Source organism: Psychrobacter glacincola (assembly GCF_965118485.1).
Taxonomy (GTDB): domain Bacteria; phylum Pseudomonadota; class Gammaproteobacteria; order Pseudomonadales; family Moraxellaceae; genus Psychrobacter; species Psychrobacter glacincola_D.
Genome location: NZ_CBCPJH010000015.1, coordinates 1 through 57,671, shown reverse-complemented (window position 1 = coordinate 57,671; position 57,671 = coordinate 1). Strand labels below are relative to the sequence as shown.

41 protein-coding genes and 1 tRNA gene (1 of these 42 running past the window's edge) are annotated in these 57,671 nt (G+C 42.0%); 16 read left to right on the top strand and 26 right to left on the bottom strand.

Annotation, left to right across the window (positions count from 1 at the left end):
- Positions 1–1,951, bottom strand: partial view of a translocation/assembly module TamB domain-containing protein gene (locus ACMHKH_RS07465; RefSeq protein WP_413520011.1) — the 5' end (the start) only. It extends 3,044 nt beyond the left edge of the window; 1,951 of the gene's 4,995 nt are visible here — the first part of the coding sequence; its start codon is at positions 1,949–1,951; its stop codon lies beyond the left edge, outside the window.
- A 78-nt stretch (positions 1,952–2,029) separates the two neighbouring features.
- Positions 2,030–5,389: an autotransporter assembly complex protein TamA gene (locus ACMHKH_RS07460; protein ID WP_413520010.1), complete on the bottom strand. Its 3,360-nt coding sequence runs from the start codon at positions 5,387–5,389 to the stop codon at positions 2,030–2,032.
- A 453-nt stretch (positions 5,390–5,842) separates the two neighbouring features.
- On the opposite strand from ACMHKH_RS07460, the gene ACMHKH_RS07455 reads away from it, so the two are divergent.
- From ACMHKH_RS07455 to ACMHKH_RS07425, 7 genes are all read left to right on the top strand, one after another.
- Positions 5,843–7,183 carry an MFS transporter gene (locus ACMHKH_RS07455; protein ID WP_413520009.1) on the top strand — a complete coding sequence of 447 codons (1,341 nt, stop codon included), beginning with the start codon at positions 5,843–5,845 and terminating at the stop codon, positions 7,181–7,183.
- Positions 7,184–7,401: 218 nt separating this feature from the next.
- On the top strand, positions 7,402–8,040 hold the full coding sequence (coq7, locus tag ACMHKH_RS07450; protein ID WP_413520029.1) for a 2-polyprenyl-3-methyl-6-methoxy-1,4-benzoquinone monooxygenase: 639 nt from the start codon (positions 7,402–7,404) through the stop codon (positions 8,038–8,040).
- A 253-nt stretch (positions 8,041–8,293) separates the two neighbouring features.
- Positions 8,294–9,439: a tetratricopeptide repeat protein gene (locus ACMHKH_RS07445; protein ID WP_413520008.1), complete on the top strand. Its 1,146-nt coding sequence runs from the start codon at positions 8,294–8,296 to the stop codon at positions 9,437–9,439.
- Positions 9,440–9,955: 516 nt separating this feature from the next.
- Entirely contained in the window at positions 9,956–12,460 is a 2,505-nt protein-coding gene (locus ACMHKH_RS07440; RefSeq protein WP_413520028.1) for an esterase/lipase family protein, read from the top strand.
- 477 nt (positions 12,461–12,937) lie between these two features.
- Positions 12,938–14,431: a cytochrome ubiquinol oxidase subunit I gene (locus ACMHKH_RS07435; RefSeq protein ID WP_413520007.1), complete on the top strand. Its 1,494-nt coding sequence runs from the start codon at positions 12,938–12,940 to the stop codon at positions 14,429–14,431.
- Positions 14,431–15,447, top strand: a complete 1,017-nt coding sequence (cydB, locus tag ACMHKH_RS07430; RefSeq protein ID WP_413520006.1) for a cytochrome d ubiquinol oxidase subunit II — start codon at positions 14,431–14,433, stop codon at positions 15,445–15,447. Before ACMHKH_RS07435 ends, cydB begins: the two co-directional genes overlap by 1 nt.
- Before the next feature lie 61 nt (positions 15,448–15,508).
- On the top strand, positions 15,509–15,625 hold the full coding sequence (locus tag ACMHKH_RS07425; RefSeq protein WP_413520005.1) for a DUF2474 domain-containing protein: 117 nt from the start codon (positions 15,509–15,511) through the stop codon (positions 15,623–15,625).
- 115 nt (positions 15,626–15,740) lie between these two features.
- On the opposite strand, the gene murU is transcribed toward ACMHKH_RS07425, so the two are convergent.
- On the bottom strand, positions 15,741–16,469 hold the full coding sequence (murU, locus tag ACMHKH_RS07420) for an N-acetylmuramate alpha-1-phosphate uridylyltransferase MurU (RefSeq protein ID WP_413520004.1): 729 nt from the start codon (positions 16,467–16,469) through the stop codon (positions 15,741–15,743).
- A gap of 54 nt (positions 16,470–16,523) precedes the next feature.
- Entirely contained in the window at positions 16,524–17,657 is a 1,134-nt protein-coding gene (locus ACMHKH_RS07415) for an aminoglycoside phosphotransferase family protein (protein ID WP_413520003.1), read from the bottom strand.
- Positions 17,658–18,029: 372 nt separating this feature from the next.
- Here ACMHKH_RS07415 and ACMHKH_RS07410 point away from each other — a divergent pair, with 372 nt between their 5' ends.
- Positions 18,030–21,002: an LPS-assembly protein LptD gene (locus tag ACMHKH_RS07410; RefSeq protein ID WP_413520002.1), complete on the top strand. Its 2,973-nt coding sequence runs from the start codon at positions 18,030–18,032 to the stop codon at positions 21,000–21,002.
- Positions 21,003–21,173: 171 nt separating this feature from the next.
- Positions 21,174–22,571 carry a peptidylprolyl isomerase gene (locus tag ACMHKH_RS07405; protein WP_413520001.1) on the top strand — a complete coding sequence of 466 codons (1,398 nt, stop codon included), beginning with the start codon at positions 21,174–21,176 and terminating at the stop codon, positions 22,569–22,571.
- Between the two features lie 111 nt (positions 22,572–22,682).
- Here the strand turns inward: ACMHKH_RS07405 and ACMHKH_RS07400 are convergent, their stop codons facing one another.
- Positions 22,683–23,435, bottom strand: a complete 753-nt coding sequence (locus ACMHKH_RS07400; protein WP_413520000.1) for an IS5 family transposase — start codon at positions 23,433–23,435, stop codon at positions 22,683–22,685.
- 460 nt (positions 23,436–23,895) lie between these two features.
- Positions 23,896–25,014, bottom strand: coding sequence for an endonuclease/exonuclease/phosphatase family protein (locus tag ACMHKH_RS07395; RefSeq protein WP_413519999.1), 1,119 nt, complete (start codon positions 25,012–25,014; stop codon positions 23,896–23,898).
- Between the two features lie 446 nt (positions 25,015–25,460).
- Between ACMHKH_RS07395 and asd the strand changes: the two genes are divergently transcribed.
- Complete coding sequence (gene asd, locus ACMHKH_RS07390) at positions 25,461–26,594, top strand: aspartate-semialdehyde dehydrogenase (protein ID WP_413519998.1); 1,134 nt, start codon at positions 25,461–25,463, stop codon at positions 26,592–26,594.
- A gap of 56 nt (positions 26,595–26,650) precedes the next feature.
- Here the strand turns inward: asd and ACMHKH_RS07385 are convergent, their stop codons facing one another.
- On the bottom strand, positions 26,651–27,346 hold the full coding sequence (locus ACMHKH_RS07385; protein ID WP_413519997.1) for an SOUL family heme-binding protein: 696 nt from the start codon (positions 27,344–27,346) through the stop codon (positions 26,651–26,653).
- 208 nt (positions 27,347–27,554) lie between these two features.
- On the opposite strand from ACMHKH_RS07385, the gene tgt reads away from it, so the two are divergent.
- Positions 27,555–28,706 carry a tRNA guanosine(34) transglycosylase Tgt gene (gene tgt / locus ACMHKH_RS07380; RefSeq protein WP_413519996.1) on the top strand — a complete coding sequence of 384 codons (1,152 nt, stop codon included), beginning with the start codon at positions 27,555–27,557 and terminating at the stop codon, positions 28,704–28,706.
- Positions 28,707–29,027: 321 nt separating this feature from the next.
- On the opposite strand, the gene ACMHKH_RS07375 is transcribed toward tgt, so the two are convergent.
- The 13 genes from ACMHKH_RS07375 to rimO form a co-directional block, all read right to left on the bottom strand.
- On the bottom strand, positions 29,028–29,159 hold the full coding sequence (locus ACMHKH_RS07375) for a methionine/alanine import family NSS transporter small subunit (protein ID WP_413519995.1): 132 nt from the start codon (positions 29,157–29,159) through the stop codon (positions 29,028–29,030).
- A 53-nt stretch (positions 29,160–29,212) separates the two neighbouring features.
- Positions 29,213–30,730 (bottom strand): sodium-dependent transporter, encoded by a 1,518-nt coding sequence (locus ACMHKH_RS07370; protein WP_413519994.1) that lies wholly within the window; start codon positions 30,728–30,730, stop codon positions 29,213–29,215.
- Positions 30,731–31,024: 294 nt separating this feature from the next.
- The gene (gene lpxA, locus ACMHKH_RS07365; RefSeq protein WP_413519993.1) at positions 31,025–31,804 is read right to left on the bottom strand and encodes an acyl-ACP--UDP-N-acetylglucosamine O-acyltransferase; all 780 of its coding nucleotides are present in this window, start codon (positions 31,802–31,804) and stop codon (positions 31,025–31,027) included.
- Positions 31,805–32,008: 204 nt separating this feature from the next.
- Complete coding sequence (gene fabZ / locus ACMHKH_RS07360) at positions 32,009–32,518, bottom strand: 3-hydroxyacyl-ACP dehydratase FabZ (protein ID WP_413519992.1); 510 nt, start codon at positions 32,516–32,518, stop codon at positions 32,009–32,011.
- Between the two features lie 106 nt (positions 32,519–32,624).
- Entirely contained in the window at positions 32,625–33,641 is a 1,017-nt protein-coding gene (lpxD, locus tag ACMHKH_RS07355) for a UDP-3-O-(3-hydroxymyristoyl)glucosamine N-acyltransferase (protein WP_413520027.1), read from the bottom strand.
- A gap of 150 nt (positions 33,642–33,791) precedes the next feature.
- The gene (bamA, locus tag ACMHKH_RS07350) at positions 33,792–36,215 is read right to left on the bottom strand and encodes an outer membrane protein assembly factor BamA (RefSeq protein ID WP_413519991.1); all 2,424 of its coding nucleotides are present in this window, start codon (positions 36,213–36,215) and stop codon (positions 33,792–33,794) included.
- A 263-nt stretch (positions 36,216–36,478) separates the two neighbouring features.
- Entirely contained in the window at positions 36,479–37,852 is a 1,374-nt protein-coding gene (gene rseP / locus ACMHKH_RS07345) for an RIP metalloprotease RseP (protein WP_413519990.1), read from the bottom strand.
- A gap of 74 nt (positions 37,853–37,926) precedes the next feature.
- A complete protein-coding gene (gene ispC / locus ACMHKH_RS07340) occupies positions 37,927–39,135 on the bottom strand; it encodes a 1-deoxy-D-xylulose-5-phosphate reductoisomerase (protein WP_413519989.1) in 1,209 nt (402 codons plus the stop codon).
- Positions 39,136–39,241: 106 nt separating this feature from the next.
- A complete protein-coding gene (locus ACMHKH_RS07335) occupies positions 39,242–40,051 on the bottom strand; it encodes a phosphatidate cytidylyltransferase (RefSeq protein WP_413519988.1) in 810 nt (269 codons plus the stop codon).
- Between the two features lie 176 nt (positions 40,052–40,227).
- Positions 40,228–40,986 carry a polyprenyl diphosphate synthase gene (gene uppS, locus ACMHKH_RS07330; RefSeq protein WP_413519987.1) on the bottom strand — a complete coding sequence of 253 codons (759 nt, stop codon included), beginning with the start codon at positions 40,984–40,986 and terminating at the stop codon, positions 40,228–40,230.
- Between the two features lie 212 nt (positions 40,987–41,198).
- Complete coding sequence (gene frr, locus ACMHKH_RS07325) at positions 41,199–41,753, bottom strand: ribosome recycling factor (RefSeq protein ID WP_413519986.1); 555 nt, start codon at positions 41,751–41,753, stop codon at positions 41,199–41,201.
- 126 nt (positions 41,754–41,879) lie between these two features.
- Positions 41,880–42,605 (bottom strand): UMP kinase, encoded by a 726-nt coding sequence (gene pyrH / locus ACMHKH_RS07320; RefSeq protein WP_413519985.1) that lies wholly within the window; start codon positions 42,603–42,605, stop codon positions 41,880–41,882.
- A gap of 176 nt (positions 42,606–42,781) precedes the next feature.
- Positions 42,782–44,374, bottom strand: coding sequence for a 30S ribosomal protein S12 methylthiotransferase RimO (gene rimO, locus ACMHKH_RS07315; protein ID WP_413519984.1), 1,593 nt, complete (start codon positions 44,372–44,374; stop codon positions 42,782–42,784).
- 135 nt (positions 44,375–44,509) lie between these two features.
- Between rimO and ACMHKH_RS07310 the strand changes: the two genes are divergently transcribed.
- The 4 genes from ACMHKH_RS07310 (at position 44,510) to ACMHKH_RS07295 (ending at position 48,840) form a co-directional block, all read left to right on the top strand.
- Positions 44,510–45,880, top strand: a complete 1,371-nt coding sequence (locus ACMHKH_RS07310; RefSeq protein WP_413519983.1) for a two-component system sensor histidine kinase NtrB — start codon at positions 44,510–44,512, stop codon at positions 45,878–45,880.
- Positions 45,881–45,923: 43 nt separating this feature from the next.
- Entirely contained in the window at positions 45,924–47,699 is a 1,776-nt protein-coding gene (locus ACMHKH_RS07305) for a sigma 54-interacting transcriptional regulator (protein WP_413519982.1), read from the top strand.
- 221 nt (positions 47,700–47,920) lie between these two features.
- Positions 47,921–48,005 (top strand) — tRNA-Leu (locus tag ACMHKH_RS07300).
- 310 nt (positions 48,006–48,315) lie between these two features.
- The gene (locus ACMHKH_RS07295; protein ID WP_413519981.1) at positions 48,316–48,840 is read left to right on the top strand and encodes a hypothetical protein; all 525 of its coding nucleotides are present in this window, start codon (positions 48,316–48,318) and stop codon (positions 48,838–48,840) included.
- Positions 48,841–48,846: 6 nt separating this feature from the next.
- Here the strand turns inward: ACMHKH_RS07295 and ACMHKH_RS07290 are convergent, their stop codons facing one another.
- Complete coding sequence (locus tag ACMHKH_RS07290; RefSeq protein ID WP_413519980.1) at positions 48,847–49,884, bottom strand: serine/threonine-protein kinase; 1,038 nt, start codon at positions 49,882–49,884, stop codon at positions 48,847–48,849.
- A 68-nt stretch (positions 49,885–49,952) separates the two neighbouring features.
- On the opposite strand from ACMHKH_RS07290, the gene ACMHKH_RS07285 reads away from it, so the two are divergent.
- Positions 49,953–50,924, top strand: a complete 972-nt coding sequence (locus ACMHKH_RS07285; protein ID WP_413519979.1) for an ATP-binding protein — start codon at positions 49,953–49,955, stop codon at positions 50,922–50,924.
- A 36-nt stretch (positions 50,925–50,960) separates the two neighbouring features.
- Here the strand turns inward: ACMHKH_RS07285 and ACMHKH_RS07280 are convergent, their stop codons facing one another.
- The 5 genes from ACMHKH_RS07280 to gyrA form a co-directional block, all read right to left on the bottom strand.
- Positions 50,961–52,067 carry a ribonuclease Z gene (locus tag ACMHKH_RS07280; RefSeq protein WP_413519978.1) on the bottom strand — a complete coding sequence of 369 codons (1,107 nt, stop codon included), beginning with the start codon at positions 52,065–52,067 and terminating at the stop codon, positions 50,961–50,963.
- 35 nt (positions 52,068–52,102) lie between these two features.
- A complete protein-coding gene (locus ACMHKH_RS07275; protein ID WP_413519977.1) occupies positions 52,103–52,375 on the bottom strand; it encodes a hypothetical protein in 273 nt (90 codons plus the stop codon).
- 86 nt (positions 52,376–52,461) lie between these two features.
- The gene (locus ACMHKH_RS07270; protein WP_413519976.1) at positions 52,462–53,130 is read right to left on the bottom strand and encodes a glutathione S-transferase; all 669 of its coding nucleotides are present in this window, start codon (positions 53,128–53,130) and stop codon (positions 52,462–52,464) included.
- A gap of 228 nt (positions 53,131–53,358) precedes the next feature.
- A complete protein-coding gene (rarD, locus tag ACMHKH_RS07265) occupies positions 53,359–54,429 on the bottom strand; it encodes an EamA family transporter RarD (RefSeq protein ID WP_413519975.1) in 1,071 nt (356 codons plus the stop codon).
- 110 nt (positions 54,430–54,539) lie between these two features.
- Positions 54,540–57,344, bottom strand: a complete 2,805-nt coding sequence (gyrA, locus tag ACMHKH_RS07260) for a DNA gyrase subunit A (RefSeq protein ID WP_413519974.1) — start codon at positions 57,342–57,344, stop codon at positions 54,540–54,542.
- Positions 57,345–57,671: the final 327 nt, after the last annotated feature.

Here is a 57,671-nt window from a genome sequence, read left to right as displayed (position 1 = left end):
GCACATCAGCCGTATCAATCTGACCATCAAAACGTGCATCAAACACGGATAATTTACCGCCGATAATATCGACACTGGCATCGCCGCCCCCAGTAATGCCGATAGCGCGACCTTTCTGCGTGGCATCTAGCTGCGCCTGCAAATCCGTATTATCAAAATTAATAATATGACGTTGACCTTTGACACGGTTTTTGGTGATATTTAACATGCGCCCGCGCGCATTGATACGCCCTGTTAGGCGCTCAAGTGGTATATCACTACGGTATTTTTTAGGTAATAAGCCATTGGTACGTGCATCAATCTGCCACGTGAGCGGCGATTTTTTACTGGCCAATTGAATCTGACCTGTTCCCGATAAGTCGCCCACCACACCTTTATAATTTAGGCGGTTGATGTCAATAATATCGCCAGCTTTATTTACCCGCACGTCATATTTACCTTTGGGCGCAACGTTAAGCTCATTAATCATTGCATTGGCATCAACAGATAAACGCGAACCACGGACGATGACACTGGCTTTACCGCTTGGACTATCCACATTACCGATATTTGGTAGTTGTTTGCGCACTAGATTCTGCCAAGTTGCATCTATATACAAAGGCGCTGCTTGTTTAGATTTGGCTAGCTTCTTACCCTGTATGATTTTAGCGTTGACATGCTCACCATCTTGCTGCCGCAAATCAGCATTGAGCTGTAGATTTCCCGTGGTATTTTTGTGCTGATAATGGACGAACAGCTTGCCATCAAGCTTTTGTGGCGCGTAGACTTTATAGTCGGCATAGTCTTTAGGAATAGCACGGCGAATATCAAAATTACTACCCGTGGCAACTACTTTGGCATCAAAGCTGTTTTTCCAATCTAAAATACCTTGTGCAAATAAACGCCCAGCAGGAACATTGGCATTCAGACTGTCAATACGTAGTTGACTGTTGGCAATGATACCCCGCCCTTGATAGTGACCTGAAGGAATGTCTTTGGCGGTCAATTCGGTATTAATACGTAAGCGTATCTCAGAGATAACGCCTGATGCGGTCGCTGTACCACTTTTTAGATGGATACCTTGACTGTCTGCATAAGGAACAAGGATATCATCCCATTGTAGCTTGGCTTGGAACGGTGCGCCTTCATCGAGTCCCTGTACAACAATATCACCACTCACGTCACTATCATTATAGCGACTACGTACCTTGCCCACTGTCCGTTTTAGGCTACCAGTTGCCGTAATATCAAGCGGATCTACATAGACTTTCTCTAATGCACTGACTTCAGCAATTGCCGTAAGGTCTAGCGGATAGTCACCTTGTAGATCGATATTACCTTTTAAGGCACTGATTTTTACAATATCAGCATAGTGTAGGTCGCCACGACCAACATTTACTTTACTGCCTACCCATGTTAGATCACGCGCAGTAATATCATGAATGACAATATCATCTCTAGTAACTTGTTTATAAATAATGGTTTTTACTTTTGCGTGATCGAAACGTAGATTAACCGGTAAGCTAAGGGTTTTATAATCGAACGCCTCGCCTGTTGGCGGTTTTTTATTGATAATCTCGATAGTTTGTATATCTGCATCACGCAAGTGCACTTCTTTGGCAAAAATGGCGCGCCAACCTATTTTGACGTAAGCTTTATCGACTAATATCTCAAGATCTTCAGTTGCTTTGATGTCGATATCATTGATCCAAAGACCATCACGTAGATTGCCGCTGCCATATTTGAACTCAATACCCGTTTCTGCACTGATTTTCTCTAAAATAAACTTAGTGCCTGACTCTGTCCCCGCTGCATATAGAAAGATAGCAAACATAATCGCTAGCACGATAAGAATCAGCACCAGTAATTTGAGCACAAAAGATAATGGATACCAACGTTTTACCGCGCGGGCGTCTCGTTGTGCTGGATCTTCATCCAACGTCTTATTAGGCGGGTTATTTTCGGTCGACATGACACTCAACTACGTTAAAGAATGATTACCAGCAAGCGCTAGAATGATAAATAAAACGGTTCTGCTTATATGCTATTTTTATAAAGGAGAGCCAATAAACAGATGTAATCTGACTGGAATATTCTCTTCTGTCACGCCAGCTGCTACATCGACGCGCACCACGCCAACGGGTGATGCCCAGCGGATACCAACGCCGACGCCGACTTTGGTATCTGTCTCAAAATCTTTGTCGTAAGCGTTCCCGATGTCAGTGAAAACCGCACCGCGAAAGCCGGGTTTAAACTCATAGTTATACTCTGCACTACCAACCGCAAGTATTTGCCCGCCTGTCAGATAGCCTTTATCTATTGGCGATAAGCTTTCGTAGTCATAACCACGGATACTTTGATCGCCACCGGCAAAGAAACGCAACTTATAAGGAACCTCATAAAAGTCATCTGCCCAAATATAACCAGTATTGATACTGCCAAGCACTTGGTGCTTATCATCGCTACCAAAACTATAAATACCGCTAACCCCAGCGCGAGCGATTGCTAAATTGGTCTCGCTAAGCGCTTTATCAGCGCCCGCTTCAATCGAGTAATATTGACGAATACCGCGAGTTGGATTGGTGGCGCTATCAACGTCTGTCTTATTGATACCATAACCAAGTAATAACGCTTGCTGTCTAGGCGTAGAGGACGTAAAGCGGATAGGAAGGTCATCTAACTGCGTATCATCAATACCTGTCTCCAACTCATCTAAACGGTAGCGTAACGAGTAGCTACGATTCCAGCTGTTTTCACGGCGAATATTACGGGTCAACGCCGCTTTTACCGTTTTGGTAGATAAATCAAAGTTACCTTCGCCTTGATCGATAACTTCTTCTTCGTAAGTTAAACGTGCATCTAATTTATCATTTAGCGGGTGTTTCCATGGTCGACTTGCATAAACACTGGCATTTTTAGTTATTCTGGAAACTTCTGTCTCAAACCCTGCTTGATAGCCTTTACGATTCAGCAGATTATAATCTATCTTCGCTGTTGCACGGACGCCGGTATCGGTACCATAACCTAGACCGACTTGGGCATCGCGTGGTTTATTAGCAGAAACGAACACATATAGCGGTACTTTTTTGCTCTCTAATACTTCCTCTGGTGTCTTACGCCCTGCCAATGTCGGAGGTACAAAATTCTCATCCGCCAGTATATTTTTCTCATCAGGGAATACCTTTTGCACGATATCACTAATAGAGTCACTGATTTTACCTAAAATATTATTTGATTTTTGGTCTTTTTCGTCTAACACGCGATCGCTTGGCAAACGGCTTAGGCGCTCTGCTTTTTGCTTAATTGCCTGTAGCTTCTCAAGGGTCTCTTCATCAGCTGAAAATTCAATGGCAGCAATGTCAGCAGCGTTTACTTTTTCGCCGCTGCTGCTATAAATAGCACCGTCATTGCCAATACCATCTATTTGGCGAGCATTACTCACATCGGAGGCATTATTAATATCACCATCTAGAAGGTCGACGCTATCACCATTAGTATCAGTATTTAGAGTATTATCAAAGGCTAACGTAGCGCTTTGTGTACGCTCATCGGGTGGCAAAATCGACTCAACGTTGATGGTATTAAAATAGCGGGTCGCTGATAAATCATTACTGAATTTGGTCACTGCCGGACGATAGAAAGGATCGCCTTCTTTGAAGTCAAATAATTGTCTTAACAATGACAGTTCAACGGGCAGTTTTGCAGGGTCGCGAGTTAAGGTGCCTGATTCTTTATCATAAGTAAAAAATACCACTTCATCGAACTTATAACGATTGCCGGTATTGTAGACCAGTGACACATCAGCAGTATTATCAGGCAAGATAATATCCACAGATTTATTCAACCAATACTGGTCAAAATAACCGTAGGTATTACTGAGTGACTCAAGCGCTGATTTACTGTCTTTATAAACACGGTGGTTAAAGATATCACCCTCTTTTGGTGGCAAGTCTTTTTCTAACGCGGCAAATTCTTTTTGCTCACTGCCTTCACCGCGAATATCGACAATTCGGCTATCAACGCGCACTGGCTCACCTAACTTTTCGATGACAACATCAATCGTGTTCGTATAAGGCTGGCGCAAACGTAAGCTGATATCATAATAACCCACTGCTTTTGCGGCATCCACTGCTGTTTGGCGTAAGCGTGGTAGCGCCGCTGTAAAGTCAATGACAGACTGTACAGTGGTTTCATCGAGCGCTGCTTTGATGTTCTTCATTGGCTGCACATCATTATCAGCTTTGACTAATACTGTCTTGCTAGTGACAGCATTGGTATTAGCCGCAACTTGTTGCAGATAAATGGTTGTATCTATGTGCGGTAGCGCCAGCGAGCCTGCATTAAACAAGCGATCATAAAGACGCTTAACGATATTGCCTTTATTTCGCGCCATTGGACTTGGGGTTTTGGCTTGCTCAATGCTTTCGCTAACGGCTTCAGTATCGTTTTGATAATCAGGCAAATAATCATTAGGATTGATAGAGCCTGCGGTATTTTTTTCTTGATTTATATTGGCTAAAATATCATTATCGATAGTCTGGCTCGCACTACCGCTACTCACAGCATCGCTTACCTCAATGGGACGCGACATAATTTCTGCGGTTTCGGCTCGGTCAGCAGCGGTTTCGCTGATGCCTAATGTATCCAAATTACTGGGTGTTGGCAGACTACTGGCATCCAATTCGATATCTAGACCTATCGGCGGGGCGATAGCGTCTAAAGTAGCAATCGGTGCATTAAAGCCACTATTGTTAGCACTACCGACATTATTACTACTTATGTTATCGATATCTTGCGCATTTTGCCTATCCATTGCCGCAAGCTCACGGTCAATCTCGTCAGGTGTCATCATCTGATAGCCTTGCTGTTGTATCGCAGCGGCTTGTTGCTCTATATTTTCATTAGTATCGGCTATATTGAGCTGTTCATTATTATTACTATTTTTGCTTCCTGATTTAGGTTTTTTTATACCTAGAGTTTGCTCACTATAATCATCCAATACAGATTGATCGATAATGCCTTGCTCAACCGCCTTTTTCAGCCGCAGCGCATCTAAAGCAATATCTGTTTGACTGTCATTAGAGATCGATGGTTGCACTGTTGACACACTAGATGTGTTTGGCATTTCTGACGCAGACGTCGCTGCCTTTTTTATCATCGTTTGGCTATTATTAATATTGCTGTTATTGACGTCAGCAGTAGCGGCAAAAGCAGCAGGCGCCATACTACAGCCAAAGCCAACCAAGCTTGTGGTCAAGGCACTAAAAAGCGCCGTACGACTAAAATAAAGGCGCGGCGCATCAATAGTATTGCTAGCAGCACTAGACTTATTTACACCATCTTTGTGACCTAAGTTGTCAGGCGACATAACGCGTAAACTGGGCGCTGGCGTTGAAGGCTGGTGTTTCATATTTATTTCCTATCCCCTCACGCAGTGCAAGGTTGCTGACGATGACGACTGCTAAATCTTAGCGGTAATGATGGCTACTTCAATAAACTAAAGCGGTTTTTGACTTGCTACTCTGATTTTTATCTAATGCTTTGGAATTTTTATTTAATTTTCAGTACTTAAATAAACACCCTTGTTAAACCGTTTTGAGCGCTTGCAAATCTCTGCTACCACTCGCTATATCAGGATTTACTCGACCAAAAATTACAAATCATAACTTAGATAATTATGAAATCATAGTGGCGAGTTCATGTATTTTTATCAAAGCCTTGCTATTATACGGTTTAATAGTGACAAAACCTACGTCATATTTAGTTAAGTTTTTGATAGTGTTGATAATTCTAATAATATTGACGGCTATCTTATACGACTTCCGCCTCTTTTACTTGCCTTGACCCATTTGTAGGAATTTTCATGGCCAATCAGTTTCAGTTATTTAAACGCCGCCGTTTTAGTGCCATGTTCTTTACCCAGTTTTTGGGCGCGTTTAACGACAATATTTTTAAGCAGGCACTAATATTAGTACTGACCTACACGGCAGCAAGTCAGCTTGGCGTTGAGGTCAGTATTTTAAATAACTTAGCGGCGATGCTATTTATTTTGCCTTACTTCCTGTTTTCGGCATTGGCAGGGCAAATCGCTGATAAGTTTGAGAAATCCAAACTGACCCGCTTTACCAAGCTACTTGAGCTGTCTATTATGGTCATTGCAGCCGTAGGGTTTGTATTTGAGTGGTATGCCCTGTTATTTGTGGCGCTGTTTTTGATGGGGACACAATCTACCTTTTTTGGACCTATCAAATATGCCTATTTGCCACAAGCGATGCACGAAGATGAATTGGTCGGTGCCAATGGCTTGTTTCAAATGGGCACGTCACTAGCGATATTACTCGGTATGATTATGGCGGGCATACTAACCCAAGTGCCGCAGCCGCTATACTGGATTAGCGCGACGGTCTTGGTTATTGCGGTATTAGGCTATTTTGCCGCACGATCGATACCTACCATGCCAGCGATGCAGCCTGATTTAAAAATTAATTGGAACATCTTCACTACCAGTGTCTCAACGGTGCGCTACTTATATTCGTTACGATTTTTATTCTTTGTTATCTTGGGCAATAGCTGGTTTTGGTTTTATGGCGCTACCTTTTTAACCCAAACGCCTGAATTTAGTAAAGTCATACTTCACGGCGATGAGTCAGTCGTAATCTTCTTACTGACTTTATTTTCAGTTGGGGTTTCTATCGGCTCTTTATTATGTAAAAGGCTCACTAAAAATCAGGTCAGCTTACGACTGCTACCCTTTGGTATCGCTGGTTTAAGTATTTTTGCCATTGACTTGTATTTCTCGTTATCAGGATTATCCGTTGACGTGAATAGCGAAACCTTGATTGGGGTTGGTGGACTGTTCGAAATCGCTGGTAGCTGGCGTGTGTTTGTCGATTTATTCTTCTTAGGCTTTAGTGGCGGTTTATATATTGTGCCTTTGTATGCTTCGATGCAGGCTTATGCACCCAAAAGTCACCGCGCACGCATCGTCGGTGCCAACAATATATTCAATGCCATATTTATGGTTGGTTCCGCTATTTTCTCCATCGTGGTCTTAAACAGCTTAGGTATGGCGTTACCGCAATTATTCCTAGTGACAGGCTTGCTAAATCTTGTCTTTGGCGTATTTTTATATACCAAGCTCAACAAGCATATTCAACATGATAGCATCCAAACTCATGATGACGAGCTTAATAGAGACGATTAGTGAGATAGTAAATCCAAGTAATACGATTCTATTAAGCTAAAGCTTGTTCAAATGAATACGCATTTAATAGTAGGTTAGCTTTATAAATAGGTTTAATAGCTTATTTTAACAGCTAGTCATAAGCCATGATAATTATCATGCCGATAATCGCAATTGTTTGCTATAGTAAAGTCATTGACTCAAATAATAAATATTGCCATCAGGAGTGAACCATGGCTTTGCGTCCCTTATCAAAAATCGATCACTTATTACTTGGGGTAGACAAGGCATTGCGCGCGGTCGTACCTTATTCAAACCCGAGTACTCGCCCACTGCCTGTCAGCAGCGATGCCATTCCTGAGCTAAGCATCACCGAGGCGCGTCATGTCGCAGGATTAATGCGTATCAATCATACTGGTGAAGTCTGCGCGCAAGGGTTGTATCACGGTCAAGCATTTAGCGCCAAAGACGATAACGTTAAACAAGCTATGCAGCATTCAGCTGAAGAAGAAGTCGATCATTTGGTTTGGTGTGAGACTCGTCTAAGCGAGCTTGGTAGCCATCCAAGTATTTTTACGCCGTTATGGTATGGCATGTCATTTGGTCTTGGTGCCGTCGCTGGTGCTATCTCTAACGAGTTTAGCTTGGGCTTCGTCGCCGAAACAGAAGCACAAGTTAGTGAGCATTTACAAGACCATATTGGGCAACTGCCACCACAGGACTTGCGCTCAAAAGAGATATTGGCACAAATGGATATTGAAGAATTGCACCATCGTGAGCTGGCGCTTGCTAATGGTGGTGTTGCATTGTCGCCACCAGTACGCCATACCATGAGATGGATGGCCAATCGGATGAAAGCCACCGCTTATCATTTATAATCGTCAATACAGTGAACTTTATTATGTACTATAACAGCCACAAAGAATGACTCAGTATTGACTTTTAACAATCCTACTATTGATAGCATTGATATTAATTTGCTACGGTATGAAAAATTTGTACGATTTTAATATTTACCATAACAGTGCGACATCACTATTAATCAACGGATTTATTAATAACGACCAAGTAAACAAGATAACTATTAAACATAGCTATTAAACATAGCTATTAAACAAGGTAACTATTTATATGAAAGCGATCAGCCAACCTACTAACTCTAACAAATCACACAAGCTTGCGACTTTAACCGCATTAGCCGCAGCATGTGCCATGATGCTGTCTGCGCCTGCAAACGCAGCTGAAAACACTGCTGCTACCGCAAGTACCGTTGTACCAAGTGCGGTTGATTCAAGTAAACGTGTGATTCGCCTTGCTAAACCTAACGCTGCTGTTAGTAGTACTCAGTATGAAGCACCAATAAATACTGCGCCAGATAGCTTACAGTCAAATGCTAATACTGCTCAACAAAGCAGTGCTCAAGCAAACAACGTACAACAAAGCAATGCACAACAAAGCAATGTTCAGCAAACCAACACGCAACCAACCCGTATCCCTTTAACGGCAGCTCAGGCACAAGCCAATCAAGAACTTGAGTTTACAGGAACCACTCGTGTTTATGAGCGTGGACCAATGAATACCTCAGGTATTGATTTACGTGGTGGTCAGTTGGCAAATATCCCAACGCCGCAAGTACAGCTTTCTGATATCAGCTTTGTACCTACGATCTTGATACCGCAACAAAAAGGTCTTGGTACTGATAAATTAGATGTCAGCTTATTAGATGATTTTATTGCAGAGGTGTCACCAAATGCACGCCACTATCCGCCAAATTTCGCTACCCGCACCCAACGTCATAACGCTCGTGAAAAGATCAAAGTAATGACAGACTGGATTGACACTTATGCCAAATCACCAAATGCCTCATACGATGTGCTACTACGTGCAGCTAAGCTAAACGGCATGGGACGTAACTTAGATTTGGGTTCAGAGTACACGGTACGCGGCGGGCAATATGTAGATCGCGCGATCAAAATCAAGCCTGACAGTGCTGAAGCCAACTTTATATATGGCTTGATGTTGTCTGAAGGCGGCGGTTTTAAAGAAGGACAAAAATACCTCGATAAAGCAGTTAGTCTAGGTTACACCGAAGCAGAGCAAAGTTTGGCACAATCAGATTTACTAAGTGATCGTCGTGATAAAGCACTCGAGCGCTTACGCCGCCTTGAGCAGACCGTCTCTGATAATGCTGTTATCCGTCAACAAATCAAACTGGTTGAAGATGGTAAGTTTTATATTTGGGATTTGCCAGCCTCAAACGTGAAGCCAAATATGTAAATGAAACCTATTTAAAAAGGTGACGTATGCAAAAGATGTCATCAAAAATAATTAAGTAATTAAATAACTAGCGTCTTTATTTTATAAGGTGACGTATGCAAAAGATGTCATCAAAAATAATTAAGTAATTAAATAACTAGCGTCTTTATTTTATGTTGAATCCTTAACAATATAAGATAAAGACGCTTTTTTCTGCCTAATAAAAATGCTAAATAACTCACATCTGTATTATTTCTTACAGGAAGCTGTTTTGTATGTAGTCTATCCACTTTTAAAAGAATCCCAGTAGCAAGTGATAATGTTTGTACTTTTTTATTTAGGACTGACTATATATGCCCTTTGTTTTGAACAATCTTTATTGACTCCTATCTAGAATAGTAGATCAATCAAATTTGGTAATATTTGAATATATGGCAGCAAATTTGATGGTTGAGCCACAAAAGTTACGTTACACTCATTCTGATTTATTACTTACCTAACGATGCATTCTTGACCATTATTATCTGGATAATACCTATGTTTTTTGCTGACCCTGTCAATAATGTGCTGACGCCGATTAATAAGAATATAAAGCCTATTGCCCTACTGGCGTTAGTCTCAGCAATGGCTCTATTGCCTGCTTGTAGCACTATCTCGGTCAATAAACAGGCGTCTGCAAAAACCATATCGGCACAGCGAGGCAATATCGTTACTGACAATAAATTAAGTAGTGATACTGCTTCAGTCTTGCTGTCAGCAGGACTCAACGAGCAAGCCTGTATGCAGCAATTTGACTTGTGCCTAACGCAGCTAAATGACAGCATGCTTAATGAACATTACCGCCCAGCATTGGCAGTTTTCTCAGAGCTATATTATGCTAAAGCACGTGAGCTGGCGAAGTCGCAGGACTGCCAGAATGCGCTTGCCCGCCCGCCACTTGATCCTTATTTTGCCAACGCTTCCTTAGACGATGCCGCTAATGAGGCGCAGAAGCAAAAAACCAATAGCTGCTTAGTGAATTATCAAGGACAGTTATTTGATGCCATTAAATCAAGTTATACTTACTTGTTTTACGACAGTTTAATCCATGACTTCGAAGGAGCGGATAAGGAGCAAGGCAGAACTCGCCAGCAAAATCGCATACCAAGTGATATCGATATCCAAACCCAAGACATTTATAACGCTGCCAGCAATGATGTGATTACCCAGCTATATCAACCAAAAGGTGGCACCAATAGAATGATGGGTGATGTCAAAGTGGAGTATCTACCAACGGCGGCAAATAGCATCGATAGCAGTGAGCAAGCAGCGATTGCCAATCGTACACCACTCAAAGGTAACCCTACCGATCAAATCAAAGTCATGAAGGTAAAACTAGACAGTTATAATCTTAATGTCTATCTGCCTAATGAAAATAACTATCTAAAAAACGCCAATCAACAAACTTCAGCGCTTGCCGACTTGGTTTCGACTTACGAGCTACGCCTGTCTGGGCTTAACTCAATCAGTAAACGACCAGGATTGGGTATTAGCTTGGTTGCTTCACTCGATGATCGCTACACCACGACTATCCGCCAACTCCTCACCGCAACACTATCAGGTAGACTGAATAAAGAAACCACTAACGGTAGTACAGATGATAGCGAAGCCAGCTCACGCATTTATCCGACTGGGCATTTGCTGATGACCGGACTGATTAAGCCAACTGGTGATAGCGTGCTCGGCACCCTCAGTAGTGAGGAGCTTGATATCCATTTATACAACCCATATCGCAGTGAGAACGCTTCCATCTTAGGTGATGACTATCCACTAGCCGCTAACTTCTCTGCTGGTTATGGATTGTGGTTGGCAGAAAACCAGCTCGACGGCGTCGGCTATTTAAACCTCATTACTCGTCAAAAAGAGGCCAATCTACCAAAGCTCTTTATGCTCGAACCTTATGATCCCGATAAACGAGTGATTATCATGCTGCATGGTTTGGCATCAAGTCCGGCAACATGGGTCAATTTAACCAACGATATTTTTAATGATGACAAATTGCGTGATAACTATCAGGTATGGCAAATTTTTTATCCAACCAACTTACCTATTTTAGAAAACCGCTATCAAATCCAGAATTTACTGGAAAGTACTTATAAGCAAACTGACCCTAAAGGGCAAAATCTTGCCAGTAAGAACAGTGTGATTATTAGCCATAGCATGGGTGGTATCATCGCTCGTATGATGCTGTCTGATGATAATTTGGCAAACAACTTAGATGCATTAGATGATAAGAATTTACTTGGGAATAGTAGCCAACGTCAGGTTGATGCGATGCTCAAACAGGCGCTTACTAATCAGGAACTACGCAATCGTTTTGAGTTAAACGCCCTGCCGCAAGTTGATACTGCGGTATTCTTATCCTCACCCTTTCGAGGTACAGACTATGCCGATCGTTGGTTTACTCGCGCCTTACGTCGCATTATTTATCTGCCTGTTGGTTTGGTAAAAACCGTCACCGACAATTTAGCAACCATTGCTATCCAAGGTGACTTGGCGAATAATCCATTAGGCGCGCTATATCTACAAAATGGTGCCAGTCAATTAAGTGATAAATCTTCTTTTATTCAATTAACGAAAGACATTAGCATTAATAAACGCATCACTTATCATTCAATAATCGCCAATAACGATGCTGATATCACCAGAGGTCTTGCAGCGATGCAACCAAATGGCGCAAAAATTGATTTATCGCAAGAAATTATAGAAGATGACGATAGTAAAATCTTGGCTATTGATACAAGCAATACAGATACTACAAGCGCTGATGCTGATAAGGATGGATTGCCAAGCAAGGCGCCGCTTGTCGCTGCTGTTACTATCAATGAAGAGATTAGCCAAGCGTTAACGGAGCGCTTATCAGATGGCATCGTGCCTTATACCAGTGCGCACCTTGATGGCGCTGCGTCTGAAACCGTCATCAATGGCGGTCATAGTATCCAAGAAAACCCGCAAACGATTTTGACCCTGAGACGTATCTTGCATCAACAATTACAGCACTAATTTAACAAGCTATGTATTAATTTTCTTATAATCTGTAGCGAAAATCTATTATTAAAAAATGTTGTTTTATATTACTGTTATATGTCTATTAATAACCTCACTTAAACAATGGCTTTTTTTAAATAACATTGTTAATAAATTATGACTAATAGGTGTGTATTAAGAAGCTACCCTAACTTGCGTGCAAGCATTGTCAGGCGCATAATAGCGAAATACAAAATATTTTAAGACTGTCATTAGCGATCAATTTTATAGTTTATAAGGATATAAATTATTCACTTTAACTAAATAGTGATGCTCGAATCATTTTAGCTAAAGTAGTATCCTGATGACAATGATAGCCAGATAATAATTGATAATTGTTCTTAATCGATATTACTCTATTGACGACTCCGCATTGACTGAGAGCCACAAACAATGTCTTCAGCGTATCATGGAAGCAAGCGCTATTCAGCTACAATATAAGGATAATCGCTTATGTTCGCTACATTTATGATTGACCAACTGGATGCGCTGATGCTTGCGCGTATCCAGTTCGCTTTTGTTATTTCATGGCATATTGTTTTTCCGGCTTTCTCTATCGGACTTGCCAGCTTTTTAACTGTTCTTGAGTTTCGCTGGCTGAAAACTGGCGAACCTATTTATGCCGAAGTCTACAAACACTGGGTGAAAATATTTGCTGTGGTATTTGGGATGGGTGTGGTATCGGGCGTGGTAATGTCCTACCAATTCGGTACTAACTGGGCTGTGTTTTCTGATAAAGCAGGGAACGTCATAGGTCCACTACTCGCCTACGAAGTATTAACTGCCTTTTTCTTAGAAGCCTCATTTTTAGGCATTATGCTATTTGGTTGGGGTCGCGTTAGTAAACGCATGCACCTTGCCGCGACGGCGATTGTTGCTATCGGTACGCTAATATCAGGTTTTTGGATTTTGGCTGCCAACAGCTTTATGCAAACACCGCAAGGTTTTATGGTTGGCGCCGATGGTCTACTTTATCCTACCAATTGGTTAGAAATTATTTTTAATCCCTCATTCCCTTATCGTTATGCACATATGATGACCGCAGCCTTTTTGACGACTGCTTTTGTTATCGGTGGTATCGGTGCGTATTATCTACAATCTAAAAAACATCTTGAACATCGCAAACATGGGCGTGTCATGCTTGGTATGGCAATGGTGATGGCTATTTTTGTCGCGCCAGCACAGATATTTATTGGTGATATGCATGGTCTTAATACGCTTGAGCATCAACCGGCAAAAGTCGCAGCGATGGAAGGTATGTGGGAGAATGAGCGTGGAGCACCGCTTGTATTATTCGCTATTCCAGATCAAAAAGCGGAAAAGAACCACTATGAAGTTAAAATCCCCTATCTGTCAGGCTTAATCCTCACGCATTCATTAGATGGCGAAGTAAAAGGTCTTAAAAGCTTCGCACCAGAAGATCGACCGTACGTCCCTATTGTATTTTGGTCATTCCGAGTCATGGTCAGTATTGGCATGTTAATGTTGCTTGTAGGTCTGTTTAGTCTCTATAAATACTTTAAAAAGCAACAATTTGATCCTGAAAGTAAATGGTTTCACCGCCTTTGGATGATGATGACACCGCTTGGCTTTATCGCGCTACTTGCGGGTTGGTTTGTTACCGAAACCGGACGCCAGCCATGGACAGTCTATGGAGTAATTCGTACTGCTGAGAGTATGTCGCCGGTTGCCGCACAGCAAGTTGCAACCACACTCATTGGCTTCATTGTGTTGTATGTCGTTGTCTTTGGTGCAGGGAGTTTTTATATCCTACGCTTGATTGCTAAAGGCCCACAACCTTACGAAGATCCTGCTGCTGATAATTTCTATGAGCATTCTATCACTGAAGGTCAAGGTCGCACGTTAAGTGGCGATAGTAACGCCAGTGAGAAAGTAGAAGATTTGGATAAACCTGCCGATGACGTCGATGATGGAGGGTTACGCTAATGTTTAACTTTGGTGATGTATTAGATTTACCCCTCATCTGGGGCGGTTTAATCGCTTTAGCCGTCTTCGTTTATGTGTTACTTGATGGCTTTGATTTGGGCTGTGGTATTTTATTCCCGTTTGCGGGCTCCGATAAAAACCGTAGCCGCATGATGAACTCTATCGCACCTTTTTGGGATGGTAATGAAACATGGTTAGTCTTGGGCGGTGGTGGTTTATTTGCTGCCTTTCCAGTCGCTTATGGGATCATAATGACCGGTCTTTATCTGCCAGTGACCTTTATGCTGTTTGGTCTCATCATGCGCGGTGTGGCATTTGAATTTCGCTTCAAAGCCACTTCACACCGTTACGTATGGGATTATTTCTTTTTTATCGGCTCTGTCGTTGCAACCTTCTTCCAAGGAGTCATGTTAGGAGCTTTAGTCCAAGGATTAGAAGCTAGCAATCGCTTATATACTGGCGGTGCTTTTGATTGGTTCACGCCATTCTCTATCGCTTGTGGTATTGCACTCATGATTGGTTATGCGTTACTCGGTTCGACATGGCTGATTATCAAAACTGAGCATAAGCTGCAAGTTTGGGCACGTAAAGTATCGGGCTGGATGTTGTCTGCATTGGTTGTAGCAATGATTGCAGTAACGATATTTATGTATTTCTCAGATATAAAAGCGCTTGAAGGCTGGTTTAGCTTCCCAGGTCTACTGTATCTTGCACCGATGCCGATTATTGTCGTGCTGCTATTTTTCTTGATGCGTAAAGACTTAACTGGTGAACGTGAATATCGTCCATTCTTATTGACAGTCGCACTGTTTTTGATGGGTTACATCGGGGTTTGTTTTGCCATTTTTCCTTATATCGTGCCGTATCAGATGACGATTTATGAGGCAGCAGCAGCGGATACTTCATTATCATTTATGCTGATCGGTGCCGGTATCATGCTACCGATTATTTTGAGTTATACGGCTTTTGCTTATTACACCTTTAAAGGTAAAACCGATCATGAGCACATGTATTAATAGCTATTAAGTAACATTTTATATCCTAAATTTTCAGGAGAATACTTTTTAGGAGAGTATGATGAAAAATCTTAGTAAAAAGCAGTCGCAATGGGCATGGTTTATTGGCTTATATATCGCAGGTTTTCTGACTATCTTTATCATTGCACAATTGATTAAATTGGCAATGGGCGTTTAGATATTCATCTACTAGCCTTGTCCCTTCATAAAAAAACCGCCGCTCTAATACTATTAGGGCGGCGGTTTTTTAACTACACCTATAAATCTTGAGTAATGTACCAAATAAACACTATTTAAGCGCCGCGATGTGCGCCTGTGCCTTTATTTTCTATAAAATCGTTAATCTGTGCTAGACGTTCAGGCGTACCGACGTCTACCCAGTTATCTGTAATGACCTCAGCCGTTACTTGGAACTTTATCATGGCTTGTCTAAGTAACGGTCCAAGTGCAGCTGGCTGTCCTGTTACTAGTCCATCAACCAATCGTGGTGACATGACACTAATTCCCGCAAAAGTATATTTATCAGCATCAGCGATAGCTTGCTCACTAGCCAAGCCATTATTGACCGCAAAGTCGCCACCATTATTATGCTCAGGATTATCAATAAGCAGCAAATGCGCACGTTGGTCTGCGCTTAACTCATAAGTAATTAATTTAGTAAAATCAAACGTCGTCCATACGTCAGAGTTAACCAAAATAAATGGCGCGTCCTTTAATTTTCCGGTTTGGAGCGCTTGGAGAATACCGCCTGCTGTCTCTAACGGCTCTTCTTCTTCAAGTGACCAATTTAACGTTACGCCAAACTGCGTGCCATCACCGAGCGTATCCATTAACTTATCAGCGAGCCAAGAGACATTAATCGTAATGTCGGTAATACCAGCCGCTTTGAGTGCTTTAATATGCCAAACAATTAACGGCTGCCCACCCACTTCTACTAATGGCTTTGGTGTCTCAAGGGTCAACGGACGCAAGCGCGTTCCCTTGCCGGCAGCTAAAATCATTGCTTGTGTTATTACCGACATGGATATTCCTTAGTTTGAACGACATTCATACGAGGCTAATATTTATCAATAGCGTTAAATATATTGCTGCACAAACTTGGTTTGATAAGCAGGCAATACACTCTCTCTAATCCATTCATTAAACGGTAGCACAGCTTGTTGCAGGCGCTCATTACCTTGCGTAGTTAGTTGAGTGCTTAGCCAGTCCAATTCAAATAGGAAATCACGCATCACTTTAGGAATATCCGCTAGATAGCGACTTTTACCATCGCGCTCATAAAGCCGGATAAAAATACCCAGTACTTTTAGGTGCCGCTGTATACCCATGATATTGACCTGACTTTCAAACTGCTCAGCACTGTCTGTTGTTAGTAACCCTACTTGTTTTTGCAGTTGCCAAAAGTCATGAATCCACTGCGTTATTTGCGCTTCCGACCATTCAACATACGCATCACGCAGTAGTGACACCAAGTCATAGCTGTGCGCGCCAATCACCGCATCTTGAAAATCAATCACTCCTAAACACGTATTATTCGCCTGATCTTGCATTAAATTTCGGCTATGATAATCACGATGGACGATGACTTGCGGCTGCAATAAAACCTCCTCTATCAAGGCTAATTTTAGATTTTCCCACAATGCTTTATCAAGTGTCACGCCAATATGCGGAATAAACCATTCGCTAAATAAGTCCATTTCACGATTGAGCAATGCGTCATCATAATCATGCAATTGATGCTGAGATTTTGCTGTCTCTACCGGTATTTGTTGTAGCGCAACTAAGGTCTGCATCGCTGATTGATAGTAGTCATTTACTTGCGCCGGAGTAGCACCAACCAATAAATGAGCGAACTCTACTGCACCAAAATCTTGTAAGACCAAAAAGCCTTTTTCAATATCTTGCGCAAGCAGCGTGGGCACGTTAATAGCATCAGACATAAGCTTTGCCACATTAATAAACTGCTGCATCGCGTCTTGCTCGTCAGCAGAATCCATGACAATATAACGCGCTGTTTTTGTTGCATCATCCTGATTGCTATCTATTAGCTGAATACGATGATAACGGCGAGCACTGGCATCACCCGGTAAACTCTCAAGGGTAAATGGTTGATCCACAAAAATTTGCGCTAACCAACTTTGTAATTGTTGTTCACGCAGGTCAATAAAGTCGGTAGTTACGTCAGGCGCTGGTAAGGTTTGATCGGTCATAGGAGGCATCGCAGGTTAAATATAAGTCGTAAATAACTAAATGAGTGATAAGTGGTACAAATACTTGCTAAAATAGTGAGTGCTTGCTGAACAGACATTCCTGTCTTAAAAACAAACTTGCTCAAAAACGAATTGGCTCAAAAATAGCTCACTTAAAAACACTTGGCTAGCTAATGAACTTTAATAATTTGATAAATAGTGTAGCTGATTTGGTTTTTTTTGACTATGATTAGTCGTCATTATATGTAAAACGTCGCAGTTATTAATATTATATTATTTATTAATCGTTTATAAAGTGTTTTAGCTGGCTAAATTAGGCCTAATAGACGGCATATCGCCATTCAATAGGCTCTACAAATCATAGGTGTGCCCTTGTTATATTCTCCGCTTTACCAAAGCATCCGTTTGGTTTTATTTGGTGCGCTTGGCTTATCGAGCTTGGCTGTCAGTGCCGCTATCAATCAGACTGATACGCTGATGCCTGAGCCATTAGTCACTAATAACTCAAACCAGCATGCCGCTAATGTTGCAACTGACGCTAATACTGATGTTAATAATAGAATCAATCCAGACATTAGCTATCAGAATGATAATGAGCAAACGGCTTACAATGAGGCAGAAAACGCCAGTTTGAGTAATGATGCTGCTTTAGATACTGATACTTTAAATAAAAGTAATATTACTGCTATTAATGAGCGGACGAGTAGCAGTCAAAACAGCCCTGCTACCCCAGTAAATGACAACAGCACATCAAAAGCTAAAAAAACGAGTGGCAGTCGCATTGATACCAATGACGAAAGCATCCAAGAGAGCCTCAAACGTTTGGCAGAGTTTTATGAACTTACGCCAGAGACGAATGTTATAACTGCAAACGACAATCAAAATAGCCTAACACCTGTAACAACCAATATTCCAACAGTCGGTAGAAACCTGCAACTACTACCAAACTCTGTTGATAGCGCTGAGCGCTGCGAAGGTCAATGGGTATATCCTAAGAAAAACCCCAATTACCAACGTGCTGTCGATGAAGCTGGCGCTAGTGATGGTCAACCAGCACCCAATTTGAATGGTATCTCTAATAATCAGGCGCCACTCTTTGCGGAATCGGATTATGGTTATTACGATAATATCGATTATGCCGAGCTATCAGGCAATGTCATTATTGACCAAGGAACTCAGCATATTGAAGCTGAAAAAATCGTCTTGGATTTAAGCAATGGCGTGGCGGCAGCGCAAGGTAAAGTGATGTTTACTGACCAAGCGACTGGCAATGATGCTATTCAGACGCAAGACCGCGCTCAGACAAACGGTAAGGCTAGCATCACTGATAAAGCCGCCCAAGGTGGTCTCATCGGTGTCGCAGACAATTTAAATTATAATACTGAAACGGGTCAATCTACTGCGACCAATGTAGCGTTTGCTAGCGTGGATTTGCAAGCGCATGGTTATGCCAAGCGTTTGAACCGACCGAATGAGAGCCAGTATGAGTTGGATGAGGTCATGTATAGCACTTGTCCACCGACCAATCGTAAATGGCAGTTTGATGCCAAAAGTATCGATTTAGATACCGATACCGGACGCGGTGAAGCCTACAATACCACCTTCCGTATCGCGGATGTACCGGTATTCTATTTACCTTATTTTAATTTCCCTATCGACAATCGACGCAGCAGCGGTCTTTTATTGCCCAACGCAAGCATTAGCAGTAAGAACGGGCTTGAAGTTGATGTTCCTTATTATTTTAATCTGGCACCCAACTACGATGCTACGCTAAATACTCATATTTATACCTCTCGTAATCCCATGCTCTCTGGCGAGTTCCGCTATTTAACCGAAAACTATGGCGAGGGGATCTTTAATGGCTCCTATCTACCTAATGATAAAAAGTATGATGGCGAAGATCGTAGTAGTTTATTTTATGATCATTACTGGTCATCCACTAGCATTCCACGCCTAACCGGTGAAGCCAAATATAGCTATGTGTCTGACTCCGATTATCTCAATGACTTTGATACGCTAGGTTTATCAGACAACACTTTAAACCTGCCGCGCCGCGCACAGTTAAATTATTATAACGATTATGTTGATGGTGAGCTAAAAGTAGAAACCTATCAGACACTCGATGCATTGAACAGTAATGGGCAGATATTGGAAGATAAAGATAAACCTTACTCACGACTGCCGCAGCTTAAACTGGATTATCGTCTGCCTTGGGCGAAGAATTTTGACATTACGGGCGTGAGTGACTCTGCTTATTTTAAAAAGTCTATCGATGATGGCTCTGAAAGTGAAAAAAGTGGCACGCGTTTTTATAATAAACTCAGTGCCTCTTATCCTATGGAGAATTCGTGGGGTTATATCAAGCCAAAGCTTAGCTTGCAGCATCTGTTTACCTCTTATGATGATGATAGCTTAGCGGCCAATGGTTTGGATAAAAACGATGGCAGCCAATCGGTATTTGTCCCGCAAGCCAGTATTGATGCAGGTTTAAATTTTTATCAAGCAGGTTCACCGTTTGGGGCATTTGACGATACCTTAGGCGGTTATCGTTTGCTTAGCCCACGATTAAAGTATACTTACTCGCCTTACAAAGACCAAAACGATATTCCAAACTTTAATACTCGTATTGCCTCTATAAACTATGAGCAACTGTTTTCGGACAGCTGGTTTTTGGGACATGATCGCTTACAAGATTTACACGCCTTCACTCCAGGCATTAACTATCGTTACATCGATGCAACGGGCGTGACACGTTTTGATGGTAGCATTGGTGAACAATTTTATCTCAATGATGGACGCGTTACGCTTGATAATACAAAGCTTGTCTTTACCTCATCGTCTTCAGGAGTAGTCTGGGATACCAGCACCCAGCCTTACAATAATGTCTGGATTGATATAAGCGGTGCACTCACCAACAGCTACGATTTAAACTATATTACCACTGAGCTACGTTATCAACCAACCGACAACAGCTTATTTAATGTGGGCTTCATCAAACGTCAGGCTGATGAAAACACCAACCAGCTACCACTGTCGGCATTGACAGCATCAGCGGTTTTCCCGATTAATAATAATTGGCGTGTATTGGCTCAAGGTCAATATGACTATAATCGTAATCAGGTGCTAGACTCGTTGCTTGGCGTCGATTATGAAGATTGCTGCTTTGGTTTTGCAGTTTATGGTCGTCGTTATTATAATGATTTAAATATCAACGACAAACCAACGCAGGCAATTATGGCAGAAGTGAGATTGAGTGGCCTTGGTAGTGGTAGTAGCCGTCTAACACGTCTGCTTGCTGATAAAGTATTAGGTTTTGAGCCGGTTCAAAGCGCTTGGAAAGATTAATAGCTCGGCAGATTCTAACCTAATTGATATCTTATTATGTATAAAAACGTTTTTACCTGATTATAAACAACTAAAGCCGCTACTTGATTATTAATATTATTGAATAATCAAAGTATAATGAGCGGGTTTAACCGATTACCATCCGATGCAATGACATTGATGAGGAGCATCATGAGATTTTTTACTTTACGTCAGACGAGCCAAGCAGTATCCCTAACTATGGTGCTAACAACCGCGCTTGTATTAAGCGTCGGCGCGCAAGCAGCGACCGTCAATTCTGCGAAAGCGCAAGCAACGACCACTCAGCAAAACAGCGCCTCGCGTTTAACGCCTGCCAATAGTACAGACGGTATCATTGCATTGGTTAATGACAATGCAATTTTAAAAAGTGATCTTGTTGCTGCTATTGCTCAGACTCAGGCACGTGCCAAAGCAGCAGGCGAACCTATTGCCAATTCAGCACAATTGCAGTCAGAAGTATTGAACGCACTTATCTTGCGTGAATTACAGCTGTCTTTGATTAAACGTGTGGGACTAAATCCTGATGAAGCCGCTATTAATAAGCGTTTAGAGCAGATAGCACAAGCAGAAGGTTTAAATAGCATTAGTGCACTTCAGCAGCGTTTAGATTCGGCGAAAGCGGGCAGCTATGCTATTTTGCGAGCGCAGCTGATTGAAGATGCTGCTATTCAAGCCTTACAACAGCGTCAAATCACTAATCGTGTGCGCATTAGTGAGCAAGATATTGATGCATTTTTGGCCTCACCTGAAGCCAAACGCCTGAACCAAAGTGAGTATCAAACCGTTCATGTCCGCGTTCCCTATATAGACGACTATAGCCGTCTATCAGAAGCGCAGCGTAACGATGCATTAAAAGTAGCGCAAAATCTACGTACTCGCCTGCTGGTACCCAATGTCGACGTAGCTGCAGCGATCGCAGCCAGTCAAGGCAACTATCCTATCCAACTACAAGGTGGCGATATGGGCTTTCATAAAGCCTCAGCCTTACCTACTGAGCTCTCAAGCGAGATTACCAAGCTTGAAGTGGGTGCTGTGAGTGCGCCTTTAATTACGCCTGAAGGGATTGACATCATTAAGCTTGCTAATAAAAAAGCTAGTGATACCATGCTGGTTCCTCAGTGGAACACCAGCCACATCTTAGTCAAGGTCGATGAGCTACAAACTGATGCGCTTGCTGAACAAAAAATCAATGACCTCTATAGCCAACTACGTAATGGTGCAGATTTTGCCAGTCTGGCGTCAACATATTCAGATGATCCAGGTTCAGCCGGACGTGGCGGTGATTTAGATTGGGTTGGTGAAGATCAAATGATTGGTCCGTTTGAAGCGATGATGAAGAACACCGCTGTTGGCGATTACTCTGCCCCATTTAAAACACAATTTGGCTGGCACATACTTAAAGTTGAAGGCCAACGTCAGCAAGACGTGAGCGATGAGTATCGTCGTACGATGGCACGTCAAGCGCTATACCAACGCCTAGCTCCACAAGCAAAAGAAGATTGGCTACAAGAGTTACGTGCTGGCGCTTATATTCAAGTGCTTGGTTAGGCTGTAACTAACCAATGCATGCTAAAACTCCTTATGAAAAGGGTATATGCCAGTGCATATACCCTTTTTTATGTTTTTTAATGAATCAGAATAATAGGGCGTGTTGAACATTCATAATTTCAACCAGAGATAAGCACAAGCAAGAGCCACCGTATTTTCATAACTCTGCTTGAGCTTATCGAATCTTGTTGCAACCGCTCTGTAATTTTTTAGCTTAGCGAAAGCGTTCTCTACTAAGTGGCGGACTTTATATAACTCCCAATCCATATGGTCGTTAGAGAACTTCGTGTTTCGTTTTCGAGGGATGTTATCACGCGTCCCTGCTTGTTTAATATGTTCTCTTAGCGCATCAGAATCATAGCCCTTATCGGCGCACACGGTCACTGTGTCGCTTAAATCTATGTTGTCAATTAAGTCTGGTGCTATCTTCACATCATGTGTGGTGCCATCTGATAATATAAAGGTGATTGGGTTACCATGAGCATCAACTGCCAAGTGAATCTTAGTTGCACGTCCTGCCACACTTTTACTGATACCTTGCAGGTTCTCATCAGCACCACTGCTATGCTGATGCGCTTTAATATGAGTACCATCGATAAATACCCATTCAAGGTCTGAATCTTTGATTAACAAAGTAAATAGTTGAATTAATTTATTACTGCGAAACCAGCGCTGGTAAGCTTTGTAGACTGTGTTGGGCTTACCAAAATACTCAGGTAAGTCACGCCAAGGGCAACCAACGCGCATCCGATAAAGAATACCTTCAACGGTACATCTAAGATTTCCTTTGTCATAGATATTCAGTTCTAGTAAGATAGGTCTTAGTCTGGTCCAGTGTTCATCTTTGAGCATGGTGCGAGGCATAGCGAACGAGATCTTTTGGTGTGAGAACTTAAAGATTAAACGTTCGCTATTTTTTTGTCATCATTTTATTCCCAATGTTCAACACGCCCTAATAGATACGTAATAATTTAATATAAATCAACAACTCGCACACAAAGAAAAGCCCCGAACCTAGGGCGATTGGTTCAGGGCTATGGTATTTCATATTGTTATTATTATCTCTTCCGTGTTGACTTATCCTAAGTCATAAACAGTAGTTTATAAGACAGCGGGCTGACCTGCCTTGTTATTGATACTGATACTGATACTGATACTGCTTCAACACTACATCCTTGCATATCCTTGTGTTGATGTGTCCATTTTAAGCCAATTGATACGCAGCGAATAGTAGCTAAAAACCTTATTTGACGTAAGCATTTGCTTACGTCAAATAAGGTTTTTTTAAAGACAACTTATATCCAAATTAAGAATCGTCTGAATTTCAATTTTCTTCTACGTGCTCTTTAGATAACTTGGAACCTTCTTCCTTTCCTGCTTCGATCTTATTTTTTGCCTCTATGAAATCTTCTGCTTGTGCAGTAGGAGCATTTCCTTCTTGGTTACTCTCCTCCTCTGGCTCGTATTGCAACGTTGTCAGTACCGGAAAGTGGTCAGAGCCAACAGAGGGTAAACGCTGGATATCAATAACCGTAAAGCAGGGACTATGGAAAATATGGTCAAGTGCCCAACGTAAAAATGGATAATCGACATGAAAAGTATTGATAAAATGACGCCCAATACGAGGGTCTAGCAGCCCTGAAATACGCTGAAAGCGACGAGTGGTCTTCGACCAAGCGACATCATTAAGATCACCTGCCAATATAGCAGTCTGCTCATTGTCTTTAATATGCTTGCCAACCATCAACAGCTCAGCATCGCGAGTGGTAGATTTGTCAGCTTCCGTTGGACTTGGCGGCATCGGATGCAAGCAGTATAGCCAAATGATGCGCCCGCCTTGCAAGCGTAGCTGAGTATGAATAGACGGTATATCATCAATGATTAAGTATTTAACTTCAGGGTCTATCAGCTCAAGCTTAGAATATAGATGCATACCATATAAATTATCTAAAGGTACTTTTACCGTGTAAGGGTAATCGTCTTCAATTTGATTCAGCGCTTTTTCCCATTTTTCATCGCTCTCTAAAGTAATCAAAATATCAGGCTGCTTTTGTTGTACTAATTCAACCAATTTATGGGTATCGTCATTAGTCGTCAATACATTTGAAACCATAATTTTTAACTGATATTCGTGCACATTCGGCTTATCTTTAGCATTTTGTACTTCTTTCTTCCATAGCATGGTATACGGCAATACCATTCTAAGCTGAAACGCTAAGGCAATGCTCAACACTCCAAACAGCAGCCACTGTGCTAGCTGCCATTCGGAGCCAAATACCACCATACCAAGCCATGCAATGATACCTAATATCATGATTTGAATACGAGGGAAATCTACGCCACGTACCCACCAGTTATCAAGTGGTAGCCAGCCCCAGATAGTGACAAATGCGACAAGCCCTGCCAGTCCTTGTGCAGCGTAATATAGAAAGGAGAAATCCATAATTTGTATTGACCGTTTATCAAATGAATGGCTAAGCCAGTGATTGTATTTATTATGACTGTTATGCATCTATGGTAACCAAATAAGCAACTTATAGATTATAAATCTTGCAAACTTAGCATAGCGGCTTACTTTAGCATTTCATAAGACCAGCGCCTACTTAATAAACCTTAATTAATTAATAGACACTATAAAAAACTACAATAACAATGCCTGCATCTGTACTTATACTATTGAGCAAAATTCATATTTTACCAATAATTCGCATCATTTCTAACTTATTAGCCAAGTTTCAGTCCTGAGCATAACTCAAAGTTATGACTACCATAGTTAATAGTGGTGTCAAAACCAACGAAACCCATCAAAAAACCTTGCTTTTTGGGCCTATTCACGGCATTGTTATTGGTTGACGATGCAACAATTTATTGTAAAAAGGATTAAGTTTGATGAGTAATTTAACAGTAGGCTTGGTAGGCTGGCGCGGTATGGTCGGGTCAGTATTGTTACAACGTATGATGGAAGAAAAAGACTTTGACGGTATTACACCGGTGTTTTTTTCAACCAGTAATGCAGGCGGTGATGCGCCAAGCTTTAATGATATTAAGACCAGCCAACTACAAGATGCTCATGATATTAAAGCCCTTACCGCTTGTGATGTCATTGTTACTTGCCAAGGTGGCGACTACACCTCAAAAGTACATCAACCACTACGTGATAGTGGCTGGACTGGCTATTGGATTGATGCGGCAAGCACCTTACGCATGGAAGATAACAGCATTATCATTCTTGATCCAGTTAACCGTACTGTGATTGATAGTGCACTTGCTAATGGCAAAAAAGACTTTATCGGTGGTAACTGCACCGTGTCACTGATGCTAATGGCAATCGGCGAGCTATTTAATAAAGGCTGGGTCGAATGGGTCAGCGCCATGACGTACCAAGCTGCTAGTGGCTCTGGTGCCAATAACATGCGTGAGCTCATCGAAGGCATGGGCGTATTGCATGATGCGGTTAAAAATGAGCTTGCCAATCCTGCTAGTGCCATTCTTGAAATTGATAAGAAAATCGCCCAGACTCAACGCTCAGACGACTTCCCTAAGCAGTATTTTGGTGTGCCATTAGCTGGTAGTTTGATTCCTTATATCGACTCACAGTTAGAAAACAAACAGTCACGTGAAGAGTGGAAAGGTGGCGTTGAAACCAATAAAATCCTTGGTAACTCTGAAGCAGATAAGATTGCTATCGATGGTATGTGTGTCCGCGTTGGTGCGATGCGCTGTCATGCACAAGGCTTAACCATTAAGCTTAAAAAAGATATTCCATTAGAGGAAATCGAAGCGGCATTGAAGAATAGCGGCAATGAATGGTTAGACGTGGTAGAAGACGATAAAGAAGCCACCATGAACCGTTTGACGCCAGTAGCCGTAACAGGCACCTTGACAGTCGCCCTAGGACGCCTGCGTAAGCTAAATATGGGTCCTGAGTATCTAGGTGCATTTACGGTTGGCGATCAATTGCTATGGGGCGCGGCTGAGCCACTACGCCGTATGCTCAATATCATTCGTGAGCAAAACGGCTAAACCAGATATTGTGCCATTATTATAAAAAAGACAGCAAACGCTGTCTTTTTTATGGCTTATTTTTTCTCATAAGCAATCATGATTTCATTACGACGCATAAAAGGCAGCGTCCATGGTGGATTATAACGTGCCAGTTCTGGTGTGCCTGTCAGCGTTAATTTTTGCGTCTGCATCCAAGACTGTAATTCTACCGTTTTTGCAGCTACCTTTTCACTGCCAGCAAGCCCTGAAAATTTGATAACACCATAAGTTTGTGGCGGCACTTCGCTAATGATGATGTCTGTATTATTCGGCTTCGGTAGCGTCTGCATCGTATATTGACTTGGCATAGTAAACTGTACGCGCCATTTACCATCGTTTTGCTGCATACTCACCGGCGCTGTCATAGCAATTTTTTGCGATTCATTACTATCATTTTTATTAGTTGTAGATTGCTTTGCTTCAAATTGCATGGCTACGGGCGCAGTCATACTAATCTTGCTACTCTCCCCACTCGGCGCTGTATTATTGCCAAATATATAATCTGCTAATACCTTAAATCCTGCACGACTAGCCGCATCTTGGTCGCCAGACACCCAAGTTTGTGCGACCAACTGACTCTCATAGCGACGTAATTCAAAGTTTTCAGTTTTTGATAGAACGGTATAGTTTGGCTCTTCGGTAGCCATAGCTGCTCCTGATATTAATAAGGTACTGGTTAATAATACGCCACTTAACGTAAAGCTATTTAATAGGCAAGTTGCTTTAATCATGTCATGTCTCAATTATCCAAAAGCATCATGTGTCGATTTATATGTATCTTCTACTGTAGCAATGATTTGATAACGATGTCTGTAGCTTTTAGTTCTAGCTGGCTATAAATAACCTGTCGAATCTGTACTGGGCAAACTTCAATGTCCAAAAAAAATCTAACAATGCTATAATTAGCGCCATTTTCATAGCTCATATAGCGGTTATCTTATGCAATTTGTCTTACATAAAACAGCCAGCGGCGTCACGCGTGCACGCCGTGGCACAGTTCATCTCAATCATGGCGACGTACAAACGCCCGCCTTTATGCCAGTAGGTACTTACGGTACGGTTAAAGGTATGCTGCCACGTGATATCGAAGCCATTGGTGCAGATATTATCCTTGGCAATACCTTCCATTTATGGCTACGCCCTGGTACCGATATTATTGATAAATTTGGTGGTCTGCATAAATTCATGCATTGGGACAAACCAATTTTAACCGACTCTGGTGGCTTCCAAGTATTTAGCCTCGGTGCGATGCGTAAAATCACCGAAGAAGGGGTGACTTTTAGATCACCTACTGATGGCGCAAAAGTCTTTTTGTCACCTGAAAAATCGATGCAGATTCAGTATAGCTTGAACTCTGACATCGTGATGCAGTTTGATGAATGTACGCCATATCCAGCGACCCATGATGAAGCAAAAAAATCGCTAGAGCTATCTTTACGTTGGGGACAACGCTGCGTTGATGAGCACAAAAAACTTGGTAGCACCAATGCGTTATTTGGCATCATTCAAGGCAGTATGTATGCTGATTTACGTCAGCAATCACTTGAAGGTCTGCTTGAAATTGGCTTTGATGGTTACGCTATCGGTGGCTTATCTGTTGGCGAGCCAAAAGAAGAGATGATAGAAGTGCTAGATTACATCGCCGATGATATGCCAGCTGATAAGCCGCGCTATTTGATGGGCGTGGGTAAGCCTGAAGATCTTGTAGAAGGGGTGCGCCGCGGCGTTGATATGTTCGATTGCGTGATGCCAACTCGTAATGCGCGTAATGGTCATTACTTTGTCGCCGGTGACGCTGAAAATGCGGGTGTAGTGCGTATACGCAATAGCCAGTACCGTACCGATGAAGGTCCACTAGATCCTGAATGTGATTGTTATACCTGTCAGAACTTTAGCCGCGCTTATTTATCACATTTGAATAAATGCAAAGAGATGCTAGGTGCGCAGCTAGCGACGATTCATAACTTACGCTATTACCAGCGCTTGATGCAAGGTATCAGAGATGCGATTGAACAAGATACCTTTGATAAATTTGTAAATGGATTTTATGCTAAACGCGGACAGACAGTACCAGAGCTGAACTTACGTTAATTCGTTTTGACTAGACGTTGCCTTAATATAGTAAGTTCAAGATAGAAACGATACAGCGGGACTGAAATGAGTTTTTTGCAGCCTCTGTCGGCGTAGGCACAGCAAGCTAGAAAAAGTCATTCCAGTCTCGCGTCATAAAATCACGTATCTATTTTATATCAACTATAGTAAGTCTCGCATCACATTAAATACAAAAATGCCAGTCGGCTTAAACTGACTGGCATTTTCTTTTATAGCGATTGAAAACTTTAATAGCTTAATAATTTAAAAATTTGACGCCTATTTTTAAGCCTATAAAACTTGATGCTTTAAGTTTAAAACTCAAAAGTTATCCTCTGGTACTTGATTCATTGGCACATCTGGGTTGTTTCTTAGATGTATGATAGAAGCAATCAAGCCACCCCATATAAGTACCATTGAGATAATCATAAAAATAATCGCTGAAGTGCTCATAATAAATTCCTATTAAAACGTTAATCGTTCTGCTAACTATTTAAGTTTATTGACTAGCGCGCATCATCAATGGCACGAGCTCTAGTATCTTCTTCATCATGGATACCCTTAATACGACTGAGTATAAATGCACCTAGACCGAAGAATACGACGACGCCCCAACCAAATAATAATAGGATAGTTGAAGAGTAACCTTCATAAGGCGTTTTGACCAAATCAATGAACTTAAGACCCAAAGCGATAGTAAGTACCGTTGGTGTAATAACGGTTAGCATGAATATCCAAGCACCGCCTAGTTTGACGCTAGAGATACGATTGCTATGAGCCAATAAGCTTGGAATTTTATTACGGTTAAACCAGGTAACCAATACAATTGACATTAAACCACCAGCAACGATACCGATATTATTAGCAAAATGATCGATGACATCTACTAATACCAATGAACTACCAGTAGAGAACGCTGAGATAGAGATGACCGCACACACGCCACATATTATAGAAACTGCTTTTTTGCGTGACCAATCAAATTTTTCTTGGAAAGCAGAAATAGGGACTTCTAAAATACTGATGAGAGAGCTAATACCAGCAACGACTAAAGAGCCGAAGAATAAGAAACCAACGATATCGCCACTCGCTCCCATAGTAGAAATAATTTTAGGGAATACAAAGAACGCAAGTCCAACACCGCCGCTAGCAACTTCAGAGACATCTTGACCTGTTGATACTGCCATAAAGCCAATAGCAGCAAAGATACCAATACCTGCAATAAGCTCAAATGATGAGTTCGCAAAACCAACTACTAAGCCTGCACCGGTTAAATTAGTATTTTTCTGTAAGTATGAAGCATAGGTCACCATAATACCGAAACCTACTGATAGAGAGAAAAAGATGTGTCCATAAGCTGCTAACCAAACGTTAGGATCCTTCATTTTCACCCAGTTTGGCTCAAAAAAGGCATTTAGGCCGACGATAGCACCCGGTAAATTGACTGCTTTGTATACCATAATGCCAAACAATACTAACAACAATGGCAAACAAATTTTATTGGCAAGTTCCACACCTTTACGGATGCCACCAAACATAATCAATATAGATAATGCCCAAACGATGACTAAACCTATGAACATCTGTGGTACAAATACAGAGGTTAAGTCTCCTGTGTGTTTTACAAAGTCGCTGACAAAAAAGTTCGTGGTATCTTCACCCCACTTTTGCCCAAACGAGAAAAACATATAACTACCAGCCCAAACAATAACGGCTGCGTAATAAATAGCAATCACAAAAGATACGAGCGTCTGCCACCAACCCACAAACTGCCCAGATGGTGAGAATTTTTTATAAGCACGAGGCGCTGCAGTACGATATTTATGCCCTATAATATAATCTAAAAATAATAGTGGGATACCTGCTGTTAATAAAGCAATAAGATAAGGCACCATAAATGCCCCACCACCATTATCATAAGCCACATAAGGAAAACGCCATATGTTGCCTAAGCCTACCGCTGATCCGATAGCGGCTATGATAAATCCCGTTCTACCAGACCAATTTTCCCTTTGCTGTGCCATGTAACACTCCTAAAATTTATCAATCGTCTCTTCGATCATCTTCAGTATTTATTTTAAATGAATTGAGATAATCAAAAAGATAACAAGTCAGCTGTGAGTTAAAATAAGTTGCTGTAACCTTACTACAGGCAATAAGTCAGTTTCTGCTAAGCAACTTAAAAAGTCAAGTAATCATAAATATAAAAAGCCATAACTATTAGTTATGGCTTTTTATATTTATGATTAGTATCTATAATATTTAGTTATGATAGTAAAAACTGTTTAAAATATATTATCTCTCTATTAAAACAGAATTTAGCGCACAACCCCGCGACGACTTTTCTGTAGCGAATCGATTAAAAATTCGATTTTTGGCTCTTGAGGTAGTAGATCTTGCTTTAATATTTCAAGCGCTTGCACAGTGGTTAATCCGGTTCTAAAAATAACCTTATAAGCTTGACGCAATATATCAATCGTTTCTTTCGACCAACCTTTACGGCGCATACCTTCGATATTAAGTCCATGGGCACGAGCAGGATTGCCAGAAACCATGGTAAAGGCTGCCACATCTTTTAAAATCAATGTCGCACCACCAACCAAACTATAATCATCAATAGTACAAAACTGATGAATGCCTGAGTTGCCACCGACAATAATATGGTTACCAATGGTCACGTGACCAGCGACACCGACATTATTAGCCAGTACATTGTGGTCACCAATCGAGCAATCATGAGCCACGTGGGTATTAACCATTAATAAGTTGTGACTACCAATCTTGGTCAAGCTGCCATCTTGCTCAGTACCACGGTGCAAGCTACAGGCTTCGCGAATGGTATTATGATCACCAATCTCAAGCCAAGTGCGCTCCCCGGCATACTTCAAATCCTGTGGATCTTCACCGACGCTGGCAAATTGATAGAACTGATTATACGCACCGATGCGAGTCAGTCTAGTAACTACTACATGCCGATGCAATACCGTATGGGCACCAATGCTAACCTCGTCGCCGACAATACAATAAGGACCAATAGTTGCGGTTTCATCAATCGTAGCAGACGGTGAGATGAGTGCTGTTGGATGGATCTGACTCATAATAGAGGCCTTTGTAGCATCGAATGCAAGTAAATTAGTAAAACAAACACAGGCAGTTTAATAAGGCTGATGAGCCTAATGCCGTCTTCTTAGAAACGAAATAACTTTTAGAAACACAATAACGGTGCCAATCAATTGATATTAACATCAGGATTTAAAATTGTTGAGCATTATTCATTATTTCTTAACAGTCATCAATGTGCCTTATTGTTCCTGACGGGCAATCATAATTTGCGCGCTGACTGCAAGCTCATCTTCAACATGCACGGTACAATCAAACTTATAAATACCCTGCTTCTGCATCACAATTTTAGAGCGGATAATCAGCTGATCGCCAGGGATGACGCGGCGCTTAAAACGTACTTTATCAACCCCTGCAAACAGGTATAAATAACCATCTTCTGCTGTCAATCCGGCACTAATAAAGCCAAGTACACCTGATACCTGCGCCATGCATTCAACCATCAAGACACCAGGCATGATAGGCTCGTCAGGGAAATGCCCATTAAAAAACTCTTCGTTAATGGTGACGTTTTTTATACCAGTAATGCATTCACCTGGTGTACAGTCAACGATCTTATCCACCAATAAAAATGGGTAACGATGTGGCAAATAATGCTTTAACGTATGATAGGTTAATGGCAATGTTAACCCTTGTTCCGCCAAACTTTTGATGTCTTCTGCCGTTGGGTTATCAATATGGGTGGTACTCATAATAGCGCTTCCTTGCTGTGTTTTCAGTGTTGCTTTAGGTTCAAGCTTTGCTAGGTTTTAAATGGAACTAACTTTTTAAATATCTATTTTATGTCACGATGAAATACTAATCACGACCAAGCTGGCGAAATCGTACTGCAGCACGGCGCCAATTGGCAGTCGGCATAGCAGCCGTTCCAGAAGAATAGGAGCCTGCGTTGGTGATTGACTTGGTGACCATGGTCATACCCGATAAGATGACATCATCTGTGATATTAATATGACCGGTAATCCCAACTGCACCGCCAATGATACAGCGTTTACCAATACTGGTGCTACCGGCGATACCTGTGTGAGCAGCAATAGCCGTACCATCACCGATACGGACGTTGTGTGCCACTTGTACCAGATTGTCAATAATAACATGATTGCCAATTATCGTATCATCAATGGCGCCGCGATCAATACAGGTTTGACTGCCAATACGTACATGATTGCCAATCACCACTCGTCCTAGCTGTGCGATACGTTCCCAACCCGTGACACTAGGGTCGCTAGTCGGTGCAAAGCCAAAGCCTTCTGAGCCTATCGTCACTCCAGCATGCAATCTAACGTGATGACCAATGATACAGTCATGCCCTATTACTACTTGAGGTTTGATAACAGCATCTGTGCCAATGGTAGTATTTTCTTCAACGACCACATGAGCATCAAGGACGCAGCCATCGCCAATCTGTACCTGCTCACCAATGACACAAAAAGGTCCGATGGTTACTTGGTTGCCAATAACTGCACTATCAGCTATCACAGCTGTAGAATGAATACCACTGGCTGAGCGCTGACGAGCGAAAAGCTGGCTAGCGCTAGCATATGCCAAATAAGGGGCAGCAACGATTAAGGCTATGGCATCATTTGGAACTTCGTTACGATGCTCAGCAGTAATAAGCACTGCTCCAGCCTGAGTATTCGCCAGACTCGAAAGATAATGAGGATTGCTCAAAAAACTTAGCTGCTTGCTATTAGCCGTCGTCAAATTACCAATACCTTCTAAACTTACATGGTATTGCTCAGCGTTAAGCTCTGCCTTGTTAAGAACAGGCTGATGCTGTTCAATCTGCGAGATGAGTTGCTTAATCGTTATCATAGTAAGTATTAGTATTGGCATGAATAAGAGAGTCGCCAAGTTGAGATATCATCTTGACGACCGGCTAAATCTAACAAACGCTTTAATTACTTAAAGGACTCAATAATAGTTATCAAACCCTTCAGCTAGCAACAGACAATTAGAGAATACTTAGAAAGTATTACCAATTTGGAACTGCACTTTTTCAGTCTCATCGCCTTCTTTATCACCAATAGGTACGGCATAGCTTAGAGAAATCGGACCGATGGGCGTATACCAAGTTACGCCTACGCCGGCACTAAAACGGAATTTATTATCTTGTGTCAATAATGGTACGCCAGTATCGTTCCCAGTAGCTGGATCAATAAAGGTGCGATTTTCCTTATCCGTCGTATCAAATACTTGACCACCCTCTGCAAATAGCACCGGACGTACTTGATCTGCCCAATCGCCCTTAAATGGCACTGGTAAAATCAATTCCGTACCAAAGCTGACTAATGCATTACCACCAATCTCTTCATCTTTGAAACGTACATCATCATTTATCGCATCATTATAGCTTTGCGATTTAGGTCCAAGCGTTGAAGCTTCATAACCACGGACTGAACCATAACCACCGGCATAGAAGTTTTCATAAAATGGTAGATCGTTACCATAGCCAAGTTTGGTATAACCGCGAGCAACCCAGTCTTTGTAGATAGGTTGATAAATATTACCGCGATAAACTAGCTTTTGATAACTAGCATCACCAAAGCCAATGGTCGCATCAACCGTATGGCTCATACCTTTATTTGGAAATACTGGGCGATCTAGGGTGCTGTAATCCCAACCAAATAGTGCATTATAGCTCTGGTATTCATTTTTAAAGCCAGTGCGACCAGAGAATTCATTGTCATCATTATTGTATCTCTCAAACGTACCGCCATCATCAATGATCTGCTGAACACTTGATACACCAAGACGACTACCACCACGTACCGTAGTATTGTCGACGTTTAAACCAGCGCTCACGCGTTTGGTTTCATCAACCGGATAGCTATAGTTAAGCGTTGCACCATAAGCATCGGTGACATAGTTACTGACGTTTCGATCATCGTATTTAGTTTCACGATAATAAGCACTGATACCTTGTGAGACACCATTTTCTGTAAAGTATGGATCGGTATAGCCCAAGCTATAAGAATCACGGGTTTCTGAGCGCGATAATGCCGCTTTAACGCGGTTACCGGTACCCATAAAGTTGTTTTGAGTCAGATCCAATTGGAACGTCACACCGCCACTTTGCGAATAACCGGCGGCAATCGTTGAGCTACCAGATGGCTGCTCTTCAACGGTATAGTTTACATCGACTTGGTCTGGCTGGTTTGGAACCGGCTTCACATCGACGTTCACATTTTTGAAAAACCCTGTACGCATTAAACGGGTACGTGATAGCTGAATTTTATCACTAGAAGCCAGTGATCCTTCTAACTGACGCATTTCACGGCGCAATACTTCATCTTGGGTTTTTAAGTTACCAGTAAAGTTAATACGGCGAACATAAATAGGACGTGCAGGATCAATATAGTAATCGATATCAACGACTTTAGTCTCATCATTGATACGCGGTACTGGTCTGATTTGTGCTAAATAATAACCTTCATTACCATAACGGCTCTTAAGAGCAGCTGTTGTAGCATCAAGCTTAGCTTGCGAGTATTTTTCTTTAGCACCAAAAGTAACCAGTTCTTTTAGCTCACTGGTTTCAAACGTCGGCTTACCTAAGAAATTAATTTCGCCAAACTGATATTGTTCGCCTTCGCTAAGACTGACTTCGATAAATACACTGCTCTTATCTTCACTGATATTGAGCACGGCATTGTCTACCGAAAAGCGCACATAACCGTCATTTAGGTAAAGGGCTTTTAGATTCTCTAAACTTGCCGCCAGCTTTTCTTTTGCATAGCGATCAGACTTAGATAATAGACGTGTCCAAGAGGTTTCTTTTACCGCAAAGACTTCTTTAATCTCTTTATCACTAAAGTGTTTATTGCCAATAACATTGATATCGACGACCTTGGCAGGCTTACCTTCGATAAAGCGCACATCAAGTTTGACGCGGTTACCGTCAAGCAAGGTCTGATCGACTTCAATATTACTATTGTAATAACCTTGGCTGATATACTGCTGTTGTAACTCGTTTGCAACGCCTTGCAGAGTTGCTTGCTTAAGTACATTACCAACAGCAAGACCTGCATTGCTCAGACCTTGCTCAAGTCCTTCTTTCGGGATCAGCTTATTACCATCAAAATTAACTTCCGCAATCGTCGGACGTTCAACCACATCAAAACGCAGCTTGCCCCCTTCGATACGGCTTTGAATATCAGCGAAGTTTTCAGTCGCATATAGCGCCTTGATACTGGCAGCCAGATTGGCATCATTGACCGTATCACCTACCGTAATTGGCAGTACTGGATACAGGCTATCAGGCGTTAGGCGTTGTAAACCATTAAAGCCAATATCAGTGACCACAAATTCTGCAGCTTGAACCGGCATACTCATCATTGCTACAACTAACGGCAACCCAGCCGCGCTCATAAATAAAGGCGTACGCATAAACACTATCCGTCAATAAAAAACTTGCTTAAGTTAAGTTGAAAAGCACATCTTGCCTAGCCTCTTTTGCGTCATATTATAAACACATAGAGCGCAGGCTCAGAACACTTTATATAAAACGCGTCATAAAATAAACTAAAATATAAAATTAGTACAGCAGCAAGGTAATAAAACAAATCACTTACTATGCAAATAATCAAAGCAGGACAAGCCTAGAAGCATTAGCCTATCGCTTCGTACCCGCTAAATAACACAATATATAGTTAAAACAGCCGGCTGATATCATTACCAATTGCTAACACCATGAAACCTGCCAGCAAGAGTAAGCCGATGTTTAAGCCTACCATTTGCACGCCTTCAGAAAGTGGCTTACCGCGTATCAGCTCAATCAGATAATAAACAATATGACCGCCATCTAATACCGGAATAGGTAACAGATTCAAAACCGCAAGGCTTAAACTAATTAAAGCAGCGGTAGATAATACCATTTGCCAACTGATATCAAAGCTTTGCTTGGCAACTTTAGCAATGGTAATCGGGCCTGATAAATTATCAAGACCAATCATACCTGATAGCATCTTGCCCATTGAGCTGACAGTCATAACTGCCAATTGCTCAGTTTTCTCGAATGATTTGATCAATGACTCAGCTGGACCATAAACGACCGTAGTTTTGTATTCCTCAGGAATAACAATTGCAGACTGCGCCACCATAGCACCAATTTGTCCATAATCGTTACCTAAATTGTCTTTTTTACCCTGCGGCATAATCTGTAATTGTACAGATTTACCGTCACGTAATACGTTAAATGTCAGCAACGTCTCAGGGTTATCGCGGATAATACGAGTAGCACTGATCCAATCGTTAATGGCTTCACCATTGATAGCAGTAATGCGGTCACCAGCCTTGAGACCTTGTCGACTGGCGGCGCCATCAGGGGTGACATCACCAACTATAGGGGCGATATTTGGTTGCCACGGCATCATCCCAAAGCTTGATAAAGCATCTTTACCTTGCGCAGCGCCTTGCATAAATTCTTTAATAGGTGCTTGATAGGTCTTGATTGCGCCCTTGTCTACTTCTGATTGCAAAGTAACGCTTATATTGGTTGTCTCACCCATACGCCCAGCAAGGCGATAATTAATACCTTCCCACGTTTGGACGTCATGACCATTAATAGCGACGATTTTATCACCAATAGGCAACTGAGCTATTGCAGCGGGTGTATCTGGTAATACTTGACCAATCTTGGTAGCGAGCTGCTCTGATGGGGTCATAAACAATACCCAAAACAGTACAATCGCAATGACGAAGTTCATGATAGGACCAGCAGCGACAATCGCTATCTTCTTTAGCGGATGCTGGCGATTAAATGCTAAATGTAACTCATCTTTTGCTACTTCGCCTTCACGCTCATCAAGCATCTTAACGTATCCACCAAGTGGTAACGCTGAAATACGATAATCTATGCCACTTTTTTTACTGGTCCAGCCAAAGATTTTCGGACCAAAACCGATCGAATACGTGAGTACTTTCACGCCGCAAAGTCGCGCTATAATATAATGACCCCACTCATGCAGGGCAATGAGTGGACCTAAGACAAATATTGCCGCGAGCAGCGTTAATAAAAACGTCATGATCTTTTCTCAGTAGGTACGCTTAACATCAGTATTTTGTCTTAACACCATAAAGCCAACAGTACTTGATACGCCTAAGCCAATCTTGCTACCAGCTTATCGGTATGCTGACGCGCTAGATTATCAATCGCTAAAATCTCTTCAATATCGGCAGTCTCAGTTAGTGACGCTACTTTTATCTCATTCAATACTCGCTCATTGATATCAGCAATATCTGTCAGTCGAATTTGATTATTTAAAAATGAAGCAACCGCAATCTCATTTGCTGCATTCAATATAATGGTCGCATGCGTACCCGCTTGCATAGCCGTGCGTGCTAAACGCAAACAGGCAAATTTTTGCAAATCAGGCTCGATAAACTCTAAGCCATTAAGCGCAAATAAGTCTAACGGCTGCGAGCCACTATCAATACGATCAGGATAGCTTAACGCATGGGCGATAGGTGTTTTCATATCTGGGCTACCAAGCTGCGCCAAAAAGCTGCCGTCGCTATATTCTACCATTGAGTGAATGATACTTTGTGGATGAATCACCACATTTATCTTATTTTCAGGCAAATCAAATAAATGACAGGCTTCAATCAGCTCAAGCCCCTTGTTCATCATCGTGGCAGAATCAACGGATATTTTTTGCCCCATTGACCAGTTTGGGTGTTTGACCGCTTCAGTAACGCTTGCCTGCTGCATTTGGGTAAATGACTGCTGTAAAAACGGTCCGCCCGAAGCGGTTAACCAGAGCTTACGCACACCATGATTTGGCTGATGGATTTGGGTATGGTCTTGTTGAATAGCAAACGGCAAGCACTGAAAAATAGCATTATGCTCGGAATCAAGCGGTAACAAGGTTGCATGATGGGTTTTAACGGCATTGATCATCACTTGCCCTGCCATGACCAGCGCTTCTTTATTTGCCAGTAAAATACGCTTGCCTGCACGGGCAGCGGCTAAGGTAGAAGGAAGCCCAGCTGCGCCTACAATAGCTGCGACAACGGTATCGGTCTGCGAGTCGGTAGCAATATCCACAAGCCCTACTTCACCGCTGACTACTTCGATATCAAGACCTGCAGCAATCAGACGCTTGGCAAAGTCATCGACTGCTGCTGTCGGTACGCCAACCCGCTTAGGAGAAAACTGCTGACAAAGCACAAGCAGCTTATCTAAACGGTGGTACCCAGATAAAGCATAAACGTCGTAATACTGTGGTTGTGCCGCCAAGATGGCTAACGTACTGTCGCCAATCGAGCCTGTCGCGCCTAATACGGCGATACGTTGGGTCATAACCATGGGTGCCTATAAATGATAATGTAAGTCATACTATAAAAATTAAATCAGCTGCCAAGCTTATGTGCTATCAAGTGACTAATTAAGCCGTTTGATAGCGTTAGACAAATTAAACAACAATCAAACCGAACTGCTGTATTGCCCAAAAACCCAGTGCAAATATTGGCGTAGCAGATAGCAGCGAATCAATACGATCAAGTACTCCACCATGCCCTGGTAAAATCATTCCTGAATCTTTAACATTAGCACGGCGTTTAAGCATCGACTCAAACAAGTCACCCAATACAGACGCCAAAATCGTCAGCGCTGATAACGCTACAAAGGCGATAAGCGCTACGCCCGTCAATTGTAACTTAAAGACACTTATAATCACTACGACTAGCAAGCCAGTGACTAAGCCGCCCGCCAACCCTTCCATACTTTTATTAGGCGAGACATTTGGCGCCATTTTGCGACGACCAAGCTTGCGTCCAACAAAGTATGCACCACTGTCGGCGCACCAAACCAATAAAAATACATACAGTAACCACCATGCTGATAATTGCCATAAGTAAAACATAGCGGTAATTGAAGCGGTTAATATTACTGCCCCCATTAGCGCCAACTGCTTACCATACCAGTTGGTAGAAGTTGGAAAGACACGCACCCAAGACAGCGCCATTAGCCATATAACCACGGAGGCTGCCCACCAAAATAGCCAAGTCACTTTAAACATCAGCGATACTATAGTCAACAGCAATACTAATAGCACAAATACCGCTGGCTGACGCCATTTTGGCATCAGTTTTGTCCATTCGTGAGCAGCAATAATGACCCCAATCGCTAAAAGTGGCGCAAACAATATAGGCGTTTGGCTCGCAAACATTGCAATACCAACGATAATAACGAGAACAATTGCCGTCTTAATTCGTTGCCACATACTTATTGAGCCTTATAATAATGAAGGACATTTGATCAAATTGGCTGACAAGTGCTTACCATAGATAATAACGTATTACAGCCAACTGCCGACCATAATAACGTATTGATAGTGACGCACGCTATCGAAAGTGATTTAAATTGATAAAAGTCGCCTAATATCGAAAAAATTATTGCCTAAGATATCTGCTGCACTGCCGTCACTTGCTCGCTAGTTTTACCAAAGCGGCGTTGACGTTGGGCAAATTCTTCTAGCATTGCTGCTAGCTCATCGACGTTAAAATCTGGCCACAGCGTTGGAGTAAAGAACAGCTCTGCATAGGCTGATTGCCACAATAAAAAGTTCGAAAGGCGATACTCGCCGCCCGTACGTATTAGCATATCTACTTCTGGCGCATCTGCCAACTGCACATATTTACCAAGCTGCTCTTTATTAATATCTTCCACTGATAAGTGACCTGCTTGCACTTGCTCTGCCAGTTGCTTGGCAGCATGAGCGATATCCCATTTACCGCCATAACTAATCGCAATGACCAATGTCATCGCCTCAAAGTCCGCGGTTTTTTGTTCAGCATCTGCCATCAATAGTTGCAAGTCATCGCTAAGCTGCCTGCGATCGCCGATAAAACGCAGACGAATGCGATACTTAATCATACGAGGCATTTGTTCATTGATAGTTAAGCTTAGTAAATGCATCAGCAATGCTACTTCACTTGGTGGACGTAGCCAATTTTCACTGGAGAAAGCAAATACGGTCAAGACTTCAATGCCCGTACTGACGCAGTACTCAACAATAGGGTCTAGCGCATCTTTGCCAGCGATATGCCCCTGACCTTTGCCTAACTGATTAATTTTACCATAACGATTATTACCGTCCATGATGACAGCAATGTGGCGTGGAAGAAGAGCTGGAACTAAAGTATCTGACATAGTCATAGGCTAACTTGCTTATTGTTGGGGTAAAATAATCATAACGCACGACATGCTGTATAAAATCTTAGCACGTACTTTATCAATAAATGATATAAAACAATGGTGCGTCTATACGGCAACAAACAGCCAATAGCGATATGATATGGGCTGTTTGTTTTAAGTGGCCGACTCTTAACTAAGTTACGGCGCTTCGTTCTGACAATGATAAAAGGTGCTTACACTGACATCAAATCGGTTTCTTTTTTGCTCAGACGGCTATCAATCGTTTCAATATACTTGTCAGTGATTTTTTGAATATCATCACTAGCGCGGCGCTCATCATCTTCTGAGATCTCTTTTTCTTTTGCCAACTCTTTGATGTCATTCATCATATCACGGCGGATATTGCGAATAGAAACGCGACTGTTTTCTGCTTCTCCACGAGCTAGTTTTTGCATATCTTTTCGAGTTTGTTCTGTTAATGCTGGCATAGGAACACGAATCACATCAGCAGTCATTGGGTTTAGACCCAAATCTGCTTCGCGGATAGCTTTGTCGATCGCTTGTACCATAGTACGCTCAAATGGCTGCACCAGCAACGTACGCGAATCTTCAACGTTAACACTTGCCACTTGATTTAAAGGCGTAGGCGACCCGTAATAGCTGACCATCACACCTGACAACATACCTGGATGCGCGCGTCCTGTACGTACCTTACTAAAAGTACTTTCAAGCGCTTCCAATGTTTTTTGCATGCGCGCTTCGCCGTCTTGCTTAATCTCATTAATCATTATGTATCCTTATTTATCGCTAGCGACAAATCATTTATTGTTTATTATAAAAAATATTAGGGTGTTTTCACAGGTAAGTAGCCGTCTTACTTCTACTTATCTTCTATCATGTATTTGTCTATGCTATTAATGGTAAACGCGGGTGCCTTCATTCTCACCCATCACAACATTTAATAAAGCATTGGGCTTATTCATATCAAAAACTTGTAATGGCACATTATGCTCACGGCATAATGCAATAGCAGTTAAATCCATTACGCCAAGCTTTTGCTCTAACACTTCATCAAAGGTCAGACCGTCATATTTTACTGCATCAGAATGTAGGCTTGGGTCTTTATCATAAACGCCATCTACTTTGGTCGCTTTTAGAATCAAACCCGCTTCGATTTCAATACCACGTAAGCAAGCAGCGGTATCTGTAGTAAAGAATGGATTGCCTGTACCAGCGACAAAGATACATACTTCGCCATTTTTGAGGTAACGAATCGCATTACGACTGCTATAACTTTCTGTCACCTCACCAATCGGCAAAGCTGACATTAGGCGCGTTTTGATATTACGGCGCTCAAGGGCATCACGCATGGCAAGACCGTTCATGACGGTGGCTAGCATGCCCATTTGATCACCGGTGACGCGACCGACTAAACCTTCTTTTTGTAATTGAGCACCGCGATATAAGTTACCACCGCCGACCACAATACCAACTTGTACACCAAGTCCGCGTAAATGAGCGATAGATAGGCTCATCTTATCAAGCACTTCGCTATCAATACCCATATCTTTGGTACCGGCTAAGGCTTCACCAGAAAGTTTTAGCAAAATACGAGAATAACGCGGGTTTTTGTCAGACATGAGGTCACCTTGTCAGTATTAAATTATAAGTAAAGTGTTCGGTAAAATACAAATAGAGTTTGCTTTGAGACTTGACGCTAGTGCGATACGGAATGATAAGCATCTACAACTGTCAAATTGCACTAATTGTAGCAAAAACTGCCCACTGTTGGGCAATTTTCACTGACATATTATGTTTAAGCTTTATAGCTGGCAAATAAATCATATTCGCTAGCATCGTCGATAGTAACCGTTAAGAACTGACCTACTTTCACCGCATCAGTAATATCATCGACATAGACATGACCGTCAATCTCTGGCGCGTCAGCATAGCTACGGCAAATCGCTACGCCTTCTTCACTATCAATCTCATCAACCAATACCATCAAGTTTTTGCCGATTTTTTCTTGTAATTTTTGCGCTGAAATATCTTGCTGTAAGGTCATTAAACGCTCATAGCGTTCTTGCTTAACATCTTCTGGCACATGATTGGGCAAGTCATTAGCAACCGCGCCTTCCACTTCCGAATAAGTAAACGCACCAACGCGATCTAAGCGTGCTTCAACCAACCAATCAAGTAAACACTGGAAATCTTCTTCGGTCTCGCCTGGGAAACCAACAACGAAAGTTGAACGAATGACAATATCAGGGCAAATCTCACGCCATGCGTGAATACGTGCTAAGGTGTTTTCGCTATGCGCAGGACGCTTCATCGCTTTTAGGATACTGTGGCTGGCATGTTGAAACGGAATATCAAGGTAAGGCAGTAGCTTCTTCTCACCCATCAATTCAACGACTTTATCGACATGTGGATACGGATAAACATAATGCAGACGTACCCAAATACCCAAATCGTTTAATGCTTGGCATAAGTCATAAAACTTAGACTTCAGCGGCATGCCATTCCAAAAGCTGGTCTTATACTTCAAATCCAGCCCATAAGCAGAGGTATCTTGCGAAATAATAAGCAATTCTTTCACGCCAGCGTTTTTCAGTGCCAGCGCTTCATTCATGACGCTATCAATCGGACGCGACACCAAATCACCACGTAAGCTTGGAATGATGCAGAAGGTACAGCGATGGTTACAGCCTTCTGATATTTTTAGATAAGCATAATGACTGGGCGTTAACTTGATACCGGCCTCATTAATCAAATCTATTTTTGGGTCATAACTGGCATCCAAACTTCGGTCAGGCTTAGGCACATGCAGCGAAACGGCTCTAATAACTTCGTCATAAGCATGAGCACCAGTCACTGCTAACACAGCAGGATGCATTGCACGGATTTTATCCGCTTCTTTACCCAAGCAGCCCGTCACAATCACTTTACCGTTTTTACTAATGGCCTCACCGATGGCATCAAGCGACTCTTGCACTGCTGACTCGATAAAGCCGCAAGTATTCACTACGACAAGGTCTGCACCTTCGTAATCACTGGCAACTTGATAGCCATCACGACTGAGTTCCGTAATGATACGTTCGCTGTCGACCAAGGCTTTTGGGCAACCTAGCGATACAAAACCAATCTTTGGCGCGGCATTAACTGGTGCATTTTCAGTCAATAAAGCGCCTGAAGTCGCATCGCTACTTTGGCTAATACTACGGTTTTGATTGTGGTTGGCTTTATGGTGGTAAGGTTCACTGCTATCGATTGAGCGCTGCTCTGACGGCACTGTCGGCTTAGCAGGATTAAAGAGAGTGACCGTGTTTTGTATAGAAGCCGATGGTGTAGAACTTGGCTGTGAAGGGGCTGTAGTCGTATTAATGGACTCGGTAGAAATATTGGGCATGGCTAACCTTGCTAGAGATAAATTGGCTGTGCGCATTGTACGTTTTTTTTGTGGTAATCACCAGTTTTGCCGCGCTATAGTGTTGATTTATGGTTAAATATTACATTGAGCCTCGCGCTATACTAGGCATTACTGATGACAACTGATTTTATAAGCATAAAACCGACACCTGATTTAGCATTTATAGCACAGCATTTATTCACGGCTATTTTATGGGTCAACGATGAGCTGTCTGTTACTTGGATAAATGCCCAAGCTGAGCAACTATTAGCTATCAGTAGCGGCCGCTTGCTTAATCAGTCGGTATTGATGCTACTTGCACCCGAAGAATTGGCAATTAAAAATAGCACTATTATTGACAGTCCAACAGATAAAACTTGCCCTTTGACTGAGCGCTTTTTTCAAGCGAAGCGCTATCAACAACCTTTTATTGACCATGACCATCTGATCAACAGCCCTTTAAATAGCCGTTTATCACTTTTAGTCGATTATAGTGTCACGCCTGTCATTTATCAGCAGCAGAGCTATTTTGTTGTCGAGATGTGGGGTAAGGATCGCCAAAGTCGTATCTCAGAAGAACAACGCCAACAGCAGCAATATCATGTTGCCCGGCATATGCTGCGCTCGGTCGCCCATGAAATCAAAAATCCACTTGCTGGCATACGCGGCGCGGCGCAATTATTGCAACGTCAATTTATCAAATTTAGTGAGAGCTCTTTTAACATTCATACTGCTCATAATAGCTACCAACAACTTACGTCCAATCCCGTTTTAAATTCTGATAATAATCTACAAAAGACCGCTGAAAAATTACGCAGCTATACTGATATTATCATCTCAGAGACAGATCGTTTAACTCAGCTAATTGGACAATTTCTAGGTTCTAATCAACTACCAAATTGGCAAATAGTTAATATTCATGAACCGTTAGAGCATGTCTTGTCCTTAATACTCAATCACTATCCACAAGTAACGGTACAACGCGACTATGATTTGTCTTTGCCTGAACTCTGTGCGGATAAGGACCAGCTGATTCAAGTGTTTTTAAACCTGATTAATAATGCTTGTGAATCCATGACTGAATTTGCGCAAACCTTGCCACATCAAACACTTTCTGCATTGAGCGCATTAGACTCAACGATTACCTCTTTAGAGGATAATAATAACTATCAGCCTCTACTACACATTCAAACGCGCGTTGCCTTTCAACATACCATCGGTAGCCAGCAGTACAAACAAGTCTTGCAAATAACGATTACTGATAACGGCTCAGGGATAGATGAAAAATTAATTGGTCAGATATTCTTTCCGATGGTGACCAGTCGTGCCGCTGGTACAGGACTTGGATTATCTATCGTACAAGATATCATCAGCCGTCATCATGGTATGATTGATGTTAGTTCTACCCCATCGCAACGTGCGGATGCTAAGTACAAAAATATCAGTAATAGTCAGACCCGCTTTATCCTTTACTTACCTTTTCATCAGCCAATTATTGAAAGTTAATGCATTCACATCTATCCTTCTCACTGCTTATTAGGCTAAATATATGACTCAGTATCATGATCCCCAACCGCTTATAAGCAATGAGCAAATGCCAATAGTCACGGTCAATAACAATCCTGATAGTCAGCCTGCTACCTTATGGCTCATTGACGATGATGCAGCACTACGTTTGGTATTGGCAGATACTTTTGAAGACGCAGGCTTAAATGTTATTAGCTTTACCCAAGCACAAGCGGCATGGACACGCCTTAACGATATCTTACAACAGCGCGAGTCAGTCGACCAATTACCAGATGTGATATTGACCGATATTCGTATGCCGATGATGGATGGTCTATCTTTTAGTGACTGGGTGCATCAGTATTTTCCTAAATTGCCAATTGTGATTATGACGGCGCATTCAGACCTCACTTCTGCTATTAACAGCTATCAGACAGGGGCTTTTGAATATCTAGCTAAGCCCTTTGACTTAGATAATGCGGTTACTACGATTTATAAAGCCATTAATTATCAGCCTAATATGATAATAGCCAATCATTCAATCGAGACTGACACCAAGACAATAAATGATATAGCACTTAATACTGATTCAAAATTAGATAGTAATACTCAACCACTAATCAAGGCTGCTAGCAAAGCCAATATTGCAAGCAAGCCTAATAAAGCCCCAAAAAATAAAGAAAGTCTCCAAAGTAAAACCCGTGCTAATAACAACCCCAGCGGCATCATTGGTCAATCACAAGCCATGCAAACGGTGTTTCGTGCCATTGGTAGGCTTGCGCACTCACCTATTACTGTTTTAATTACTGGTGAATCTGGCACAGGTAAAGAGCTGGTTGCCAGTGCCTTGCATCAGCATTCACCGCGTCGACAACAGCCATTTATTGCCCTTAATATGGCAGCCATTCCACATGATTTAATTGAATCCGAGCTGTTTGGTCATGAAAAAGGTGCATTCACTGGCGCAACAACCTCACGCCAAGGTCGATTTGAGCAAGCGGATGGCGGTACGCTATTTTTGGATGAAATCGGTGATATGCCATTTAGCACCCAAACACGGCTGCTACGGGTGCTAGCGAATGGGGAGTTTTATCGCGTGGGTGGGCAGCAACCCGTTAAGGTGAATGTGCGTACCATTGCCGCCACTCATCAAAATCTAGAAGAATTGGTCAAACAAGGCAAGTTCCGTGAGGATTTATTTTATCGTCTTAATGTCATCCGCCTACCATTGCCACCACTACGAACACGGTACGAGGATATTCCAGCGTTAGCGACTTATTTTATGCAGCGTGCTGCTACACAAATGAATACCACACCAAAGCAGCTTCATACTACAGCACTGCAGATTATGCAGTCTTTTGAATGGCGTGGTAATGTCCGTCAACTTGAAAATGTGTGCTTATGGTTGACAGTGATGACAACTGGGGATACGGTAATGGTTGATGATTTGCCGCCAGAATTTCTCGAAAATACCTCTGCCAGTATAGAAGCGTATCAACAACAAACTCTATCTGAGCTAGAAATTACCCAGATCAACCAACAGCAAAGCAGCCAACAACAAAACAATGATAACCATATTTATAACATTGCAGGCAGTCCAAGTTGGCAGCAAGCATTAGCTATATGGGCTGAGCAATCCTTAAAGAGAGGCGAAACAGATATTTTGCATACGGCGACGCTTGAGTTTGAACAGGTATTGCTGACAGCCGCACTCAAGCATAGTGGCGGTAAAAAGATAGCAGCAGCAAATCTCCTTGGCTGGGGCCGCAATACATTAACCAGAAAACTGCAGCAATTAGATACATCTTCATCAGAATGATAAAAAAAATGTAATTAAAAGCAATAAAATGAGAAACAAATCCTTTTAATATCAGCAATTTATCACTTTTAGTAAAAATAATCGCTAAATAATTGCAAATAGGGGTTGCCAAACTTCGCAAACTCTATATAATAGCCAACCACTGAGACGCACTACCGAATCAGTTGTTTATCTAGATGGTATTTGAGTTTAAATACTTTTGATGATAGAGTAACGAAAATGGGGCTGTGGCGGAATTGGTAGACGCACCAGATTTAGGTTCTGGCGCCGCAAGGTGTGAGAGTTCGAGTCTCTCCAGCCCCACCATTTTCGGATAGTACATCTTAGATCAAATATTAAAACCTGCCTTTGAGCAGGTTTTTTTGTGTTTAAGATTTATGTGAAATACTTATAAATTTAAAATATAGTCAGTGAAAAGTAATATCGATACATCATACATGACTGATATCAATTTTTCTTGCTTGCTGTGCCTGCGCAGACAGAGGCTACAAAAAATTGATATCAGCAATACCGTAGCGTTTTTAGGATTTTTTGACTATAGTCTCAGCATTGACAATGCTACCCTTAGAGCAAATTAAACCATCTATCAGAGACATAAAATGACGAGTTCAAAACAATGAATAAAGGATTTTGGCTAACGATAGGTTTACTGGTAATATTAGCAGGTGGTCTTGTCGGGCTTCGCAGCCTGTATAAACCCAATATGTCAGCTGACATTTCAGCAGAAGCCGGTGCAGACTTAAATACTAAAATTATGATGAGCTTAGATAAATTTAGTGGCTTTCATCATGATGCAGAGATACTTTTAGAAAAATTAACCACTCTAAAGACAGGTATGGAAAGCGCAGTTGCTAACCAAGATACCAAACTACTAGCAAGCACTATAAGCAACACCTATAGAATCATAGATAATGTAAACGTGAATCGCCTACCAACGATTGCACCTTTCAAGATATGCGATGAGGCGCTCAACACATTAAGCCTCTATGCTATTAGCGCTAAGTCTTATTACTCTAATACTAAAAAAATGAATATCAATCAAGTTAATGAATTGAGAGATACATTCAATATTCAGTTTTCTCAGTGTCAAAGCATTGTTAATGATAAGTCTGTCGAAGCACTCTATCAAGACTACCAGTAATACACTTTACCTACTTCCCAATGACTCTAAATCTCTCAACACCTCATCCATATTTTTATATCGTGTCTCCATCAGCTTTGCCAATGCTTTATCGATAATATGTTGATAATGATTATATTCTTCGGGTAACTTTGGTATAGGCTGTTGGCAATGCTGAGTCGCCCAATCTTTTAGTGGCTCACTAGTTTTAATATTTATCTTAAATGGTCGTTCGCCCATTAATAGCTCATACATCATAACCCCAAATGCATAGATATCGCTTTGCACTGTCGCACCCTGCCCTTGCCAGCGCTCAGGTGCAAAATAGGCTGGTGTACCTGCGGGATGATAGAACGTTTCAGCTGCATAAATATGCTTAGCCAAAGCAAAATCCGTCAATAATAAGTTAAATGTGATACCACTATTATCCGTATTATTTGGCAGTGAGTCTTCTAGTAAAATATTACTAGGTTTAATGTCATTATGTAGCCAACCAGCTTTATGCAGATGGGCAATAAGAGATGCCGACTTTGTAATAAAATGATGTTTTTGTCTATTCGTCAATAATAAATGCTGTTGAGGCTTAAGCTGAGTTGCCAAACTATGATTGCAATAATAAGGCATGGTCAAAATAGTTAATTGCCAATTTTCTTCTAATATCTGGATATCTAAGCAATGATGAGCCCATATTGATGGTGCAATAGCGTCAATACAAGGCTGATTTTGCTGGATGCTATTCAAAAACTTCAATACCGTTATTTCATGATTTAAACTCAGGATATTACTCTGCTGACATCTAACTAAATTATGATTAGTCAGCGCCCATTTAATCATTACCTGGCCAAACCGCCGATGCTGGGCACGTGTTAAACCTTGATAGTCAAGTTCGCTACCACCACTTTGCTGACTGAGTCGCTGATGTATGATCTCTCTATAGTTCTCTGCTAATAATGACTGGGTAATAACTGGTAATAGCTGCTGAGCTTGCGCTTGCAACGCTTGTATAATAGACGGATTACTGGCATTATTTTTCATGGTACTGTTTTTTATAGTGTTGTCTTTCATGATACAGTAAAGCCCCTATTAAACTATCATCGCCTCATTTAAACGTCACCTTAACTATTAGAGTCATTATGTCGCAACCGTTTCATTCAGCTGCTCATTACGCCATGCCCGCACCTCTATTGGATTTACTCAGTCAATACCTGCAAGAACGCGTCACGCCAATTATCGAGATTGACCCTGATCAGCTCGCTTATCGCTGGGTCGGTGGGCAAACTGGACATTTAGAGCCCTTAGCCGTCAATTTATTTTTAAGTTTAGATGACTTACATGGTATCGATACGCAAAAGTCGAAACTGGTACAAAACACGCGCCAGTTCCTCAAAGGCTATCCTGCTAACCATGTATTGATGACAGGGACACGCGGCGCGGGTAAATCATCGCTGATTCGGGCATTGCTACAAGCCTATCATAGTGAAGGTCTGCGCATTATTGAAATTGCCCGTGATGATTTAAAAATGCTTGATAAAATACGTAAGGCGATTAAAGCCTTGCCCGCTGATTGTGGTTGCCGTTATGTGGTGTACTGCGATGACTTAGCGTTTAACGGTCAAGATGAGAGTTATAGAACGTTAAAAAGCGTGCTTGATGGTGCTCTTGATTCAGAGCAAGACAAGTTATTGGTTTATGCGACTAGTAACCGCCGCCATCTACTACCACAGCTGATGAAAGACAATGTCAATATTTATAATGGTCAAACCGATGAGGTGAATCCTTATGAGACCATCGATGAAACGGTGTCTTTATCTGACCGTTTTGGTTTATGGTTGTCATTTCATCCCATGGATCAAAACACTTATTTACACATCGTGCACCATTACTTATCTATTCAACAAAATATCGATGCTAAGAATGATGATAGTCCAAACGATGCGGCAAGTAAAAATACAGGTGATATTAATGAGCTAGCTACTCATATCAGAGCGGCGGCATTACGCTGGGCATCTGAGCGCGGTGGACGCTCTGGTCGAGTAGCCTATCAGTTTAGCCGCTACTGGATAGGACAAAGCCAATTAGTAGCTGAAGATAATCCAACTTTATAATTTATATAAGTCATTTTTTATGACGGTGCTCAGAGCTTAATGATCGCGTGCAGAGCCTAAATACTGCACGCGATTGTCTATATTATTACTCACCTCTTCTGCTGCTCCATTCACCAGATATTGGGCAAAGTCATGCGCTAGCCATAAGTTACCTGTATAAACGCTCTCGGCATCTAAACGGATATGTGACATATTTCGTATACGGCTATTTGGATTATCAAAGCTCTGATAACGAGCGCTAAAATGGGTCATTATTAAATTTTTGAGACCAACATCTTCGGCAAATCGACCTAGCAGTTGCGCGCTAGTATGCATCGGATCAAAGTCTGGATTTTTGGTCTGAATCTTCACTAAGACGTCACTGGTATAAGTGGCTTCATGCACCAATAAATCCGCACCGACTACTGCGGCTTTTAAGCGCTCCGGCGTATCGTTATCACCCGCTACCACTACCCGTGTGTGCTGTCTATCATTATCGGTATAATTTACTGAACGTAGCTTGCGACCATCATCCGTCGTGACATCCTGACCTTGTTGCAGCTTGCCCCACAGCTCCCCAGCTGGGATATTATCTGCTGTCAGTTTGTCTGTGCTAAGCGTGCGACGACTGATTATCTGGGTAATACCAAAACCATAGGAGGCAACCCGATGCGATAACGCCGTGATATCAATACCTAGCTGATGCTCGTTACTTAAATCAAGGCTGATTTTATTGTGGTTATCTGGCTCAGCCAGCACTTCTTCTATCGCCATAAAGTTAATGACAAATGGAAAGCATAGTTCAGTCGTTAGTGTCATCGCTTCAAGCAGCACCTCAATGGCTTTTGGCACAATCAGTGTCAGCGGCTCACGGTGACCTGACATTGCCGCACTTGCCAGCAGCCCTGGCAAACCATAGCAATGATCACCATGCACATGGGTAATGCAAATCGCTTGTAGCTGATTTAAAGATAACTTGGTATGTAAGAGCTGATGCTGCGTGCCTTCACCGCAATCAATTAAAACCCAAGGACGCGATTTCTTGTTTTGCTGCTGATTTTTCCCTGAGCTATAAGGATTAAGGCATTCAATCGCTAATGCTGTGACATTACGCTGCTTGGTGGGCACCCCTGCTGAGGTACCTAAAAAAGTAAGTTTTAGCATCGCTTATTTCTGCCGATTATCATGATTCCAGGCTGTTATGACAACTGGCATATCAGCGTTCTTTTACCTTCAATCATCTGACCGCCATTGGCATTACAATCATTGACCATATTGGATTCATAAGACTTCCAGCCGCCATAAAAGCTGGCAACACATAGCACAACCACTAGCAGTTTTTGCGACCATGCTTTAATAGATACTTGCTGGCTATTCATCTGACCATCAGTCCCATTCAGTGAATGTTTAGCAGCACTATTAGCATTGTTGCTATCGATATTATCATTATTTGATTTGTTCAAATCTGTCATTTTTTATCCTAAAAAAGGTTCTGTCTATGAATAAACAAAACCTTTTATTGTTATATGAAATCAATATTTAATAATAAGCGCAGCACTTAAAACTGTAGACGACCGCCCTTTTCTTCGGCACGCTTAAAGGCATCACGTTCTTCACAGCGCTTCAGCCAAGTTAAGATATTGTTATATTTACTACTGTCTAAACCTGCGCCTGCATTGGCGCCCACTACTGCTAAGTGCATCTGAATATCAGCGGCGCTAAATTCTGCTCCAGCAAACCAATGATTGTCTTGTAGATGCTGCTCCATCATGTCGAGTATGACAGTCAAGCTATTGCTTATCATGGTTTTTTCGACTTGATTTCTAATACTTTTACTCACAGGCTTGATGAGCATGGGCGATTGCTCAACCACCTTAGTAAATACCAAGCGCATCACTAATAGGGGCATCACTGACGCTTCAGCAAAATGTAGCCAAAACGTATAAGCTTCCCATGCCGCTTCATTATCATCAGCAGGTTTAAACTGCTTTTCTTTATCATAATGCTTTAGTAGATATTCGATGATAAAGCCTGACTCAATCAGCACACGCTCATCGACCTCTAACATCGGTGCATGACCAAGCGGGTGTACTTGCTTTAAACTGTCAGGCGCACGGTAGGCTTTATTACGCTGGTAGCAGGTAAATTGATAATCGATACCTAGCTCTTCTAGTAACCATAATATACGAAATGAGCGCGAATTTGCCAAATGATGAAGGTGTAACATAGATTATCCTTATATGAAATTCTTAGTATTTAGTAGATTCTTAATATTTAATAGCACAGATTATAAATGTTTATCTAGATAAAATAACCCGATTTAAGTTAATAGTAACGATTAATGATAACTCAGTTATTATCTTAATTATAGTTTTGCTATGTAGCCACATAACTTAGTAGTTTGACTTACCAAACTACGTTTATCGACTGATGTTATTTACCCTTATTCTAATTGCTACTTTGAATCTAACGCTTCAATTTTACGGGTGATTTTATTTATATGCTGTCGTTGTTTTCTAATTTTACGGAAGCGGCGTGCCCTTAACACTCCTTTGATACGATAGTTAATAAAACGGCTACGCGGTGGGAAGCTTGCAATTTGCGGCTCTCGGTAACCTTGCAAATGATTGTCGCGGCGGCGAATAAGATAACCTTTGATACTATCAGCAATCATGATAAATAACGCCAAGGTAATCATACCGTACATAAAGAGCGAGCCCCCTTCATCCAAGCTCTGATTTAATACAGTGATGGATAGCACAAACAATAGCATAGGCTCTACATAGCTGAGTGCGCCAAATAATGATACCGGCAGTTTACTACTAGCAACCATGGTCAGTGACATGGCAAGCGAGCTAAAAGCGCCCAATAGAGGTAATATATACCAAAACTTAGGGTTTTGCGCCGCCACACTAAAGCCACCACTGCTATACAGCATAATCAAAACCACAGGTGTTAATAACGTTAAATCTGATAACAGCCCTGTAATGGGCGGTACAGCAAGTTTACGACGCAGTAGATAATACGGTGGATAGCCCAAGCACACAAATGCAGTCACCCAAGAGATACTGCCATATTGCCAAATATCATAACCAATACCGAGCGCCGCAAGTATCGCTGCCGACCACTGCAATTTACTCATATGCTCATGATAAAAGAAACGCCCGATTACTATCATTACCAGCGGCAATAAAAAATAGCCCAAGGTCACATCAAGACCAAAACCATTGACCGGTCCCCACATAAACAACCAAATCTGCCCACCTAAAATAGGGGTTGGTAAGATAAAGATAAGCCATTCTTTTGGCGTTTTTAGAGTTTTTAAATACTCAAAAACGTGCTGCCATTGCTTAGTAAAACTGACCAATATCACCAAGCTCAATAACATCATCAATACACGCCACGAAGCCACCTGCGTACCGGTTAATGGCAGCATAAATAGCCCGAACAAGAACATTAAGGCGAACAAAAAACTCGATGAGATTGATGCCAAAGTGCCTTGGAAAGTTTGGTTGGTCGTAAGCATAACAACAGCCTTAATAAATAGAAAAAACAAAAGCCTCCGACGATAACGTCAGAGGCTTTTTCTAGAACAGAACATGAAAGACTAGATCGAAAAGCTAACTCATCAAAGTATTATTCGTCAATGTCAGCATCAGTATCGGCATCATCAATAGCTTCTGAGTCATTCAATTCATTAACGTCAGTATCAGCAGTTGCAGCATCCACATCTCTTTGTGCTTGACCTTCTACTTCAAACGTTCCGTCTTCTCTCATAGCATCAATCAGCTCATTATCGTTTTCTTCGTGCTCAACACACGCCATAGCGACCAGCTTCTCATCTTTTGACAAACGAATTAAAGTCACGCCTTGGGTATTACGACCTGAGCTAGCAACGTGCTCAACTGGCGTACGCACTAAAGTTCCTTTGTCTGAGATTAAGATAATATCATCTTCAGGATTTACTTTCGTCGCACGAACCAACTCACCATTACGCGCGCTCGTTTTGATAGCGATCACACCGCCACCGCCACGTCCTTGCTTATTAAACTCTTCAACAAAGGTACGTTTGCCAAAACCGTTTTCACAAGCGATCAGGATTTCGCGCACATCATCTTCGATAACCACTAATGATTTGATAAATTCATCAGTAGCCAGACGCATACCACGGACGCCTTTAGCCGTACGACCCATCGCACGCGCATCATTCTCATCAAAACGAATGGCTTTACCACTTGAGGCAAATAGCATGACTTCTTGGCTACCGTTAGTGATGCGAGCGCTTACCAATTTATCACCTTCTTCCAAACCAACGGCAATCAAACCATTCGAGCGAATATTGGCAAACTGTTTCAGCTCTACGCGCTTCACCGTACCATTAGCCGTTGCAAAGAATACAAATGGGGGCTCTGCTTGCGTACTGTCATCTAACAAATCGTCATCGCTATCTATTAAGGCATCTACCGATGTCTCATCTTTTACCGATAACTCTTCTACGATTTTCGGAATAGGCAATATCGTTGTAACTGTTTCATCAGGATTTAAGCCAATTAAATTGACTAATGGACGACCACGCGCACCGCGACTGGCAATCGGCACTTCAAAACCACGTAGACTAAAGACGCGACCCGTATCAGTAAAGCATAATACGGTTGAGTGCGTTGAAGTGACGACTAAGTGATCAATCACATCGTCTTCTTTCATTGCCGTCGCAGACTTGCCTTTACCGCCACGTTTTTGCGCGACATAATCATCAATCGGTTGCGTCTTAGCATAGCCAGTACGCGATACCGTCATCACGACCGTTTGCTCTGGAATAAGGTCTTCACGGTTAAAGTCCATACGTGAATCAATAATATCTGTACGCCGCTCATCACCGAAGTTTTCGCGAATTTCAATCATCTCGTTTGAGATAATGGTCATCAGCTTATCAAAATCGCCAAGAATAGATTCTAAATTTGCAATCTCACGCAGTAAGTCTTGATATTCTTCGGTGAGTTTGTCTTGCTCAAGACCCGTTAAGCGATGCAGTTGCATGTCTAAAATCGCATTGACCTGTTCAAGCGATAAGCGATAATTCTCTTGATTATTAATCAGACCAAAGGGCGCTTTTGGATCTTCGCCCTCGATAAAGTCAGGACGTACTGACTGGCTGCCCGCAGCGGTCAACATCGCAACCACACTGCCTGATCCCCATACGTTGCTCAGTAAGTTTTCGCGAGCCAAGCCACGATTTGCAGAGGCTTTAATCGTCGTAATAATCTCATCGATATTCGCCAGTGCAACCGTTAAGCCTTCAAGCAAGTGACCACGCACACGGGCTTTATTCAGCTCATAAATGGTACGACGAGTCACGACTTCTTGACGATGGCGGACAAATGCGGCAATCAGCTGACGCAAGGTTAATAGTTTTGGTTGACCATTATCAAGCGCTACCATATTGATACTAAAGCTAGACTCAAGTGGCGTTTGCAAGAATAAGTTATTAACTATAACTTCAGCTGTTTCACCGCGACGTAAATCAATAGCAATACGCATACCGTCTTTGTCAGACTCATCACGAATCTCGGTAATACCTTCGATTTTCTTGTCACGTACCAGCTCTGCGATACGCTCAATCAGCTTGGCTTTATTAGTTTGATAAGGTACTTCGGTAAACACAATGCGCTCACGGTCACGGTTGACACCGGTTTCACTCATCGGCTCGATGATATAACGACCACGTACGTGTAAGCGACCTTTACCGGTGCGATAAGCATCTAAGATACCAGCGCGACCGTAGATAATACCGCCCGTTGGGAAGTCAGGACCGGAGATATACGACATCAGCTCTTCAGCAGATATTTGCGGGTTCGCCGCATAAGCTAGGCAGGCATTAATCACTTCTGTCAGATTGTGCGGCGCCATATTGGTCGCCATACCAACGGCAATACCAGTGGCACCGTTAATCAATAAGTTAGGAATACGCGCAGGCAACACGCTTGGCATACGCTCAGAGCCATCGTAGTTGTCTTCCCAATCGACGGTATCTTTATCCAAGTCGGCAAGCATCTGATGGGTCAGCTTGGTCATACGTACTTCGGTATAACGCATCGCTGCCGGTGGATCATCATCAATCGAGCCGAAGTTACCTTGACCATCAACCATTGGATAACGCAAGCTAAAATCCTGCGCCATACGCACAATAGCATCATAGACGGCACTATCGCCGTGCGGGTGATATTTACCAATGACATCGCCGACCACACGTGCTGACTTCTTATAGGCTTTATTGTAGTCATTGGACAATACATGCATCGCGTACATCACGCGGCGGTGTACAGGTTTGAACCCATCACGCACATCAGGCAGCGCGCGCGAGACGATCACGCTCATCGCATAATCCAAATAGGACTGCTTTAATTCGTCCACAATGGCAATAGGACTGACCGATTCGCTCATATACACTCCCTCACTCACATCTACTCTCTAGCATCGGCATATCTAAACCATAATGGGCAACAAGAACGGCACCAAAGCGCCGTTCTATTATAAATCCAGTGACCATCAAAAAAGACTTAGCAACCTCTCAAACTAGTGAGAATTAGCGATAGTTTTAATGTTAAATAAAAGAAGCTATTTTAGCACAAATTTGTTGATTTAGGGGCATTTAGATGCCATTAAAATCAAGTGAAAGCGCTTATTAGTCGCTACTTTCAATAGTAATTATTTCGATGCAAAAATCGTTACTCATAGCTGTGTTATCACTGGCTAATTTCGCCATTTTTA

Excerpts from the sequence above, each read along its gene's own strand:
- ACMHKH_RS07415 (WP_413520003.1), bottom strand. The coding sequence starts at position 17,657 with ATGACCGATCAAACCTTACCAGCGCCTGACGTAACTACCGACTTTATT.
- gyrA (WP_413519974.1), bottom strand. The coding sequence starts at position 57,344 with ATGAGCGAATCGGTCAGTCCTATTGCCATTGTGGACGAATTAAAGCAG.
- rarD (WP_413519975.1), bottom strand. The coding sequence starts at position 54,429 with ATGCTTACGACCAACCAAACTTTCCAAGGCACTTTGGCATCAATCTCA.
- ACMHKH_RS07335 (WP_413519988.1), bottom strand. The coding sequence starts at position 40,051 with ATGTGGCAACGAATTAAGACGGCAATTGTTCTCGTTATTATCGTTGGT.
- uppS (WP_413519987.1), bottom strand. The coding sequence starts at position 40,986 with ATGACTATGTCAGATACTTTAGTTCCAGCTCTTCTTCCACGCCACATT.
- ACMHKH_RS07370 (WP_413519994.1), bottom strand. The coding sequence starts at position 30,730 with ATGGCACAGCAAAGGGAAAATTGGTCTGGTAGAACGGGATTTATCATA.
- pyrH (WP_413519985.1), bottom strand. The coding sequence starts at position 42,605 with ATGTCTGACAAAAACCCGCGTTATTCTCGTATTTTGCTAAAACTTTCT.
- rseP (WP_413519990.1), bottom strand. The coding sequence starts at position 37,852 with ATGACGTTTTTATTAACGCTGCTCGCGGCAATATTTGTCTTAGGTCCA.
- frr (WP_413519986.1), bottom strand. The coding sequence starts at position 41,753 with ATGATTAATGAGATTAAGCAAGACGGCGAAGCGCGCATGCAAAAAACA.
- ACMHKH_RS07385 (WP_413519997.1), bottom strand. The coding sequence starts at position 27,346 with ATGATTAAAGCAACTTGCCTATTAAATAGCTTTACGTTAAGTGGCGTA.
- ACMHKH_RS07445 (WP_413520008.1), top strand. The coding sequence starts at position 8,294 with ATGAAAGCGATCAGCCAACCTACTAACTCTAACAAATCACACAAGCTT.
- ACMHKH_RS07270 (WP_413519976.1), bottom strand. The coding sequence starts at position 53,130 with ATGTTACACCTTCATCATTTGGCAAATTCGCGCTCATTTCGTATATTA.
- ACMHKH_RS07285 (WP_413519979.1), top strand. The coding sequence starts at position 49,953 with ATGTCGCAACCGTTTCATTCAGCTGCTCATTACGCCATGCCCGCACCT.
- lpxA (WP_413519993.1), bottom strand. The coding sequence starts at position 31,804 with ATGAGTCAGATCCATCCAACAGCACTCATCTCACCGTCTGCTACGATT.
- lpxD (WP_413520027.1), bottom strand. The coding sequence starts at position 33,641 with ATGATAACGATTAAGCAACTCATCTCGCAGATTGAACAGCATCAGCCT.
- ACMHKH_RS07435 (WP_413520007.1), top strand. The coding sequence starts at position 12,938 with ATGTTCGCTACATTTATGATTGACCAACTGGATGCGCTGATGCTTGCG.
- ACMHKH_RS07280 (WP_413519978.1), bottom strand. The coding sequence starts at position 52,067 with ATGCTAAAACTTACTTTTTTAGGTACCTCAGCAGGGGTGCCCACCAAG.
- ACMHKH_RS07460 (WP_413520010.1), bottom strand. The coding sequence starts at position 5,389 with ATGAAACACCAGCCTTCAACGCCAGCGCCCAGTTTACGCGTTATGTCG.
- ispC (WP_413519989.1), bottom strand. The coding sequence starts at position 39,135 with ATGGTTATGACCCAACGTATCGCCGTATTAGGCGCGACAGGCTCGATT.
- murU (WP_413520004.1), bottom strand. The coding sequence starts at position 16,469 with ATGTCGGTAATAACACAAGCAATGATTTTAGCTGCCGGCAAGGGAACG.
- ACMHKH_RS07425 (WP_413520005.1), top strand. The coding sequence starts at position 15,509 with ATGAAAAATCTTAGTAAAAAGCAGTCGCAATGGGCATGGTTTATTGGC.
- bamA (WP_413519991.1), bottom strand. The coding sequence starts at position 36,215 with ATGCGTACGCCTTTATTTATGAGCGCGGCTGGGTTGCCGTTAGTTGTA.
- asd (WP_413519998.1), top strand. The coding sequence starts at position 25,461 with ATGAGTAATTTAACAGTAGGCTTGGTAGGCTGGCGCGGTATGGTCGGG.
- ACMHKH_RS07405 (WP_413520001.1), top strand. The coding sequence starts at position 21,174 with ATGAGATTTTTTACTTTACGTCAGACGAGCCAAGCAGTATCCCTAACT.
- ACMHKH_RS07375 (WP_413519995.1), bottom strand. The coding sequence starts at position 29,159 with ATGAGCACTTCAGCGATTATTTTTATGATTATCTCAATGGTACTTATA.
- ACMHKH_RS07310 (WP_413519983.1), top strand. The coding sequence starts at position 44,510 with ATGACAACTGATTTTATAAGCATAAAACCGACACCTGATTTAGCATTT.
- ACMHKH_RS07295 (WP_413519981.1), top strand. The coding sequence starts at position 48,316 with ATGAATAAAGGATTTTGGCTAACGATAGGTTTACTGGTAATATTAGCA.
- ACMHKH_RS07395 (WP_413519999.1), bottom strand. The coding sequence starts at position 25,014 with ATGGATTTCTCCTTTCTATATTACGCTGCACAAGGACTGGCAGGGCTT.
- tgt (WP_413519996.1), top strand. The coding sequence starts at position 27,555 with ATGCAATTTGTCTTACATAAAACAGCCAGCGGCGTCACGCGTGCACGC.
- ACMHKH_RS07275 (WP_413519977.1), bottom strand. The coding sequence starts at position 52,375 with ATGACAGATTTGAACAAATCAAATAATGATAATATCGATAGCAACAAT.
- ACMHKH_RS07400 (WP_413520000.1), bottom strand. The coding sequence starts at position 23,435 with ATGCCTCGCACCATGCTCAAAGATGAACACTGGACCAGACTAAGACCT.
- ACMHKH_RS07290 (WP_413519980.1), bottom strand. The coding sequence starts at position 49,884 with ATGAAAGACAACACTATAAAAAACAGTACCATGAAAAATAATGCCAGT.
- ACMHKH_RS07440 (WP_413520028.1), top strand. The coding sequence starts at position 9,956 with ATGTTTTTTGCTGACCCTGTCAATAATGTGCTGACGCCGATTAATAAG.
- fabZ (WP_413519992.1), bottom strand. The coding sequence starts at position 32,518 with ATGAGTACCACCCATATTGATAACCCAACGGCAGAAGACATCAAAAGT.
- cydB (WP_413520006.1), top strand. The coding sequence starts at position 14,431 with ATGTTTAACTTTGGTGATGTATTAGATTTACCCCTCATCTGGGGCGGT.
- rimO (WP_413519984.1), bottom strand. The coding sequence starts at position 44,374 with ATGCCCAATATTTCTACCGAGTCCATTAATACGACTACAGCCCCTTCA.
- ACMHKH_RS07305 (WP_413519982.1), top strand. The coding sequence starts at position 45,924 with ATGACTCAGTATCATGATCCCCAACCGCTTATAAGCAATGAGCAAATG.
- ACMHKH_RS07455 (WP_413520009.1), top strand. The coding sequence starts at position 5,843 with ATGGCCAATCAGTTTCAGTTATTTAAACGCCGCCGTTTTAGTGCCATG.